General features: G+C 54.0%; 67 protein-coding genes and 1 pseudogene (2 of these 68 cut by a window edge). 26 read left to right on the forward strand and 42 right to left on the reverse strand.

What is annotated here, in order from left to right; translation table 11 throughout:
- The 4 genes from ppx to mgtE all read left to right on the forward strand — a co-directional run.
- Window positions 1-751, forward strand: the 3' portion of a protein-coding gene (gene ppx, locus ACN1CO_RS10110; protein ID WP_419138818.1) for an exopolyphosphatase. It extends 776 nt beyond the left edge of the window; only the last 751 of its 1527 coding nucleotides appear in the window; its start codon lies off the left edge, out of view; the stop codon is at window positions 749-751.
- A 41-nt stretch (window positions 752-792) separates the two neighbouring features.
- Entirely contained in the window at window positions 793-1407 is a 615-nt protein-coding gene (gene tehB / locus ACN1CO_RS10115) for a tellurite resistance methyltransferase TehB (RefSeq protein ID WP_419138819.1), read from the forward strand.
- Between the two features lie 102 nt (window positions 1408-1509).
- Window positions 1510-1695: a YfgG family protein gene (locus ACN1CO_RS10120; RefSeq protein WP_013358709.1), complete on the forward strand. Its 186-nt coding sequence runs from the start codon at window positions 1510-1512 to the stop codon at window positions 1693-1695.
- A 121-nt stretch (window positions 1696-1816) separates the two neighbouring features.
- Window positions 1817-3250, forward strand: a complete 1434-nt coding sequence (mgtE, locus tag ACN1CO_RS10125; protein WP_419138820.1) for a magnesium transporter — start codon at window positions 1817-1819, stop codon at window positions 3248-3250.
- Window positions 3251-3253: 3 nt separating this feature from the next.
- On the opposite strand, the gene ACN1CO_RS10130 is transcribed toward mgtE, so the two are convergent.
- On the reverse strand, window positions 3254-3751 hold the full coding sequence (locus ACN1CO_RS10130; RefSeq protein WP_419138821.1) for a helix-turn-helix transcriptional regulator: 498 nt from the start codon (window positions 3749-3751) through the stop codon (window positions 3254-3256).
- Window positions 3752-3771: 20 nt separating this feature from the next.
- Window positions 3772-4017, reverse strand: a complete 246-nt coding sequence (locus ACN1CO_RS10135; protein WP_419138822.1) for a hypothetical protein — start codon at window positions 4015-4017, stop codon at window positions 3772-3774.
- A 194-nt stretch (window positions 4018-4211) separates the two neighbouring features.
- On the opposite strand from ACN1CO_RS10135, the gene ACN1CO_RS10140 reads away from it, so the two are divergent.
- Window positions 4212-4391: a hypothetical protein gene (locus ACN1CO_RS10140; protein ID WP_022624131.1), complete on the forward strand. Its 180-nt coding sequence runs from the start codon at window positions 4212-4214 to the stop codon at window positions 4389-4391.
- A 30-nt stretch (window positions 4392-4421) separates the two neighbouring features.
- On the opposite strand, the gene ACN1CO_RS10145 is transcribed toward ACN1CO_RS10140, so the two are convergent.
- Window positions 4422-5195, reverse strand: a complete 774-nt coding sequence (locus tag ACN1CO_RS10145; RefSeq protein WP_419138823.1) for a DUF3750 domain-containing protein — start codon at window positions 5193-5195, stop codon at window positions 4422-4424.
- A 412-nt stretch (window positions 5196-5607) separates the two neighbouring features.
- Between ACN1CO_RS10145 and ACN1CO_RS10150 the strand changes: the two genes are divergently transcribed.
- Complete coding sequence (locus tag ACN1CO_RS10150; protein ID WP_419138824.1) at window positions 5608-5916, forward strand: hypothetical protein; 309 nt, start codon at window positions 5608-5610, stop codon at window positions 5914-5916.
- Window positions 5917-5995: 79 nt separating this feature from the next.
- On the forward strand, window positions 5996-6151 hold the full coding sequence (locus ACN1CO_RS10155) for a hypothetical protein (protein WP_419138825.1): 156 nt from the start codon (window positions 5996-5998) through the stop codon (window positions 6149-6151).
- Between the two features lie 365 nt (window positions 6152-6516).
- On the opposite strand, the gene ACN1CO_RS10160 is transcribed toward ACN1CO_RS10155, so the two are convergent.
- Genes ACN1CO_RS10160 through ACN1CO_RS10175 form a run of 4 tightly spaced genes read right to left on the reverse strand, consistent with a single transcriptional unit; the run spans window position 6517 to window position 8263 of the window.
- Window positions 6517-7062: a DUF2514 family protein gene (locus ACN1CO_RS10160; protein WP_419138826.1), complete on the reverse strand. Its 546-nt coding sequence runs from the start codon at window positions 7060-7062 to the stop codon at window positions 6517-6519.
- Entirely contained in the window at window positions 7059-7574 is a 516-nt protein-coding gene (locus ACN1CO_RS10165) for a lysozyme (RefSeq protein WP_419138827.1), read from the reverse strand. The genes ACN1CO_RS10160 and ACN1CO_RS10165 overlap by 4 nt, the downstream gene beginning before the upstream one ends.
- Entirely contained in the window at window positions 7558-7866 is a 309-nt protein-coding gene (locus ACN1CO_RS10170) for a phage holin family protein (RefSeq protein ID WP_419138828.1), read from the reverse strand. Before ACN1CO_RS10170 ends, ACN1CO_RS10165 begins: the two co-directional genes overlap by 17 nt.
- Entirely contained in the window at window positions 7850-8263 is a 414-nt protein-coding gene (locus tag ACN1CO_RS10175) for a putative holin (RefSeq protein WP_419138829.1), read from the reverse strand. Before ACN1CO_RS10175 ends, ACN1CO_RS10170 begins: the two co-directional genes overlap by 17 nt.
- 187 nt (window positions 8264-8450) lie before the next feature.
- On the opposite strand from ACN1CO_RS10175, the gene ACN1CO_RS10180 reads away from it, so the two are divergent.
- Window positions 8451-9518 carry an acyltransferase family protein gene (locus ACN1CO_RS10180; RefSeq protein ID WP_419138830.1) on the forward strand — a complete coding sequence of 356 codons (1068 nt, stop codon included), beginning with the start codon at window positions 8451-8453 and terminating at the stop codon, window positions 9516-9518.
- A gap of 19 nt (window positions 9519-9537) precedes the next feature.
- Here the strand turns inward: ACN1CO_RS10180 and ACN1CO_RS10185 are convergent, their stop codons facing one another.
- On the reverse strand, window positions 9538-12111 hold the full coding sequence (locus ACN1CO_RS10185) for a tail fiber domain-containing protein (protein WP_419138831.1): 2574 nt from the start codon (window positions 12109-12111) through the stop codon (window positions 9538-9540).
- A 174-nt stretch (window positions 12112-12285) separates the two neighbouring features.
- On the opposite strand from ACN1CO_RS10185, the gene ACN1CO_RS10190 reads away from it, so the two are divergent.
- Window positions 12286-12546, forward strand: coding sequence for a hypothetical protein (locus ACN1CO_RS10190; RefSeq protein WP_419138832.1), 261 nt, complete (start codon window positions 12286-12288; stop codon window positions 12544-12546).
- A 256-nt stretch (window positions 12547-12802) separates the two neighbouring features.
- Here ACN1CO_RS10190 and ACN1CO_RS10195 read toward each other — a convergent pair whose 3' ends face one another.
- From ACN1CO_RS10195 to ACN1CO_RS10270, 16 genes and pseudogenes are all read right to left on the reverse strand, one after another.
- On the reverse strand, window positions 12803-15568 hold the full coding sequence (locus ACN1CO_RS10195; RefSeq protein WP_419138833.1) for a hypothetical protein: 2766 nt from the start codon (window positions 15566-15568) through the stop codon (window positions 12803-12805).
- A complete protein-coding gene (locus tag ACN1CO_RS10200) occupies window positions 15568-17454 on the reverse strand; it encodes a hypothetical protein (RefSeq protein ID WP_419138834.1) in 1887 nt (628 codons plus the stop codon). The genes ACN1CO_RS10195 and ACN1CO_RS10200 overlap by 1 nt, the downstream gene beginning before the upstream one ends.
- Window positions 17454-19964, reverse strand: a complete 2511-nt coding sequence (locus ACN1CO_RS10205) for a hypothetical protein (RefSeq protein WP_419138835.1) — start codon at window positions 19962-19964, stop codon at window positions 17454-17456. The genes ACN1CO_RS10200 and ACN1CO_RS10205 overlap by 1 nt, the downstream gene beginning before the upstream one ends.
- Window positions 19965-19976: 12 nt before the next feature.
- Entirely contained in the window at window positions 19977-20555 is a 579-nt protein-coding gene (locus ACN1CO_RS10210; protein WP_419138836.1) for a virion core protein, T7 gp14 family, read from the reverse strand.
- Window positions 20540-21019 (reverse strand): hypothetical protein, encoded by a 480-nt coding sequence (locus tag ACN1CO_RS10215; RefSeq protein WP_419139014.1) that lies wholly within the window; start codon window positions 21017-21019, stop codon window positions 20540-20542. The genes ACN1CO_RS10210 and ACN1CO_RS10215 overlap by 16 nt, the downstream gene beginning before the upstream one ends.
- A complete protein-coding gene (locus ACN1CO_RS10220; RefSeq protein ID WP_419138837.1) occupies window positions 21019-23493 on the reverse strand; it encodes a hypothetical protein in 2475 nt (824 codons plus the stop codon). The genes ACN1CO_RS10215 and ACN1CO_RS10220 overlap by 1 nt, the downstream gene beginning before the upstream one ends.
- Window positions 23493-24098: a hypothetical protein gene (locus tag ACN1CO_RS10225; protein ID WP_419138838.1), complete on the reverse strand. Its 606-nt coding sequence runs from the start codon at window positions 24096-24098 to the stop codon at window positions 23493-23495. Before ACN1CO_RS10225 ends, ACN1CO_RS10220 begins: the two co-directional genes overlap by 1 nt.
- Complete coding sequence (gene gp10 / locus ACN1CO_RS10230) at window positions 24098-24424, reverse strand: capsid staple protein (RefSeq protein ID WP_419138839.1); 327 nt, start codon at window positions 24422-24424, stop codon at window positions 24098-24100. Before gp10 ends, ACN1CO_RS10225 begins: the two co-directional genes overlap by 1 nt.
- A gap of 50 nt (window positions 24425-24474) precedes the next feature.
- A complete protein-coding gene (locus ACN1CO_RS10235) occupies window positions 24475-24873 on the reverse strand; it encodes a hypothetical protein (RefSeq protein WP_419138840.1) in 399 nt (132 codons plus the stop codon).
- An 11-nt stretch (window positions 24874-24884) separates the two neighbouring features.
- On the reverse strand, window positions 24885-25322 hold the full coding sequence (locus ACN1CO_RS10240) for a Bbp16 family capsid cement protein (RefSeq protein WP_419138841.1): 438 nt from the start codon (window positions 25320-25322) through the stop codon (window positions 24885-24887).
- Between the two features lie 53 nt (window positions 25323-25375).
- Entirely contained in the window at window positions 25376-26362 is a 987-nt protein-coding gene (locus ACN1CO_RS10245) for a major capsid protein (protein ID WP_307514663.1), read from the reverse strand.
- Window positions 26363-26373: 11 nt separating this feature from the next.
- The gene (locus ACN1CO_RS10250) at window positions 26374-27111 is read right to left on the reverse strand and encodes a peptidase (RefSeq protein ID WP_419138842.1); all 738 of its coding nucleotides are present in this window, start codon (window positions 27109-27111) and stop codon (window positions 26374-26376) included.
- Between the two features lie 8 nt (window positions 27112-27119).
- On the reverse strand, window positions 27120-27569 hold the full coding sequence (locus ACN1CO_RS10255; protein ID WP_313698173.1) for a hypothetical protein: 450 nt from the start codon (window positions 27567-27569) through the stop codon (window positions 27120-27122).
- Window positions 27569-27874, reverse strand: coding sequence for a hypothetical protein (locus ACN1CO_RS10260; RefSeq protein ID WP_419138843.1), 306 nt, complete (start codon window positions 27872-27874; stop codon window positions 27569-27571). The genes ACN1CO_RS10255 and ACN1CO_RS10260 overlap by 1 nt, the downstream gene beginning before the upstream one ends.
- A pseudogene (locus ACN1CO_RS10265) lies at window positions 27871-29532 on the reverse strand (portal protein). Before ACN1CO_RS10265 ends, ACN1CO_RS10260 begins: the two are co-directional and overlap by 4 nt.
- A gap of 17 nt (window positions 29533-29549) precedes the next feature.
- Window positions 29550-29756: a hypothetical protein gene (locus tag ACN1CO_RS10270; protein ID WP_110411124.1), complete on the reverse strand. Its 207-nt coding sequence runs from the start codon at window positions 29754-29756 to the stop codon at window positions 29550-29552.
- A 603-nt stretch (window positions 29757-30359) separates the two neighbouring features.
- On the opposite strand from ACN1CO_RS10270, the gene ACN1CO_RS10275 reads away from it, so the two are divergent.
- Entirely contained in the window at window positions 30360-31445 is a 1086-nt protein-coding gene (locus ACN1CO_RS10275; protein WP_419138844.1) for a hypothetical protein, read from the forward strand.
- A gap of 1 nt (window position 31446) precedes the next feature.
- On the opposite strand, the gene ACN1CO_RS10280 is transcribed toward ACN1CO_RS10275, so the two are convergent.
- The 14 genes from ACN1CO_RS10280 to ACN1CO_RS10345 all read right to left on the reverse strand — a co-directional run bounded on the left by ACN1CO_RS10280 (window position 31447) and on the right by ACN1CO_RS10345 (window position 39207).
- Entirely contained in the window at window positions 31447-32919 is a 1473-nt protein-coding gene (locus tag ACN1CO_RS10280) for a terminase (RefSeq protein WP_419138845.1), read from the reverse strand.
- The gene (locus ACN1CO_RS10285) at window positions 32912-33484 is read right to left on the reverse strand and encodes a terminase small subunit (RefSeq protein ID WP_419138846.1); all 573 of its coding nucleotides are present in this window, start codon (window positions 33482-33484) and stop codon (window positions 32912-32914) included. The genes ACN1CO_RS10280 and ACN1CO_RS10285 overlap by 8 nt, the downstream gene beginning before the upstream one ends.
- Window positions 33485-33553: 69 nt before the next feature.
- On the reverse strand, window positions 33554-33793 hold the full coding sequence (locus tag ACN1CO_RS10290) for a hypothetical protein (RefSeq protein ID WP_419138847.1): 240 nt from the start codon (window positions 33791-33793) through the stop codon (window positions 33554-33556).
- Between the two features lie 104 nt (window positions 33794-33897).
- The gene (locus tag ACN1CO_RS10295; protein ID WP_419138848.1) at window positions 33898-34104 is read right to left on the reverse strand and encodes a hypothetical protein; all 207 of its coding nucleotides are present in this window, start codon (window positions 34102-34104) and stop codon (window positions 33898-33900) included.
- A gap of 94 nt (window positions 34105-34198) precedes the next feature.
- Window positions 34199-34480: a hypothetical protein gene (locus tag ACN1CO_RS10300; protein WP_419138849.1), complete on the reverse strand. Its 282-nt coding sequence runs from the start codon at window positions 34478-34480 to the stop codon at window positions 34199-34201.
- 32 nt (window positions 34481-34512) lie between these two features.
- The gene (locus ACN1CO_RS10305; protein ID WP_419138850.1) at window positions 34513-34758 is read right to left on the reverse strand and encodes a DNA polymerase III subunit theta; all 246 of its coding nucleotides are present in this window, start codon (window positions 34756-34758) and stop codon (window positions 34513-34515) included.
- A 25-nt stretch (window positions 34759-34783) separates the two neighbouring features.
- The gene (locus ACN1CO_RS10310; protein ID WP_419138851.1) at window positions 34784-35062 is read right to left on the reverse strand and encodes a hypothetical protein; all 279 of its coding nucleotides are present in this window, start codon (window positions 35060-35062) and stop codon (window positions 34784-34786) included.
- Window positions 35063-35065: 3 nt separating this feature from the next.
- Window positions 35066-35401, reverse strand: a complete 336-nt coding sequence (locus tag ACN1CO_RS10315; protein WP_419138852.1) for a hypothetical protein — start codon at window positions 35399-35401, stop codon at window positions 35066-35068.
- 10 nt (window positions 35402-35411) lie between these two features.
- Window positions 35412-35834 carry a hypothetical protein gene (locus ACN1CO_RS10320; RefSeq protein WP_419138853.1) on the reverse strand — a complete coding sequence of 141 codons (423 nt, stop codon included), beginning with the start codon at window positions 35832-35834 and terminating at the stop codon, window positions 35412-35414.
- Window positions 35834-36406: a hypothetical protein gene (locus ACN1CO_RS10325; RefSeq protein WP_419138854.1), complete on the reverse strand. Its 573-nt coding sequence runs from the start codon at window positions 36404-36406 to the stop codon at window positions 35834-35836. Before ACN1CO_RS10325 ends, ACN1CO_RS10320 begins: the two co-directional genes overlap by 1 nt.
- A gap of 80 nt (window positions 36407-36486) precedes the next feature.
- Window positions 36487-36834 (reverse strand): DUF1064 domain-containing protein, encoded by a 348-nt coding sequence (locus ACN1CO_RS10330; RefSeq protein WP_245116166.1) that lies wholly within the window; start codon window positions 36832-36834, stop codon window positions 36487-36489.
- 219 nt (window positions 36835-37053) lie between these two features.
- Window positions 37054-37812: a replication protein P gene (locus tag ACN1CO_RS10335; protein WP_419138855.1), complete on the reverse strand. Its 759-nt coding sequence runs from the start codon at window positions 37810-37812 to the stop codon at window positions 37054-37056.
- Entirely contained in the window at window positions 37809-38591 is a 783-nt protein-coding gene (locus ACN1CO_RS10340) for a DnaT-like ssDNA-binding domain-containing protein (protein WP_419138856.1), read from the reverse strand. Before ACN1CO_RS10340 ends, ACN1CO_RS10335 begins: the two co-directional genes overlap by 4 nt.
- A gap of 388 nt (window positions 38592-38979) precedes the next feature.
- Entirely contained in the window at window positions 38980-39207 is a 228-nt protein-coding gene (locus ACN1CO_RS10345) for a hypothetical protein (protein ID WP_245116163.1), read from the reverse strand.
- 158 nt (window positions 39208-39365) lie between these two features.
- Between ACN1CO_RS10345 and ACN1CO_RS10350 the strand changes: the two genes are divergently transcribed.
- The 13 genes from ACN1CO_RS10350 to ACN1CO_RS10410 all read left to right on the forward strand — a co-directional run bounded on the left by ACN1CO_RS10350 (window position 39366) and on the right by ACN1CO_RS10410 (window position 46388).
- Window positions 39366-39941, forward strand: a complete 576-nt coding sequence (locus ACN1CO_RS10350) for a helix-turn-helix domain-containing protein (protein WP_419138857.1) — start codon at window positions 39366-39368, stop codon at window positions 39939-39941.
- Window positions 39942-40490: 549 nt separating this feature from the next.
- Entirely contained in the window at window positions 40491-40634 is a 144-nt protein-coding gene (locus ACN1CO_RS10355) for a hypothetical protein (RefSeq protein ID WP_419138858.1), read from the forward strand.
- A gap of 5 nt (window positions 40635-40639) precedes the next feature.
- Window positions 40640-41716 carry a hypothetical protein gene (locus tag ACN1CO_RS10360; protein WP_419138859.1) on the forward strand — a complete coding sequence of 359 codons (1077 nt, stop codon included), beginning with the start codon at window positions 40640-40642 and terminating at the stop codon, window positions 41714-41716.
- Window positions 41717-41723: 7 nt separating this feature from the next.
- Complete coding sequence (gene gamL, locus ACN1CO_RS10365) at window positions 41724-42011, forward strand: host nuclease inhibitor GamL (RefSeq protein ID WP_419138860.1); 288 nt, start codon at window positions 41724-41726, stop codon at window positions 42009-42011.
- Window positions 42008-42862, forward strand: a complete 855-nt coding sequence (locus ACN1CO_RS10370; protein WP_245116154.1) for a PD-(D/E)XK nuclease-like domain-containing protein — start codon at window positions 42008-42010, stop codon at window positions 42860-42862. The genes gamL and ACN1CO_RS10370 overlap by 4 nt, the downstream gene beginning before the upstream one ends.
- On the forward strand, window positions 42859-43872 hold the full coding sequence (locus tag ACN1CO_RS10375; protein WP_419138861.1) for a RecT family recombinase: 1014 nt from the start codon (window positions 42859-42861) through the stop codon (window positions 43870-43872). The genes ACN1CO_RS10370 and ACN1CO_RS10375 overlap by 4 nt, the downstream gene beginning before the upstream one ends.
- A gap of 60 nt (window positions 43873-43932) precedes the next feature.
- Entirely contained in the window at window positions 43933-44208 is a 276-nt protein-coding gene (locus ACN1CO_RS10380) for a helix-turn-helix transcriptional regulator (RefSeq protein WP_419138862.1), read from the forward strand.
- A 2-nt stretch (window positions 44209-44210) separates the two neighbouring features.
- Complete coding sequence (locus ACN1CO_RS10385; RefSeq protein WP_419138863.1) at window positions 44211-44570, forward strand: hypothetical protein; 360 nt, start codon at window positions 44211-44213, stop codon at window positions 44568-44570.
- Window positions 44567-45268: an MT-A70 family methyltransferase gene (locus ACN1CO_RS10390; RefSeq protein ID WP_419138864.1), complete on the forward strand. Its 702-nt coding sequence runs from the start codon at window positions 44567-44569 to the stop codon at window positions 45266-45268. The genes ACN1CO_RS10385 and ACN1CO_RS10390 overlap by 4 nt, the downstream gene beginning before the upstream one ends.
- On the forward strand, window positions 45265-45666 hold the full coding sequence (locus tag ACN1CO_RS10395) for a hypothetical protein (RefSeq protein ID WP_419138865.1): 402 nt from the start codon (window positions 45265-45267) through the stop codon (window positions 45664-45666). Before ACN1CO_RS10390 ends, ACN1CO_RS10395 begins: the two co-directional genes overlap by 4 nt.
- Window positions 45663-45887 carry a hypothetical protein gene (locus ACN1CO_RS10400; protein WP_419138866.1) on the forward strand — a complete coding sequence of 75 codons (225 nt, stop codon included), beginning with the start codon at window positions 45663-45665 and terminating at the stop codon, window positions 45885-45887. The genes ACN1CO_RS10395 and ACN1CO_RS10400 overlap by 4 nt, the downstream gene beginning before the upstream one ends.
- The gene (locus ACN1CO_RS10405; protein WP_419138867.1) at window positions 45868-46215 is read left to right on the forward strand and encodes a hypothetical protein; all 348 of its coding nucleotides are present in this window, start codon (window positions 45868-45870) and stop codon (window positions 46213-46215) included. Before ACN1CO_RS10400 ends, ACN1CO_RS10405 begins: the two co-directional genes overlap by 20 nt.
- Window positions 46215-46388, forward strand: coding sequence for an MFS transporter permease (locus ACN1CO_RS10410; protein ID WP_419138868.1), 174 nt, complete (start codon window positions 46215-46217; stop codon window positions 46386-46388). Before ACN1CO_RS10405 ends, ACN1CO_RS10410 begins: the two co-directional genes overlap by 1 nt.
- On the opposite strand, the gene ACN1CO_RS10415 is transcribed toward ACN1CO_RS10410, so the two are convergent.
- The 3 genes from ACN1CO_RS10415 to guaB all read right to left on the reverse strand — a co-directional run bounded on the left by ACN1CO_RS10415 (window position 46373) and on the right by guaB (window position 50964).
- Window positions 46373-47632 carry a tyrosine-type recombinase/integrase gene (locus ACN1CO_RS10415; RefSeq protein WP_419138869.1) on the reverse strand — a complete coding sequence of 420 codons (1260 nt, stop codon included), beginning with the start codon at window positions 47630-47632 and terminating at the stop codon, window positions 46373-46375. The genes ACN1CO_RS10410 and ACN1CO_RS10415 overlap by 16 nt on opposite strands.
- A gap of 216 nt (window positions 47633-47848) precedes the next feature.
- Window positions 47849-49429, reverse strand: coding sequence for a glutamine-hydrolyzing GMP synthase (gene guaA, locus ACN1CO_RS10420; protein ID WP_090958702.1), 1581 nt, complete (start codon window positions 49427-49429; stop codon window positions 47849-47851).
- A 68-nt stretch (window positions 49430-49497) separates the two neighbouring features.
- Window positions 49498-50964, reverse strand: coding sequence for an IMP dehydrogenase (gene guaB / locus ACN1CO_RS10425; RefSeq protein ID WP_161734332.1), 1467 nt, complete (start codon window positions 50962-50964; stop codon window positions 49498-49500).
- A 168-nt stretch (window positions 50965-51132) separates the two neighbouring features.
- On the opposite strand from guaB, the gene xseA reads away from it, so the two are divergent.
- From xseA to ACN1CO_RS10440, 3 genes are all read left to right on the forward strand, one after another.
- Window positions 51133-52506, forward strand: a complete 1374-nt coding sequence (gene xseA / locus ACN1CO_RS10430; protein ID WP_419139015.1) for an exodeoxyribonuclease VII large subunit — start codon at window positions 51133-51135, stop codon at window positions 52504-52506.
- A 117-nt stretch (window positions 52507-52623) separates the two neighbouring features.
- Window positions 52624-53637 carry a M4 family metallopeptidase gene (locus ACN1CO_RS10435; protein ID WP_419138870.1) on the forward strand — a complete coding sequence of 338 codons (1014 nt, stop codon included), beginning with the start codon at window positions 52624-52626 and terminating at the stop codon, window positions 53635-53637.
- Window positions 53634-53966 carry a protealysin inhibitor emfourin gene (locus ACN1CO_RS10440; protein ID WP_283547321.1) on the forward strand — a complete coding sequence of 111 codons (333 nt, stop codon included), beginning with the start codon at window positions 53634-53636 and terminating at the stop codon, window positions 53964-53966. The genes ACN1CO_RS10435 and ACN1CO_RS10440 overlap by 4 nt, the downstream gene beginning before the upstream one ends.
- Before the next feature lie 47 nt (window positions 53967-54013).
- Here the strand turns inward: ACN1CO_RS10440 and ACN1CO_RS10445 are convergent, their stop codons facing one another.
- A protein-coding gene (locus ACN1CO_RS10445; protein ID WP_419138871.1) for a glucose/quinate/shikimate family membrane-bound PQQ-dependent dehydrogenase crosses the window boundary here: on the reverse strand, window positions 54014-54131 show its 3' portion. 2324 nt of this gene lie beyond the right edge of the window; only the last 118 of its 2442 coding nucleotides appear in the window; its start codon lies beyond the right edge, outside the window — the gene reads right to left on this strand; its stop codon occupies window positions 54014-54016.

The raw sequence follows: 54131 nt of genomic DNA on the forward strand, positions 1-54131 counted from the left end.
GAGCCTGCCGGGCCTGTCAGAGGAGCGCAAAGGCGTGTTTGTGCCAGGACTGGCGATTCTGTGTGGCGTCTTTGATGCGCTGGCGATTCGCGAGCTGCGTCTTTCTGACGGTGCGCTGCGTGAAGGCGTGCTCTATGAGATGGAAGGCCGTTTCCGTCATCAGGATATTCGCAGCCGTACGGCACAAAGTCTGGCTAACCATTACGCCATCGACAGCGATCAGGCGCGACGCGTGCTTGAAACCACCGAGCAGCTTTATCTGCAGTGGAGCGAGCAGAACCCGAAACTGGCGAATCCGCAACTGGCTGCACTGCTGAAATGGGCGGCGATGCTGCACGAAGTCGGCCTGACCATCAATCACAGCGGTCTGCAGCGCCATTCAGCTTACATCCTGCAAAATACCAACCTGCCGGGCTTTAATCAGGATCAGCAGATGCTACTGGCGGCGCTGGTCAGATTCCATCGTAAAGCGGTGAAGCTGGATGAGCTGCCGCGCGTCACGCTGTTCAAGAAAAAGCAGTTTGTGCCGCTGATTTTCCTGCTGCGCCTGGGTACCCTGCTGAATAATCAGCGCCAGGCGACTACACGTCCGGATGCGTTAACCCTGAAATGCGATGATGGCCACTGGACGCTGATTTTTCCGGCGGGCTATTTTGCTCAGAACAACCTGGTTCAGCTCGATCTTGAACGCGAGCAGGTTTACTGGAACGACGTCACAGGATGGAAGCTGATCCTGGAAGAAGAAGTCTGACAATACGGGCGCCTGGCGCCCGTTTAACTGAAATGATGAATATGACACAACCAACCGCACCCCTTTCAGGCGAAAACTATTTTGCCGAAACCTATGGTTTAACGCCGCCCCACTCCGAAGTGGTTGCGGCTCTGCCCCAGCTTAACGTCGGCAAGGCGCTTGACCTTGGCTGTGGCGTGGGACGCAACACGCTGTTTCTGAATCAGCATGGTTTTGACGTCACGGCGTGGGATCATAATCCGCAAAGCCTGGCCCGCCTGCAGGAGATTATTGCGCAGGAAAATCTCAGCGGGATTCACACCGAGCAGCGCGACCTCAACAACACGCGCTTCAATGGCGGCTTCAACTTTGTGCTGTCGACCGTGGTGATGATGTTTCTGCAGCCGCAGACCATTCCGCAGCTGATTGCCGACATGCAGGCCTGTACGGTCAGAGATGGTTTTAACCTGATCGTGGCGGCGATGAACACGGACGATATGCCCTGCCCGGCTGATTTTTCCTTTGCTTTCAGGTCAGGTGAATTAAGCCATTACTACCGCAACTGGCACATCGTGAAGTACAACGAGCATCCTGGTCAGCTGCATCGTAAAGATGAAAATGGCAACCGCATTACCTGCCGCTTTGCTACGCTGCTGGCGCAAAAAGCGAGTTGCTGATCTTTACCTGCTGTTTTTTTCAACAGCGATTGATTTCATCAGGCGACTGTGACTAAATATTGCAGTCGCCCCCTGATGGGCTCATTACAGGAACCACCCCGCGTGAACAGCGCTATTTCTCCCCGAAGACGTCAAAAAACCGGCACCATGACCCGCATTGTGCTGCTGATTAGTTTTATCATTCTCTTTAGTCGCCTGATTTTTATCCTGCCTGCTGCCTTCGAGCATCATCAGCAACAGAAAGCTATTCCTGAACCGGTCACCGTGACTTCAGGTGATACGCGCTAACGAATACTGACTTTTCGCCTGAAACGTAAACATTCTCCAGATAACTGGACTCTTTTTTGCATCCCTTTTTCAGGCGAAACGCTACACTTCGTGCTGGTGCTTTCAGACTAAGGGATCCAATGTGTCTGCTTCTCAATCTCAACGTTTAAGTGAAATACGTCATCGTATTCTGACGCTGCTGCTCAACGAGCACGATCTGGTTGATGCTCTGCTGGAGAAATCCGGCGATCTCAATCCTGAACAGCAACGTGAAAATGCGGCCCAGCGTGATGCGCTGGAACAGGACATTCTGCAACTGCATGCCGCTGACCTCGCGGATATTCTCGAAGCCCTGCCCGAAGAAGAGCGTCAGGCGCTGTGGCGGCTGGTACCGAACGAGCGGCGCGGCCATGTGCTGGTTGAAGCCTCTGAAACGGTCTGGGCCAGCCTCACCGAAGAGATGAGCGACCGCGATATCCTGCGTGCTATTCAGCCGCTGGATATTGACGACCAGGTCTGGCTGGCGCGTTATCTGCCACGTGACCTGACCGGACGCCTGCTGGCGACCGTAGAGCCCGCCCTGCGCGCCCGCATGCTTGATATGGTGCAACTCGACCGTGACCGCGTGGGCCGGGTAATGGATTTCAATATCCTCACGGTGCGCGACGATGTCACCCTGGCGACGGTGCAGCGTTTTCTGCGCAAGCGTAAAAGCATGCCAGGCGGCACCGATAAGCTGTTTATTACCAATAAAGAGAATCAGCTGCTGGGCGAGCTGCTGCTGACGGATATCCTGCTTAACAAACCCAAAACCCTGGTGAGCGACGTTATGAACGCGCGCCCTACAACCTTCCAGCTCAACGATAAGGCCGAAGACGCCGCCAGCGCCTTTGAGCGTTATAACCTCATCTCTGCCGCCGTCACCGACGCGAAGGGCAAACTGATTGGCCGTGTGACCATTGAAGACATCATTGACCTGGTAAATGCCGAAAACGAAAGCAACATTCGTAAAATGGGCGGCATCAGTCAGGAAGAGGATGTCTTCGCACCGGTGCGTAAATCGGTACGTAAACGCTGGGCCTGGCTGGCAATCAATCTCTGCACCGCCTTTGTCGCCTCACGGGTTATCGGGCTGTTTGAGGGAACCATTTCGCAAATCGTGGCCCTCGCGACCCTGATGCCGATCGTTGCGGGTATCGGCGGCAACACCGGTAATCAGACCATCACCATGATTGTGCGGGCGCTGGCCTTACATCAGGTTGAACCCGGTAACTTTTCATTTCTGATTGTCCGTGAACTTGGCGTGGCGCTGATTAATGGCATCTTCTGGGGCGGCATCATGGGCGGCATTACGTGGCTGATGTATGACAATATGGCGCTTGGCGGGGTCATGATGCTGGCCATGGCGCTGAACCTGCTGCTGGCCGCGCTGATGGGCGTGCTGGTCCCGCTGGTGATGACCAAAATGAAGCGCGATCCGGCCGTTGGCTCCAGCGTATTGATCACCGCCCTGACCGATACCGGCGGCTTCTTTATCTTCCTGGGACTGGCGACAATCTTCCTGCTGCCGCACTGATCTTCATGCGTGCAGGCCGTAACGTTGTAGCGACCCGTTAAGATTGCGCTGGCGCGTCACCTGTGCCAGCTCACGGGTTGCCTCGGGCAGCGTATAGTTGCCGCGCTGGCTCAGCCACTCCAGCACATCCGCTAAGTGCCAGATGGCGGTTTTACCGTCATGCACCGGCAGCGGAAACGGCGGGCGGTGGCTGAGCATCAGCTTACGCATATTCTGACGCGTCATGCCGATGATCTCCGCCACATCCGTCAATCCCACAAAATCCGGTGCCGCTTCCACCAGTGTGGCGCCCGGTATCGCGCGCAGCACATCCTGTTCCGCCTGCATCAGTACAGCCGTTGCAGAGTCAGACTCCCGGGTAAACTCCAGTGCAATGCGCCCCGGCATACCCAGACCGATCAGCGCATCATCACAGCCTGCTGCTGCCAGCGTTTCCAGCAACTCATCTACCGGCGCATGCCCTTCCGGCAGGCTAAACCGCAGTGTAAAACAATATTCCATATGCCTCTCCTTGTGCTGCATCAGGACTTCAGATAGTGACAGTTATCAACCACGCGCCGCAGGGCTCGGGCATGCTGATGTGCATTTTTGGGTGTGCTCCAGATGCAGGTCAGACAAAACTCCCCACATCGGCACATCAACAGATTTTTTGGGCAGTACATCTTGCCCCAGGCGTGATGACCTCCCGTGACAACCAGCCAGCCATGGGTTTCGGCGTAACGTAACGCCGTCTCAATCTCTTTATTGGGATGCCGCTTCCTTGCCATATGTGTCCCTATCCTGACGCCGAATTAACGAGTTGTCAACTGACAACCTGATGAATATTTCTTAATGCGGCTCAGCATGCGCAGACTTTTTCTCGCAGTAAAACGGTCAGGGTATAAACTGGAAAACGTCACGCAAAAAATAAACCGCGCCAGCGAGAATCCGGCCGGAATAACGTTCAATAACGGAGGCAGGAATGTTTAAAGCAGAAGATTTTGTTCAGTCGAAAACTGGCGGACCTAAAATGCAGGTGCTGCGCGTCGAAGGCGATACCCTGTGGTGCGCACGCGTTGATGATGCTGCGAAGAAAGAGATCGAAGTGAAGGCAGAGAGCGTCAATCTCTATCATGAAGAGGGTGACTTTGGCGTGTGCTGAAGCAAAATGGCCCCAGGCGGGGCCAGATTATCAGGGCTTATCTTTCTGAAGATTGTCATTGCCCAGGCCACCGATAAACGGCAGACGCAGCCGGAACGGCGTGAAATCGAGACCCATGTTCAGACCCAGCAGGTTCACTTCAAACCCCTCTTCAGCGCCCAGCGTCACACCGGCCACACCCAGAATCGACACCTGCACACCGCGCCCGGATGGTGGCAGCCCGACAGGACGCCACAGTGGCCGGTAATCTTTGCCCAGTGCGTTAGCGGGCAGATCCAGCTTTAAAGCCGGCACCTCGCGGCCAATGTGCGCCAGGAACGTGTTGCTGTTCGGTCCGGGCCACGCACGGTAGGTTGTCGGCCACGGGTAGGATTTGATGGCGGCCTCTATCTGCGGGATCATCGCTTCGGCTTCCGGTCCGCGATGTTCCACCAGCAGTCGCGGTCTGGCGCCATACCAGTAGCCATCAGGCAGGTTAGTGTTGCGGCGGACCTTATCGCCACTGCCCCAGCTGATCACTTCATAGCGCGTGTAGCGTGTTTCACCGGCACGCTTGAAGATGATCCATGGATGCACCGCTACTCGCCCTTTCCAGCCATAAGTCGGCGCAGCATAGACCTGCACGATAGCCAGGTTATATAAGGCGCGCGGATCGGGCGCTATGCCGGACGAATCGCGCCGGGCGGTCGCCCATCCGCCAGGCTGTGCGGTTTCGCTGTGACGCGTCGCCTGCGCGATGCTGGCCCCCAGCGATAACAGCAGTACGGCCACAAAAAACAGGCTGAACACTTTAAGTGAGAGCATGACAACATTCCTGATGACGTAAGAATCACGAAACGCCTGAGTAGCAGGCGATTTCAGTAAGCGGCGGCGTTGGGATACATCGGTGAAAGCAGGACACAGCTGAAGTGAAGTGCAGGCTTTTACTGCATGGAGAATAACGTAATTCCCGGCAATGTGAACAGAAAACCGCCAGCAGGGTCAGTGGATGTGCTTAATGGTTAAAACGATGGCTCTGCGTACGGTCAAAGCTATAAAATCCCGCCGGGCAGCGAGCTTTTGAGCATCCGGGTTAGTCGGCACGAACCGGGTTATTGCCATTCTGACGCCTCTGCCTTCCGTCACGGTTAGTGACTGAGCCGCGTGTTAGACTCTCCAGGCATTCACCCGACGACATCTCCCACTTTACCCGAACAGAATTCTGAGGAAGCAAGTCATGTTCAAAAGAAGGCTGTCGCTGAGCCTTTGTGCTGTGTTACTGGTCGGCTGCACAGGCCGGGGCTTTCAACCGCCGCCGCCGGACTTCGTCAATTGGCAAAAGAGCGGGGTCTCGGTCGAGGGTGTCAAGAGTGCCATGCTCGCATGCGGGTACCCCAATGTCGCGGGCATAGGCGACGAGTCAATCGATGCGGCATTAACGCACTTCTATTGCATGAAAGACGCAGGCTTTAAACGTAAAGACAATCTCGACCTGTGTAAGGAAGGCCGCATTGGGGAATCCCCGGTGTGCAAAGGCCGCCGGTAATCAATTACCCTGGCAGCTGGAATATTCCCGGCAGTGTGCCTGGACCTTGACCTTCGTGCCTGGGCCCGGAATGAATTACATGTTGCAGGTCACTATGTCGGCAGACTGTTCATTCCATCTGGATGAGCTTTCGACTGACGGCAGGCAATGGGTCGCTGTCAAACCGCAGCCTGATGGCCAGGTATCGATGTGTAAAACGATGGATAACTTCTGGTCCGAAATCAAAGCGTATTGAAGGCTGTGCGTGACGTTCTTTGAAACACACGCCAGCACTATAGAGGAGGCTGAAAAAAGTTATAGCTAAGATCTGAGTGACTCAGCGTTTTCGATACCATGCCGGCATTCCTTATCCGGGACATGGTATCGATGTCGCTTTCTCACCTACGACCGATCTGCACCATCAAAAACGCGACTGCTGATGTATCAGACATCATCATCTGAACTCATTTTTAAATGAGTTCAGATGATTGTGAGACAACTTATTCCCACTCAATTATGTTTTGCTGTGTATAGCCTTTGAATTTAAAGGCTATTTAAAGAGAGTGCATGCACCATACCGTCTGTCGTACCGTCATCAGATGAAGGTGACTAAATTTCAGGCTATTTACGGGCAGGTTTAAGAGATGAATTGCGGATCGCATCGTATGACCTTTCGCAGGTTAAGGCAACACGTCCGCGCCGGTCAGCCTCTGCCGCCAGCTCTCCCGCTGTTGAGTCAATTTCTCGGTACAACTGGGCGAGCAGATCGCCCGGGGTTCTCCCAGCCTTCCCGCTGCTGGTAATTCCGGTATCGCTGCCACGTCGCTGCTGTAATTGGGTGATGGCGTTCTGTATTCCCGACTGCAGCCGGTCAGCAGCACGCTCAGCAACAGCGCGCTGAGCATCAGCTTTACGATTCTCATCATCTGCTTCTCTCTGAATATTATTAATTTCCGCCTGGCGGCTAAGTTCAATCCGGCGCTGCTCCTGAGTGAATGTCAGCTTTGCAGCAGTATCAGCTTTATCACGCTGATTCCATTTCTCCTGCCATGAACGATCAGCAATCCCGTAACCAACCCGGAGAAGCATCAGCGAACCAACCGCGACCAGTAGCAGCGCAACAAGCGGCCGCCAGTAAGCTTTCAGAAAAGCAGCTGCGGCTATCATGCTGCAGCCAGACCGCGTTTAATGGCGGTGGCCACATCCATACCTGAATACAGAAAGGCTTCAGCAGCACGGCGACGGGTAAGCCCGCGCATTTTCCGGCCTGCAGCGTTATCCCAGAATTTGAACTGACCGGCAGCTGCATCGAAGTCACGGGCGTTCGTAAGACGCAGCAGGCTGGATGGGTTACCGTTTTTCAGTACCAGCAGGCCATCCTTCACCCCCTTCTTACCTGGTCCCACGTTGAAGCAGAAAGACACCAGAGCATCAAACTGGTTTTGATTTACCGTGGTTGTGAGTGCAGTACTCACCAGAAATTCGAATCGAGCCAGGTCAGTTCTCAGCACTGCTTCCGCCTGAGCCTGATTCCAGACAGTACCTGGGCGAACATCGTTGCCAGTATGGCCATAACCGATGGTCCATGGCGCACCGCCGGTGGCGGGATCAGGATAAGCTTTGGTCTCCAGCCCCTCGAATTGCTTAATCATGGCAATGCAGTTATCGGAAATTTTCACGTTTCTTTCCCCGGTGAGCGATGGTGAAGAGCTGCATGACGTTGCCGCGCGTTTTAAGCACGGCACCACACAGCAGAATTTTGATGAGGAGATCGGCGTAGTCAGTGCTGACGTGATAGCCGTAGGCAATTCGGATGGGTACGGAAGCGCATATTACGATAATGGCGTATGCCAGCCAGCCCCCGGCAGGTTTGTGCGTTGCCGATTCACGGCGGAACGTCACCAGACGCATAACGATAACGCCGCACAGAAGAGCATTCATCGCTTGAAGCAGGTCATAACTTGTCATCATCGGAGCCCCTCTTGAGAGCTGCCAGAGGATCACCCGATCGATTGTACAGACGCATCAAGAGTTTTACTGCAACGACAGACATAATCAGGGCTGCACCAGCATAGGCTGACTGAACCTCTACCGATCCGGGCGCCACGTCAGCCCACCGGGAAATGATGGCTATTAGAAGGGCTGCAGCCGGGCGGGATACGATCACTCCCGCGATAAAACTGATTAATGCCAGGATAAGGCGCCTCTTGATCGGGTACTCCTGGGCAGCAGTAACGAAAATTACTGAACCAGAAAAAGCACCAAGCACCACCTCAGGCGGAACACCATAAAAAAAAGCCAGCCAGGCTGACCCACTCAGGCCGCTGATTACAGCGGATGTTCCTGTCATTGAAAGCGGATCAGTCATGGAAACCACCTGCATAGCGCATAGCTCACCTCCATCGTAGTTAATGTCGGTACTATACACAAATATGCATATACGGGTTATTGGTAATTTTCAGGCTATTCTTAAATTTCTGCGTGTAAAGTTTCTCAGCGCAATGTTAAGATTATCTAAAGATTTGAAACATAATTTTACTTTGCAGAGTAACTGAATGAAAAAGATAGAATTTGCTGATCAGCTACGCGGTATCGCATTTATTTCTGTTTTACTTGTTCACTGGTTTGGTACTTTCAGTCTTGATCGTCAGCTTGCATCCACGACTATCAACTCCGATGTAGCAAGCTATGGCATAGAGATGTTCTATCAGAAAATTGTCCCTGACTTCATCCCCGGCTTTGGGTTTGGCCCTTTTGGGGTTGGTATTTTCTTTGTCATAAGTGGATTCGTAATTCCATTCTCTTTGTTAAATAAAACAAAGCTTCAGTTTATAAAATCGAGGATGCTTAGGATCATGCCAACATATGTGGTGTGTACCCTGCTAAGCATCACCTTGATAAGTCTGTTAGGGAATAGCGCAGAAAAAAGCTACCTTTCACCAAAAGAAATAATTTCCAACCTCACGCTATTTCAGACTATTACTCTCGACCGTTCTGTTGACATGGTTAACTGGACTCTCGCAATAGAGATAAAATTTTATCTTATCTGCTCATTAATCAAAAAGCAGATTGAACGTGGTTCTATGACTGTTCTTATACTGGTTCCGCTGGTATCACTTTTCGTAAACCTATTTTCAATTAAATTGCCCGGAATGCTTCCAACAGAATTAATCTTCATCTCCTTCATGCTTTCAGGCGTAGCCATAAACCTTCTGTACCGTAACATGATAAAAAAAGAGCACTTTGTTTTGTATGCCTTTTATCTGATGTCAGTTACTACAGTTTCGTTTTATAACAGTCAGATAGCATCACAGGCATTTGATGAATCAATGAGTTGCACATATGCATTAATTTCTTTCCTTGTGGCTTACTCATTCAGAAGCAAAATAAAACCGAGTAAAATACTCCGGTTCATTTCTAAGATAAGCTATCCGCTGTATCTGATTCATGTGACGTTTGGTTTCACAGCTTTGAATATTTTGCTGGATAATGGCTTTAGCAAAGTTGCATCTTATTTGTTGGCAATAGCAATAGTCACTGTTTGCTCCTACCTCATACACATAACTATTGAAGCACGCACGATGAGCGTTTCATTCAGAGCAAAAACAGAGCGCGCCGCTTAAGCGCGCCCTTAATGAGATTTTAAAGGCTGGTCATCTTTCTGCGCATTAAGGCGCATTCCAGCGCCAGCGCTTCTTCATACCTCACGCCATAGCGGCTACCTGCCGCCTTGGCGGGTTCAATCATTCTCCCCTCACCATCATAAACAGCCTTTTTTTCCTCCCACTCATCGAAGCAAAGGATGCCATATCTGAAGGGATCAACGCCTTCCTTCTCAAATGACTCCTTGATTTGCTGGGCAACATAGCCGATGTGATACCTTGCTGAATCACCCTTATCTTCAACGTCCTGTTTATTCCGATAGGTTTTGTATTCAACATTCTCCCAGGCTCTGAGCACCTTCTCTTCGATGTCGGTAATATCCGTCTTTGTCTCTTCATCCGAGGTGACGATCGGGTTAGCTGATGTATAAATCTGACCTACCCTGTGGTCAGCAGTGCCATGAGGCTGATTGCCATCCCCAGCAGGTCTGAGGGTGCCATCACTCATAATTCCCCAGGTATCCTGCCACCCTCCAGCTCGGAACGTCTGCAGGAATGTATTGGAGCTCTCAGCTCCCTGGCTCCCGCCTGTCAGTCTCGACTGAATACGGAAGAATCCGCCCAGGCCATAGTTATAAAAACCGCCCAGGGTAAACGAAGCGCCTACACCAGCAGCAACCGGCCGGCGATCGAACAGCTGTTTTTCAGTGCCGATTTCCAGCAACTCATTCGTCGAATACGGCTGATCAGCACCATACGTTGGGTTGTTAACGGAGACCTTACTGGCAGCTAATGCAGTCATCTGCCATGGTGTCTGAACACCAGTAAAGTGAGGAGATGAGAGCCGTCCGGTAACCGTTCCGTCGCTGAATGCAACGCCTACTTTACCGCCTATAAATCTATCTCCGGTAGAAAGGTAGGTGCCTGTGGTTACATAAGCCCCAAAATTAACCCCGTTAAAGTTGCAGTTAAATGAGCTTATCTCAGGCTGGCCACCGCTCGTAATGATGTTCAACCCGATATTTTCAGAGTTGGTGAAGAACTCGTTAATGTGACTGAAACGGGATGTTCCGGTGAATGTGATGGCTGCAGTTTGCGTAAGGTCCGCACCACCGCCATTTATCTGGACGTTCCAGACACTATCAAAATGGAACCCGACCTTGTAACCATAATTAAAACACCCGATGAGCTGGGCCCAGTCGGCAACATTTCCGAGGTAAAAACCGGTGCCAGGTCTTTTCAGGTTTGCTTCTGAAATATTCGTCACATGAACTGTCAGGAACGGCCAGCCATGCACGCCAATGAATCGATCAATATCAGTGGCATATTCTAAATGCGGGCCGTTGTTACAGTCATATTTGAAGTTTTTAAATAAACGTCTTCCACAATGCGGGATAACAGGCTGGCTCATAAAGGGATAATCGAAACCCAGAACCAGCAGGTTTTCAAATGTACCGCCTGGCTCAGTGGTCTGAATAGCTGTTCCCGAATATTGAGCCAGGACAGTTGCAGCTGTGGCGTTGTCTACAACCGGCAACGATAAGCCGTCTTTAATGATTAGCAGGTTAAACAACGAAGCCGCGCGATCTGTGGTTATCGTCGCGCCGTTCTTCAGCCGCAACTGCGTACCGAAGTCATAGTATGACTGAGTGGTATTGGGCTTGGTTTGTTCCGGCGAAAGCAGTTCGCCCATGATGCTGACGTTCTGAGGCACGGTGATTGATCCAATGAGGTATTTAGCCCCAGATCGTAATCTTAGGGTGCCACCTGCTACACCAAAGGAATTGAGCGCCTTCTGGAAAGCAATAGTCGATTCCACCTGTGCAGTGGGATCAACATCATCGAAATCATGTATGTTTCTGAAATCCTGATTATGGTCGTGCTGCGTTCTTGCTTTCGCACCATCCCACGGTTGTTTCACGCCAATCAGCGCATCACCTTTATCAGGCTCATAACTGGCTAAGTCGATCATCACCTGGCTGGCATCACCCGTCCCCGGCACTACCGCGATAGGATCTCCTTTTGAGTTAAAGCCCAGAATGCGGTTTGCCCTTGCCTGTGCTTCAGGCACTGGCGAAACGAAGGCTTCTGGCACTCGCAGCGTTTTGTTGAGATTCAACTGGGCAACATTATCAGCATAGTTTTTAGTGACTGCATCCTGCGGCAGAGAAGGATCAGCCAGGTTTGAGATCCGGTTCAGTAGCGCGTCGTAATAATTCGCTATCCATGACGGTTTACGCAGCGCCAGGCCGAACAAAGACATGGTTCTCTGAATCAGCATTGTCAGATAGTCGAAAGCGTCTTCGTGTGTTTCAGCGAAAAACCGGCCCTGATTTCTTAAATCGGTTTCCTGGACAGCTGGAAGGTCACGGTCCAGTGAAATCAGCCATCCTTCTGCGAGCGGACTCTTTAATTCAACATTCCCTCCCGCGACAAAGCCAACCCCAGTGATAGTGTAATCAGTACCCAGTGTCAGAGTTTTTAGAACGCCCTCTGTATCAGACACAGTGACGACCATATGGCTACTTTTTAGAATGCGAAACCGAAAAGGGAAAACGGTAGTAGTGCCGTTACCCTCGTATTGTTCGTGGTTTACGACTGTTGATACGGTCATTGTGCTGGCTCCGGGTGTTTAAATTACCCTCAAGTTTACAGCATTCAATGCATAAATGAATAATTGGTAACTATCGTTTGCCGATTATGGGTTACAATTTTTTGTTACGTTTGAGGTCAAAAACTTGCGCAATTTACTGGATATATATACAGTCTAATCAGGAGGGCGAACGCGATGAAAAATGGCACTGAATATCATTACCCAAGCAGTGATGCATACACGGAAAATTTGTACAGTGATGAAGGTATTACGAAGCTTTCACAGGACTCTAAAATCATACGTTTACTGGAAGAACTGGAAAGAAAAGGGAACTGCGTAGGCGGAGCCCGAGATGAAGTGAACGCGCTTTTTAACTATGTCACAGCTACAAAGAAAGTTAAGTCAGACATGATTACTCACCTCGAATACATGAAGGCGTGCATCGAAAAAACGTGATAAGTATTACCTGCCCATCTGTTCGCCCGGACTAATTACTTTTCAGGTAATAACAAGCCCGCAATGCGGGCTCAGTTGTATCTTGAACAAAAAAGGATTGCCAGGAACACCACGATAAAGCAAATCGCGGCGGCTCCCTTATCGTTGATTATTTTCCTGTTTAGCAGCCATATGATCGCAGACCAGCAGCAAATCGCGGCCACAACGACAGCTGCAAACCAGCCGATAATCACGGCCAGCTTCATAATTATTTCCACTATTCCCCCACTGCTTTTGCCAAATCCGGAGCGCGTCGCGGCTCAGTATCTCCAGGGTTCCACCAGCTGCTAACATCAAACTGATTTTGTGCCCTGTCCCGTACCCTGTCGTTGTAGCCTGGGTTTGCCATCTCCTGAAGCTGTTGCAGGATGAGGTGATTCGTCACGGCTTTGGTATACCACAGGTTAGCGAATGGGGTAATCATCCTGGCGGTTTTGATGGCATCGGCACCGAATGACGTTTCTTCGCCCTGCATGGCTTTCTGTGGGTTGGTGATCAGCAGCTTCATCAGGGATTCAGCCAGGCCTAAGCTCGGGCCGCCCAGCGTCGCTGCAATACTGGAGCCATACTGAGTGTGATCCTGAAACAGGAAATCACCATAGATGCCGAAACCACCGCCTTTCAGCGTAGCACCCACCCATGCGCCGGGCTTCGTCATGTCGATCGGATCATTCCCTGACAACAGCGCATTAAGCTGGTTGGCGAACATGCCGGTAAGTGTTGTACCGCCGATATAAGCTGCGAGGAATTTAAGAGCCGGCACGCGGTCGAGATTTTGCGCACGGGTAACCATCTGCCGGAAGCCAGCGAACGGTGTGGTTTTGAAAAGCATGAAGCTCTTATACAGCTCGCCACCCTGATCCCGGGCGTAAGTATCAATGCCGGTGGCTGTAGTGATTGCCTGGGTCATTTCACCGTGGGTTACGCCCAGAAGCTTCTGCGCTGCCTCAGCGCGCGCATTGCGCACCATCCGGCTAACTGTCTGCTCAACTTCAGCATCGTAAGCCTGACGGAGGTTAGCGGCGCGGCTATCTGTCATCGCCCCAAGATTAGCCAGCGCCTCGTCAGCACCTGCGCGCACGCGCTCAATCTGTCCTGCCAGTATCTCCCTGACTTTCTCATCGGGTACCGCGTAGATAGCGTCCGGCGTCATACCCATGTGGCCGCTGGCGGTGAGCGGCTTTAGTTCGGCGGCGTTCATGATTGCCCAGTCTTCAGCACTCCAGCCCTTGGAGGACAGCAGCGCTTTATCAGAACCTTTCAGGGCGTCCAGGGTAGAATAGCGGCGGGTCAGTTCACCGATATTTTTATACATCAGCAGGCCGAATGCCGCTTTATTCGCCCGGTCCATCGCAATCAGCCCGGACCACTTCAGCGTTTTCTCAGCAAACCAGCCCGTGATCCCCCGGGTAAGGTCGAAGCCGCCCATCTTGGCGATCACTGCTGAGTGCGCATCAACCAGTAAACCCAGCTCGGCATTAGCACGCTTTGCATCGCCACTGAACAGGTTGCGTATTGTGGTGGCAGAGAGCCGCATACCGTTGCGATCAAAGCCAAGCGCCTGTGCTGCTGCGCGCATGACTGCCTGATCCGATGTCGCTGTGATGACACTGGACCCGAGCATTGCGGATGTCATGAGGTTACGCAGGCCGCCAACCGCCGATGAGAATACGCTGGTGCTGTTCACACCGTTCAGCCCGGCCATAGAGTCAAACATACGCTGGACCAGCTCGCGCTCTTTATTCATCTCAGCAATCGGGTGGCCTGCACCGTCAATTTTCACAGCGTTCTGGTAGACGCGATCGGCTATCAGCTTAAAGTTAGTGGCCGCGTCCGGGCCAAATGCTTTAACAACCCCCAGATCACGCGATGCCGACTGCAGATGGCCCATCATCACGCCGACTACTGGCTGCTGCGTGTACTTTTCCATATAGCCGAAGTGGCTTTCTGCATCCTTAAACGCCAGCACCCTGCTCTGCGTGCCACGGTTTTTCAGGCCACCGCTACCAGCGAAAGCACCGGGGTCGAGTTTCTGAGCGCCGTCCGTCGCCTTGGTTTCAAAAATGTACTCGAGCGCTTCCCGGTACTGCACATCATTCATCGGCGTGCCGTCCGGATTAACAAATTGCGACCGGTCCTGAGTATTGTAGATGTCATCCACCCATGCGCGTCGCGCCCAGTCGCCCGGTGGCATGCGCCCCGCCAGCCTTGCCTGTGTGCGTTCCGCCAGCGGCAGTGTGGCCAGCCATTCCTCACGCCCAGCAGCACGCACCAGATCAGCGTCATCAACATAAGGAAGATGCCAGTCATCGCGCAGGCCGATATCAAAGCCGCTGTCGTTCATTTCTTGCCGTGCACGCGAAGTTACATCTGACCAGATACTGGCGATCTTCTTCGCTGCCGGGTTGCCGGTGTCTTCACCGTAGATTTCCTTCAGCAGCTGTAACTGTGACGATTTCCCCACACGCTGATCAAACATATTGCGAAAGCGCTGCTCGCCCAGCGCCTGAGCCTGTTCGAAAAACTTCTGAACATCGGTGCCCGCCGCCGTCATTTCAGCACTGAGTTGGCGTGACCAGTCCTGAAAAGCCCCTGTCGCAAGTTCTTCCGCTGAGACCACATCGATCTCTTTGCCATCGGCCACGCGGCGCCCGGAGAAAATAAACTGCGTCAGATTTTTAGGTGTCTGCTCCGCCGCCGGAACGTTGCGGTTCAGCGTTTCAGTAACGTTATTAATGGCGATAGCATTCTGTGCCAGGCGCTGGCGCTTCTTAAACACGTCATGCACAACCCGGCGTGCCGCCAGATCAGCCGCCTGTTTATACGTGTCTGCGTCCGGAAACCCGCTCTTACCCCCTTTTGCATTCATGCGTGATACCTGACGCACCGAGTCACGGATCAGGTCTTCAATATTTTTCAGTTCAGACGCCAACGGCTGGCGGCCCAGCGTCTGGGTGATGGCATCAACACAGGCTTGTTTCATTATGGATTCCTCAGGAAGCAGGTTGCGGCCACGCTATAAACTTTCGATTCTTTCTGCACGGTGGCAATTTGATTATCAAGATCCGACAGCGCCTGCGCCAGGCTTACAGGTTCACCTGTATCGGGGTGTGCAATCATGATGTCTGCATTAGCCTGTGACATGTCACGCGCAACCATCAGGTCATAGCTGTTTGAGGATATCGACTCGCCCGTTACCGGGTCGGTGCTGATTTGTTCAGGCGCGGACGTTTCCGCTGAACGGCCACCAGCAAAGGCACTACCCTCCCGGACCGGAGGTATCAATGGTTCCGCTGGCTGTGGTGCGGTTTCGGCTATACCGTTTTCGCGGTACGCTTCGCTGATTGTTGCGCGCTGCGCCTCCCCGGTAGCTATTGCATCGGGCCGCGCAATCCCGTCCAGCCCCCGGATCTGAGTAGATACGTTCACCGGCTCGCCTGACATCAACTGGCGCGATGCCTGGTCCATCGCAGCAACATGGCTGTTGAGACTTTCATTGCCGGAGTGAACAACAGGAGACGATTCCAGATCGTAATAAAGCCCCTCGTTCATGACATGTGCCGCATCCACATCACTCGGCTTAATCTGTGCTTCTGGTACCAGGCCGCGCATGCTATCTGGGATCAACCCCTGATCAATACGGGAAAGGTCAGACCGTGCTTCATAGAACCGGCCGCCGGGACTGCTGTCCGCCAGCGTGGCGCCGCGCTGATCAATCTGCTCTTTCAGCAGGCCGATTCGTAAATCCAGTTCGTTCACCTGGGCGGTACGCTGCGCCCGCGCCTGTGACAGCGCTTTACCGCTGCCGCTCAATGGCGTGTTTTTTAATTCCTGAAGCTGATTGGTGGCCTGGTCGTGTTGGTACTGCAGGTCATGCACCTCCTGCGCGATCGCTTTTCGGTCACCCCGGCTGACAATCTGACCGGCTAATTCCTGCAGCTCTGCCACACGTGACTCATAGGTGACAGGTGCTGGTTCACCCGGTGCCGACGCATCGGTCTGATCAGTTGCATCCGCGGTTACGGATGGTTCCGCACTGATCGGCGAATCAACTTCAGCCGTCGGGCTGGCAGCTGGATCCGACGCAACGGGTGCAGGGTCTGCCAGCGGTGTATCAGCACGCTGCGCGGTCAGATGATGCACGCCGCCGAACGCGGCACCGAGCACGCCATCCACCAGCAGCGCCTGCTTATCCCAGACGCGATACTGCTTCGCCAGCTCGTCATAGCCATTTTCTTCCAGGGTCTCACCCAGGGCAAAGCGGTTAGCCGCGCCAAAACCGGTGTTGATCCCTATCCCCGACAGCAGACGGGTAGCCAGTCTGCCGCCGACGCCTGCAGGCAATGCCATACCCAGGGCATTCGCGCCTGCCTGCTCCAGCGCCAGGGTACCGGCAGTATATTCGTTGACACCTTTTCCCAGAAAGTCCTGACGTGTTGACTCGTAACTACTGCCAAATGCTACGGCACCACCTGCTACCGGGCCTGCTAATGCTGAGGCGGCAATAGCCGGGGCAAACGTCCCGAGGCCTTCCAGAATCTCTGCCGCCATACCTTGGCTGTTTGGTGCAGGCTTTACTGCATTGCGTGCATCATTCAGGGATTTCTGAACCGTCGAAAAGTTCTGGTCAACAATCTCATCCAGCTCAGGCAGATCACCGCGCAATGCGCTGTATGTTGGCGACAGTTTTGCCGTCTCCACCAGCGTCTGCCCCAGACCAATACTGCCTTCAGCAGCACCACGGAAAAATGCGGACCCGCTGCCAGCGTACCAGCGCGGATCGTAATCATCAGGCTGTGCCTGCTTGTTTGCAGCCTGATCGTCTGCCCAGGCCTGACCTTCTGGGGCCAGTGAAAATAAGTCAGACATTACTGAACCCTCACTGTGATTGGCGCGCCGCTTTTAGGATCGGTCGCCCAGCGGCCACTACCCGTAACAAGGCGGTACTGGCTGTCACCCACGTTGACCGGAACAAAGTTAGACTGGCTGGCCGGATTAAGCCCGGCGGATTTAAGTGCATCACCGGCGGCGGCGGTGTAGCGATCTTTGAACGTGCTTTTGTCCATGCCAAATGGCATCACAACGTCACCACCGTTGAACCCTTTGATCACACCACCTGTTGCCATCTGGATCGCTTTCTCTGCGATATCGCTGTCAACGGATTTGGTGTTTACGCCATCGCTATCACCACTGGTGTACGCCAGCCCGGCATAGGCAGATTTATAAATTGACCATGCCATCTGCCGCGCCTGCGGGTTATGAGAAAAGGCACTGCCGATTTCATCATCAAAGGTCTGCTTGAGCTTGTCATCTGCTGGCAGTTTGACCGCGCTGATCCCCGCATCCTTTTGCGCTTTGGTCGGGTTGATAAGCTGATCACCCTGAAGGATGGTCTTAGCGACTTCATATTTATTCATCGTCGGCTTATAGGCCACGAACTGGCTGTAAGGGATTGAAGGCGAGCGGTTGTTGTACTGGTTGTCATCCGTACCGAGAATGAGCGCAGAATAAGCCGTTGCGGCGCTGTCCGGCGCGATTGACGCTGCTACGCTGCGCAATGCCTGTGGCTGCAGGCCACGGCCAAACGACTGCAACAGACTGATTGACTGGTTAACATCGGTAGTGCCGCGCACGCGCTCGCTGATTGATGCCGCTTCCTCTTTCGACAGAATAGGCGCGTTGATGCCCAGCGATTTAAGCTGATCTGTAGCCGCGGTGCGGTTCTTAATTTCACTGGTGATATCAGCAGGATTGGTGCTGGCAATCGGCTTATATACGCCCATGTCCATTGCCGCCTGGTATGGGTTCGACTCCCTGAGACTAATCACCTGTTTAGCTGCAGCCTCGACATGATCAAAGGCATCCGCTCGACCGGCGAACCCTTCACCGGTACCCATCTGCGTTTTCAGGTCAGCGACGTAGGTGTTAATGCTGCTGCTGGGCATATTGCGGAAAGACCCAATGTACTGACCGGCGACACGCTGGTTTTCCAGATCGGCAAAGCGCTGGTTTCCTTCGCGGTAGCCATAAGCTGAAATCAGTTGTGCCTGACTCGGCGGATTCGGGTACTCGACGCCCTTCAGGTATGACGCTTTGGCATCGCTGATCACATCTGTCAGCTGCGCTTTAAGCTGAGTGCGTGCCTCACCCTGGAGTGATTTAGCCTGGCGCAGGTATGACGCCTGAGCCTGTGTGCTCGCTGCGTCAAATGCCACATTCCCGGTATAGCGCTTAGGGCTTTCCAGTGATGTTAGTCCCAACGCAGCGCGAAGGCCGGTATCCAGCTGACCATCGCTATAAGGAATGCTGCCGTTCTCATGCTTCACAATCCCGGCACTGAGCTTTTTCAGCACATTCAGGTCACTGAGGTTGAGCTGATCATCGGGTTTAACGCTGAGCTGTTCACACAGTGCCTTCACATAGGCCGTGGTGTTGTTGCCATCAGAAGCTGGTGCCCAGCGGTTGACTATCTCATTAACCGTATCGAAGCCTTTATCACCATACGCCAGCAGGTTTTTACCCAGCGCGCGGATACCGTGTTCAGGCGTGACGAATTTGGCAAACCGGCCATCACTGCCCGACTGACCCTCCCAGTTATTCTGTCCCGCTTCAATGTTGCCAGGGTTGTTGTTGCGCAGCCCGCGCGCGTCGCCGGTGCTGCCACTCACCCGCACCGCGCCGTCATAATCGCCCGGCTCGCCATTCGCGGCGATGAAGTCCATATAGTTCTGATTGGCAGCCGCCGACAGAGCACCATCAGCAGAACGCTCTTTCAGCTGGTTTTTGGCGTTGGCACGCTCCTCATCGCTCCAGCCATGTGCCTCAGCAAACTGGTCAATCGCGGTAAAGCCCTGCTTAACGGTTGAGGTAAACGCCTGCGGATCGTTGTACTGACCCTGAGCGGCTGTGACAGTCGATTCCTGCAGCGCTTTAAACTGGCCTTCCTCGTACTGCCGCACCTGTCCGATTTCATAGGTGCTGGCCTGCCGCTTGTACTGCTGACCGGCCTGGTTGATCTGCTGCATGAAATCACGGCGCATGCTTTCGGGTACCTGCTGCGCCAGTTCATCAGCCTTACCACGAATACTGTTCAGCACTGCCTCTGACTGCCCGACAGCGTTTTTACCCTGCTTCGTATACAGGCCAGAATCAGTGTTGTTGAACTGATCATCAGCAAATGACTGGAACTGAAGCACCGCATCCTGCGTCTGCGCAACGTTGGCTTTATGCTGCTCCTGAGCGAATATGCCAGCAATACGATTGCCTACCTCACCCAGCCCGGCACCGAACGTATCGGGGTTGGTCTGAACGCTGACCTGTGGCGCTGGCAGTCCCTGGTCAACTGTCTGGCGAGAATTGTACGTTGGTACCGTTGGCATGGTGATCAGTCCTTAAAATGTGAAGCTGTTGCTGCCGTATGACGAATTTTTCAGAGAACCAAACATGCTCCCTGAGTTGCCTGCCCCGCCTGCACTGCTGGCGCTGGATGCGGTAAGTGACGACCCGGCCAGCGAGTTGTAAGCACCATAGGCACCCAACGCGCCATTAAGCAGAGTCAATCCAGCCTGCTGGTTACCGAATGCTGTAGTTGCCTGCGCCTGAGAACGATTACCCGCCGACTGTGCCTGAAGCCCATATGCCTGGCGCTGTGCATTGTTCACTGTAGTCAGCGCATCGAGTTCGCCCATCTGCGCTGTATCACCGAAGATATCAACCGCCGTGCCGCCGCCGAGGTCAACGCCACTGGCAGCCAATGTCGCCGCCTGAGTTCCGGCCATTTGTTTTGCTCGCTGACGTTGCTGTGCAGCCTGTGCGTTACCGGCGTTAACCGCTGCATCAGCTGACTTCTCCTGAACATCGGCGTTGTAGTTCGCCAGCTTTGACTGATATTTTGAGTTTTGTCGCTGGCTGTAAGCTGACGCAGCAGCTGCCACGACCATCGCCACCCCTACTGCTACTGGTCCGCACATGATTTTTTCTCCATAGTGAAACGATGAAACAGCACGCCGTTCGGCCCGGCCGGGACGGGGTCGTAAAGGCGGAAACCCATCCAGTGAAGCCACTGCTTTGCGGCAACGTTTCTGGCATCTACATAATTCTCGAGACGCGGGAAGGTCTCAAGGATTCCAGCGAGTAATGGCCTGCTGTGCCGGATAAAAGCGCGGGAATATTTATTGAGCCTGTCAGAAGCAATCAGCCAGGGCGTACCCGATCCGGTCAGAATGCTGGCAGGTGTCACGCCGAAGATTGTCACCACTTCACCATTTGCCAGCCCTGCCCAGCAAAACGCGGAATGCTCTAAGCCGTAACTCAGAACCTGATCAGGGGTCATTGACCAGCCCGATTCGAACTCATCAATGTCAGCCTGGCGAACATGCGGCAGCAGTTCCTGTGCATGCTCAAGCGTGGCCGGGATAACCTGAACTACTGGCATCATCGTCCCCCTACGGAAATTGATGGGATAACAGCAAGAATGGAGAGCGGAAGCGGATCGCTCTGCCTGACGTAGATACGCCCCCCCTTACCCCAGTTGGCATCAATGGTGATATCAATGGTGCCGGTAGCGTCTTCAACCGGGCGGTCGTAAAATTCGTATTCACGCTGGGGGTATTCATACATGTTTTTGCCATCAGTGCCTGCCAGCACTCCACGGCTGGAGTTAACCAGCAGGCTTACCTGTGGAATGATGATTTTCTTATCCAGCAGGGTTTCCTGATTGGCAATATTGATGTCCAGCGTTTCAAATTCAGCAGTGATTGGCAGTCCCACATGAACAACTGCGCCGGGTGAGTCCAGCGTGATTGATCCGCCTGTGACGACTTTCTGCGTCTCAACATTGGCATCAGCCAGGATGCTGACTGTTTTCCCTTCTAGGTGATTCAGTCCGGAGAAAGCTTTACGCGCAAAGCGCCAGTCAGAAGTTGCTGATGACTGCAGGATGCCCGGAATATTCCGGCTTGCCTGAGCCACTATCTGATTCGCGCTACTGACTTCAAGAATGGTCATCCTGATAGATTTATCGATAACCTCACCGTCTTCCGTTTCGGCGTAAGGGAAATGGATTTCATCCCCAACGTTCGATGCGGAAAAATAAGCACCGCCTGAGACAGATACAGTGAAGGGGCCAGACCACACCCATGATCCGCTGGGGCTGGATATTGTCATCTGACGCGCGGAATCAGCGTTCCGTCCGTCATAGCTGAGTCCGCTGTCAACAAAAAACGCGTCGATGTCACTATTAAACTGGCGGGATGAAAGCCGCTCGATGTACCGCTTTACCTGCCCACCAACGGTCCGCTGCACGCTGAAATAAACAGCGTCTTCAGTGCCTTCACTGATGCTGCACGTTGATTCGAATTTCCCATCAGTAGGCTGAGGTGACCACGCAAAAACCTGCTGATCGCGCAGATAGGTTAGCGTCAGCAACATGCCATCGTTACGGATCACCCATGCAGCCGAATAAGGGACAACCGTGAATGACCAGTCCAGCAGCTGATAGCCCTGGAAAAGATGGTTAGCCAGAACGGTCAAATCGCTACCCTGGTATCCGTCTACATCAAATGAGTAGGCCAGATCGCGCACGATGCTGCCCTTTTCCTGAATGAACAGGGCGATGTTACTCACCGTAATAGGCGGCGTTGAGCTGGCACCATCAGAGCCCTGGGAGCTGAATGAGAATGAGCTGGGCGTAAGGACGTTGTTCTGGTCACCCTTGATCTGGAACTGGCCACCGGAGGTCAGCGCTACCAGCGAACCGACATCAATAAGGTGGCGGATTTCGTTCACCTGGCGCCCGGCGTAGGTGTAAGTGATGCGGTCATCGTCAGCAATAGGTGAGCTTTTGCCAAAGTCCTTGTAGTCACCTGAGCGGCTGGCCCAGATGGTTTGCGGATAGTTTGTCGAAGCTGCAAAGAACAGGCGCTGCTGATAATAAACAACGGTCCCCGGATAGCCATTAACGCTGTTCCAGGCAAAACGCGCCCATTTATATGAAGGCTTCCCACTGCCCACAACATTGGAAGGAATGCGGGATATTACTGAGGCTGTAGCAGTCAACCCATTGGCTGCAACTGTGGTGATCCGGCACAATCCATTTCCTGAATGCAAATACTCCCACTGCACCCCTGTGTCATCGGTGCCTGATCCGCCCCAGCCATCCCATGCCATCCCTTCAGTATGAGAAGGTCTTAACGTGCCGGTTTTTCCAGCGGTATTCGCTCGATAGTAATTGCTGTCCGCTCGACGGATGAGGCCCACAGTCACTGATTTGCTGGTTTCCCAGACGGAGACTGAATCTGTTGATGGCTGTTCAAGGTAGAATAGTTTCCCTGCCTGCTCCGCTGTGAATATAGGCGCACTCGCTGTTAGCGTGATGGTGCCCGTTTCGCCGCTGGCATAAACGGTTTTGCTTTCATCTACATTAATATCTTCAAAGGGACCATTTTTAGTCGAAACCTCCACCAGCGCCCAATTGTTGTGTGCATAGCGCTGCAACTCGCGTGGCGCATAGCTTTTATGGCAGATGGTCATCACATCAGCTGACTGGGTGAACTTCAGATCAAACAGATCGGCTTCGGTATAAGGCGTGGCAATTTCATAAACGGTATTGCTGCCGGTCAGCACCTGCCCGCCATCTTTGAAAACGCGCATGTAGAGATGCCCGAACTCCAGCGCGTAGGTTTGGACCGTAGAAAACTGAAACGGGATCAGGCGGCATTTGCGATCAGGGTATTTAGCTTCAGCAATAAAGCGGGTGCCGGGCCGGTTCTCGATGCCGCCATACTGACGAACGATGAAGTTACGGCAGCGACGCAGCGCCACGGCATACTTTGCCAGATCAACACGGCCATAAACGTTTGGTGAAATCTCACCGCCGGCGAACGACGGCTGAATCAGACTGTTAGGCATCAGCTCAACCTCGCGCTGGTAAATTCACTCAATGGCTCAACTGGCTCCTGGCTCTCATTCATGGACCGAGAACCGGCGCTTCGGATGATTTGTGAGTACATGGTCAGGCAGTTCTGAACGAGGTTAGGTGCAGATGCCAGCGGCATGCCTATTTCACTGGCCAGCTTCCATGAAAGAGCGCTGCGGAATATCGGGTCAAACATATTGGGGTCAGTAATATCGCTGACATAGCGAAGCCAGGCGTCGTCCTGATCGGTGTAGATCAGTCGTCCAGTTCCATCGCTGTCTGAACCAACCTGATACTCAATACGACAGCGCTCTGGTGGGTTACGCATGCCGGGCACCAGGATGTCTACAATACGCTGGCAATCCGTGGGGTATCGGTATGCATACTGCCAGTCATTTGGCGCGCTGCCGGTATCAGCCAGCGCGACACGCTTGATGGCAAAGTTCCAGTCGAAGTCTGCAAGCACCTCAAGGCGGGCAGACTCATAATGCAGGTCACATAACCCGGCCTCTTTGCTCTTTTCACTGAGGCTGTTGATCGTCCGGCTATTGCCGAGGCGGCTCAGCGCGATGTTGCAGATTTCGATAACGGAAGCCATCAGTCATCCTCCGATCCGTAAAGGGTGGCCGCGGCTGTTTTTGGCGGAGAAGCATCGGATGCTTCCATGCCAAAATCAGTGATCTGCAGATCGATATGGCTGTGAGATTCACCGCCTTCTGATTCCCGAGTGCTGACGCCGACGATTTTTGCCAGGCCACCAATAGCCATCATGTCGCCGACTTTTGGCAGTTCGGCACCCAGCTTTTTCAGCGCATCGCCATTCAGCGAGATGCGCAACCCCCATGGGTATTCGTCGCGGGTTTCTGTCTGACCGTTCTCACCTTCAACAGACTCGGTACCGGTTTTCATATTGACGACTTTCATTGGACACTCCTGAAAAGAAAGGGGCCATCCGGCCCCTTATTCATCGCCGGTCAGAGACCGAGTTCGCTGCGCTTCTCTGCAATCTTCTCGCGGAGAGTGTCAGCCTTCATCGCCGGGTGGGCTTTTTTCTGGAAGAGCTGTTCGTACTGCTCCTGAAGCTCTGCCAGATTTTCATTACCTTCACCGTTTCCGCCATTGCCGCCTTCAGGGCCGGGCTGATTGCTGTTTCCGCCAGCGGCTGGTGGGTTACCGGTGCCGTTAGGAATGGTGGTTGTAGCAGCTTCACCTTTGCGCTCTGCCTTCGCTTTCGCTGCTTTCGCTGCGTCATTGATTGGCTCCAGAGCGCTGCCAGGCTTGCCGTCATACTCGACTTCTGAACCTTCTGGCCACAGCTGGTTATGGATGTGGGAGAGGCGCAGAACGCGGTACTTTGCTTTTTCATCTGACATTTACGCGCCCCTTAACCAGTGATGCGTGAGCGGATCGGATACGGTGAGTTGTTATCCACATCCAGATTGATGCCAGCAGTAAACGCGCCAGCGGTGAGCGGGCCGGTGCCAACAACGTAGTTAACGCGCAGATAGCGCTGTACGCCCTGCGGTACCTTCTGTGACCAGACGCGCTTGCCAGATGTCAGGGCGCTAAGAGCCAGATCGCTGGTTGATGCCAGCGTGGTCCATGCGCTGTTGTCGGGGCTGGTCTGCAACTGGATGTTTACCGTTGCAGCGCCAGCGGCGGCTGCTGTGGTATTCACGTTCACGAACAGTTCCAGCGGATAGCCCACGCCGATATCACGGCGGTTGCCGTCGATTGGCCCGAGGTCAATCACATCAGTTGAAGCAGCAGACGCAGTAACCGCCTGTGCTTCGGAGAACATCAACAGTTTGTCGAGGATCATAATTCTCTCTCCATTTAGCGGGGCGTCATTGCCCCGCTGAGTTGGTCAGGGGGTTAAACGACGCGCGCTTCTGTTTCGAGAATCGCATCAACTTCACGGATCGGAATGCCGCGGAATGAAGTCCACCAGTCGCCTTCAGTTTCTTTTACAGTCAGAGCCAGAGAAGCCTTATCCAGAGACTGCAGATCAAGCGCTTGGCCAAGGGTCCGATTCATGTAGAACACCGGCTTACCCATGCCGCGGTTAGGGACGCGGTGCAGCGCTTTGATCATCAGGGTGACGATGTTGGCGGCAGAGCCAGGCACCGACAGATCGCTGACATCGATATTCGCGATGCGAACCACATAGCGCCAGTCACGCAGGGTCAGGCCGTTATCCCACTTATAGTGAGAGCGATAGCCCTGGTATTTGCCGCCGTTGGCGTCCTGGAGCGTTTGCTCGCCAAGATCCTGATGCTGCAGACCAGCTTTCTGGCCTTTGGGGAAGATGCCGTGAACGGTATTTTCACCCCAGACCACCAGCCAGATAGAGGTGTTGTCAGTACCGGTACCGCCAGCATCGATGATGTTCTGGCCGTTGCCAGCGGTTTTGCTGGAATAGCGAGAAGACAGGCCCATGAACTGCTGAGGGTTAACGCTGGTGTCGCCGTAAAACAGCGTCTGCGCCATCTGCTGATTCATCGCTTCAATAAACGCGCGGTCTTCAGAAAGGCGAAATTCAGACGTGTTACCGTTCAGGTCAGCCAGAGATTTATCGACTTCTGCATAAGCTTCCAGCATGCCGGCAGAGTCGGTGATCTGCACGGTGGTGGATTTGCTCGGCTGCACACCGTAGTTGAGCAAACGCCAGGTCGCCGTAGGTAAACCTGAGCGCACGGTAGTGCGGTGTCCGGTTGGAAGGTTGCCTTCAACAAACGGCATGTCTTCCAGAATCGGGTTAGTCTGGCCGAGAAGCTCAATGATTTTGTCGATCTTCCCGTTTGGATCCACGCGCTTACCCCAGTCAGCCAGCGTCAGCGCAGTTAAGCCTTTAACAGCCATAATTTATTTCCTCAGTTTTTGCCATACAGAACATCGGCCGCCGAACGCTGGCCTTTCTCATTTGACGTGACCAGACTGTCTTCCGACATGGCCGCGCCCACCTTTACAAACACGCGAATCAACTCGGGATGGTTGCCCATGCCGGTTGTTTCCAGGAACTCACGCAGCTGTGGCGTGGCGAATTTATCCATCGCCTGCTTTGCCCGCGTCAGGTTTCCATCAAACTTATCGCCGCCGATCTCGGCGTCGTCTTTTGCCGCTGTGCCCCAGTCGGCAATCTGCTTCTGCCAGGTATCAGCCTGCTGCTTCATCAGTTGTGGCATCACCTTGCTGCCGTAAAGGTCCACCAGCTTCTGCGCCTGCTCCTGCGACAGATTCAGTTCACGGGCAATGGGCTCAAACTGGGAGACTGCCTCCTTATCCAGTTCGCCACCTTCAGGCGCTTTGAATTCGTAGGCTTCCGGCGCGCCTTCAGGCTTCTTATCGCCATCTTTCTCACCGTCTTTGTTGTCGCCAGTTTTCTCAGCGTCCGGTTTTTCACCTTCTGCATTAGGCTTCTGGCCTGCGCCTTCTGGCTTTTCTTCACCAGGCTGCTGCTCCGTCTGAGTGCCTTCCTGACCCGCTGGCGCTGACTCATTGCCGGTGGTAGAAGCTGGTGCGCCAGCGTCGCCGCCAGTGGCTGGTGCTTCAGCTGCTGATGCCTCTGACTGATAGCGCGTGTGAAAAAGCATTTTGAATAAGGAGTTCATAGAGCCTCTTATGCGATCGTTAAGTTGGTCACTGCACCAGCAGAAACCGTGCTGGTAACCTTGCGATTGGTGGTGCCGATAGACAGCAGCGCGTTATTAGTTACCGGCACGCTGTTCTGAACCTGGCCGTTGATCAGCGGCGCGACTGTGGCATCAAGCTTCAGCACCAGCGCACCGTTGATAATCGAAATCCTGTGCGTGCCAGCCACTGCGACACCGGCGCTGTTCTGCACCGTGATAGCGTCACCATCGGTCAGCAGTTTCTGATTGGCCGCCAGCACCGAGCTGTCACCGATAACCATCGCCTGAAAGAAGTCGTAACCGCCCTGCGAGTTAGCAGAGTTACGGATCTGTACTGCGCCAAGCGGCTGGTAACCCTGTTTCAGCAGCGGCGGAAGCATCGTTTCCAGTTCGGCGATGGATGACGTGCGCACGAATTTGATATCGGTATACGGCATCAGGCTTTTTCCTCGTATTCTCTGGCTTCATTTGCCATGGTCAGATAGAGATCCGGGCAGTGCGTCATCACCTCGTTAAACAGGCGGAGTCCTTCACTGCGGCGTCCCTCATTGAAATTGGTGGCCGCGTTATCGCCAGTGAATGACAGCGCAAACACACCGGCATTACTGAGCAGCAGCCAGATCAGGCGGCGGCCCTGCACTGATGACATGACGTGCTTCAGGTCGTCGCGCTGGCGTTCTGCAGCCAGCTTCTGATTTTGCTCGGTGTCTTTCAGGCGCTGCTCATCATCGAAATCAGTCATTGCTGCATGCCTCCCGCAATGGCGCTGAGCGCGTTTGGCCCTTCCAGATTTGCCTGGCTGAGGTCTTTAGCACCGGCTACTGCTGCCTGTGCCATTTGCATTTGTTGCTGCTGCTGGATCTGCTCGGCACGCGCCTGGCGGATTTTCTGAACCTCCTCATCAGGCACGATGACAGACGGTGAAACGCCGATAGAGTCGCCGTAGCTGTCTATGATTTTGTCGATGTCCAGTTTGTCGAGCGCTTCAGGTTTGGCTTGCGCCATGCCGCCCACGAAGCCCACGAAGCGCTCCATGCTGTTGACGCCAATCGACTTCTGCGCCTGAGCCATGACGGAGATATATTCGATGCGCAGCGCGGTACCCTGGAGAACTTCGGGCGCCGGCGGGAGCATGCCTTTGCGCTGCATGATGGCGAACGCACGGTCAATCAGCGGATCAAGGAACTCATCGTTCAGGCGCTCAAGCACCGGCCCGAGCATCAGCAGTTTCTCTTCTCGCAGTTCGTTAACTGCTTCCACCGGCATGCTGCGGGTGTTGATGTTCTGGAGCATCAGGAACAGGTCAACGAAGTAGGAACTGCGGATAATGTCGCGGGTGTCCTGGATGTCGTTCAGCAGATCAGCCGTGTTCGGGTTGACCATGTAGAGCGGCTTCAGTCCGTCCTGACCGGTCAGCTGATCAACGTAGGTGACAGCGCCAGGCAGCTGTGAAACGCGCTGGCTCTTCAATGAAGAAGGCCCGACCATAGGCGGGTTAGTGGCTTTGTCGATCAACTGGCTTTTGCGCTTCTGCTCGAGCTGCAGCGCTTTGACCTGGCCCAGCGCCGTCATGCCTGGACAGTTGCTGCCATAGGCGTCTTCGCCGTTCACTTCCCAGCGTGGCGCCAGGATCGGAAACTCATCGAAGCCGGATTCACGCAGGATCTTGTCATCACCAGCTTTCTCAAAATAAACCGATTTGTAGCGCTTATTTTTGGCGTCCATCTTGCCGGTCTGGCGGTTCACGTTCGGGTAAACAGCATGGATAACGTCATGCCAGGCTTCCGTGGTCTGGGTAGCCCACTACCCTTTAACCGTTTCGCTCACGTTGTCCAGGCCGAACTGCTCCACCAGCTGGCGGGTAGTCATGCGGAATTCACGGAAAACCGTGTCAACACTCAGACGCGCGCTGTTCGACACGTAATAGCTGCCGATCGGGAATGGATAGGTGCGGATAATGTCTTCGTCATCTTCCAGTATCGCCATGGCGGCGGTGCCGTAGGTGCCGAGCTGTGCGTAGACAATGGGCAGCGATTGATAGAGGTTGGACTTATTGAACACCTCATTCATGCGGCGCTGCACATCTTCCAGCCATAACTTCACCGGGCCATAATCTTTCATTGCCGGATCTGAAACGGACAGCGTGAACCACGGGCGGGCTGGGCTGGTGATGCCCGACATCATGCCGCTGGACAGCGTGCGCTCTGCCAGGGTGCAGGTCGGATCAACAATGCTGGTATTGCGGCGGTTATCCCGGTTGGCATCAGAAACGAGAAAGCGACTGGAACGCGGGCTGATGTAATCAGACAGCTCGCGCCAGTGTGAATTAAATGTGGTCCGCTCATCGGTGAGCATTCCCAACTGTTTGTTTAATCGCTGCTTCAGCGTTTCTTCGGCCATGATTGCCCCGGTTCCTGTTACTGACCCAGCAGCGTTTTATTGCTGGTATTGGCCTTTGAAGTGTCACCCTGTGAACCAGTCAGCAGAGTGGAAGCACGTCCTGCAGCTGCGCGGCGGCGGCGCTCTTCATCGTCGCGGGCACTGACAACGGCGTCATCCTGCGCCTGTGGCGCGGCCTGAACTTCTGGGGCTGACGGTACGGAAGGTTTTGAACCCATGCACATGGCTGTAACTCCCTTGGATAATTACCAAAATTAAACCATATACGCATTATTTTGACCACTAATAAGCAAAAGCATTTGACAATAGTTACCATAATGGTAATAGTTAGGCCGTGGAGAGAGCTGACATCGACTCACAGTCCGGAGTACCGCAGCAGCATATTGGACTTAAAAGTAAAGGCGGTGGATAAGCCGGGCATCATCCCGGCACCAGATTGAAAGATGCTTATGGAGCCGCGACAAAGTGTGGCGCACTAAGGTGCTAAGTGTCTTTCCATGTGGTGAATGCGGCCAGCGCACGCGGAAGACTGACAAAGATTGCACACAGTCTAAGAGTTTCCGCTCTGGTTTCTGTCAGTCTGACCAGAGCACCGGGAGGCACCCGGCACCACACATATCAGGCGAGAACATTTGGCGGGCGTTCAGGAGCGCCACAGAGGCGCTAAGTGTTCTCACCTGATGTGCCGTAGGACCGTGTCGTTGCTGTGTTTCTTAGCCCGCCCCGTGCGGGCATTTTTTTGTCTCAAACTCGAGCCACTAAGACTATTCCTAATCGATTTTTGAAGGTATGATTCATCAAAATTCGTTACCTATCTGGTTACTGTCATGAGCGACGCGATCAAAGAAATTGCTGGGGTTTTAAAGGACGCACTTGTAACTCCGGTGCAGGAGGCTTTTGTATATCGGGCACGAAATCCATTTTTCGGAACCATGGTTATTGCTTGGCTTTTTTATAATTGGAATAAAGTTGCTTTTTTCTTTCTCTCAGACTTCAAAATCATCGAAAGGATTGAATATATTAGGCATAAGATACCCGATAATTCGGTTATTTTTGGCGTGAACATTTCCCACACCCATTCATTTTGGTTCCCCTTTCTGTGGGCATGCTTTATATCTCTAACATTTCCTTTCTTTACGTACGCTTCTATTTGGGTTCATAAAAAGATAACAACACATATCGAAACAATTAACTCACAAAAAGAAATAAAAAGAATCCAGCTTCAAAAAGATTTGATGGTTGAGATGGCAAAAAATGAATCAGCAAAAACTAAACAACTTGCTGAAGAAGAATCACTTATAGAAGATTTTCGTCAGCAGTCCGCAACTAGTAGAGCAAACATACAGTCTTTAAAGAAACAAAGATCAGATTTAGATTCTGAGATTGAGTCTCTTGATGCAGTCCGGAGCACCACGCAAAACGCTCTCAATGAGATGAGTGAAAATTTAAACAAGAAGAAAGATGAGTATAATGACTTACTGACTAAATATGATTTCATAGCAGAGAAGCACGAATCCATTGATAAGCTTCAAATAGAAAACAACAATCTAAAGACACAAATCTCACTATTTGATACAACAAGGAATGAATTCCTTCAAGAAATCGAAGTTGCCAATAATAAAACAGATACAATAAAAAGAGAGCTTGAGGAAAAATCACAAGCTTTTGTAATAAACGCTAGGAAATTATCAAACAAGCAGTCAGAAAATAATGACTTGCGAGCCAAACTAGACTCTTTCATTGATGGACATAAAAAATTTGGCGATACTTACTCCAATATATTCCTTGCGGATATGTCTTCGGGACAGATATTTGTTCATGAGCCATACTATCAAGCTCTTAACTATCTAAATAGGAATGGCCCAAAAGGTTTTTATTCTGTTAGCTCAGCATCAAAACCTGACCAAACTTAAGCTATTTATATGGATCATATTCTGTCTCGCTCTGTCCCATTTGGTGACTACCGACATAATGCAGCTTCTTGACTACCGGGAAGGCGAACGTCAGCGCCAGCGCGTCGGCATCGTTGGGTGATTTACCCAGGCGCTCTTTGATGCTCGTCTTATCCTCCAGCACAATGCGGCTGTCCTTCAGCCGCACTTTGTACTCTGCTGCTGATAACTCTTCCGCCACCTGCTGACTGTCCAGTTGCCCGCCATCCTTCAGCCAGGTCTTAACGGCGTTGTACATTTCGCCGCGCTTGTTCGCCATTTGCGGATCGGTTGAGCCACCGCCGAACTGTATCAGCTGCCAGTTGCGCCCCCAGTTATCGCCAACAGACTTCAGCCCGGTTCCATAGCCGTAGTCGATGAACACGGCATCAGCGCGGTACTCGTCTTCAAACTGCGCGATGGTTTTGGCAAACAGCACGTCATCAGTGGTGCGCTGGTACTCGCCCAGCTTTTTGGTGTGCAGCCCCTGCCGCAGGTAGATAACTGCAGGGTCACCGCCCTGGTGCGCCGGGTCAACGCCGATAACAGTGGCAGCGTGAGCTACCTGCCCAGGGGTGATCACCCTGCCAACTGCTGCGTCTGTCAGCCCGGTTGGGATGAACTGCGCTTCTGATGCTGACGGGAACAGGCCACGCACACGGACCTTCACAAAGTCGCTGTCTTCGCCATAGTCGTCCACCCATTTCTGAATCTGCTCTTTGTTCGTGCCCTCCACCGAGCGGCTGTCGATCTGCTTAGTCTTCCAGCGGTGCCGGAACTTACGGAAGCACTCCCGGAAACGGCCGGTGTTACGCGTCGGGTTACCGAACGCAATCCAGATAATCTCCGTGTTCTCGTCCGTCAGCGCGCCCTCTGCTACTTCCCATACCAGATCGGCGATGTTTGAAGCTTCGTCGAATATCAGGATGATGCGCTTGCGCTCGTTGTGCAGGCCTGCGAATGCCTCGGTGTTGTTCTCAGACCACGGTACGGCGTCAGCGCGCCAGGCTTCGGCGTGCGATGGGTCGTTGCTGTAGATGGCGGTTTTGGTGCTGGTGAACCAGTCCTGTGTGATGCTCAGGCGCTGCCACTTTGCGATTTCCGGCCAGGTCTTGGTGCGCAGCTGGTTCTCTGTGTTGGCGGTCACCACCACCTTGCAATCCTCGCAGGTGTCCATGCCCCACTTAGTAATCATTGAGATGAAGGCTGATTTTCCAATCCCGTGGCCTGAGGCGCGGGCAATCATCAGCGGCTGGTGCCGTGTCGCTGGATTCTGCAGGTGATCACCTATCTCCTGGAATGTTTCGGCCTGCCACTGGCGCGGGCCTTTGGAGTGTGCCAGATCCGTTCCCTCTTCGCCCCAGGGGAAAGCATACAGCGCGTAACCATAGGGGTCATGCGTGAACGCGCCGATATCCTCTATCAGCTGCATCTCGAGATCGGCGGCGCTACTCATCTTTGCCACCAGCTGCGGCGCGCTTACGGGCTGCAGCAAGCTTATCAGCCAGGCTGACGTTGATATTAAGCTCCTGCACCTCTTTGAAGGCGCTCACACCGACGTGCTTACCGATCAGCTCGAGGTTCTTCACCTTATCTGGCCACTTCACTTTCTGCATGGTCGATTCGATATCCTCTTCACCGTCACCACCGGCCATGCGGATCCGGTTGATGTCCATGGCGCTGAGCGATGTGCGCCAGACTTTCGGCCACTGGCTCACGGGCTTCAGTCCGCCTTCATCGGTCAGGATGTCGAGCACGTCCATCTGGTCTATCTCCACCAGCCGCTTCAGCACGTAATCGGCATCAATCTTTGTCCGGCGGCTGCGCGCCTGGCGTAGATGTGCGATGCGTTCCTTGACGCGAGGATCCGCCATCAGGCGACTGGCGGCATTAACGGCTGTCGCTGCTGAGTACCCGGCGTAAATAGCGCAGGCGGTCTGGTCGTCGGGGTTCTTCACGTACTCCTCGCAGTAGCGCACCATCTGCTCAGTTAGTGGTTTGGTTGACTGCGGCTTAGGCATGGTAACACCTCAAAATTAATTACCGTTTTGGTAATAGTACCATGCAAATAACAGCAGCCAAATGGTGGGTTAACTTCGCTTGACGTGATGCTCGTGGGCGCACAGGAATGCTTCGTTTTCGGTGTCGAACTGGTGACCGGCTATCTCTTCCCAGTCGCCGGAGAATTTCCAGCGCACGTCCCATTTGCCATTGCTGCGCGGCCAGATGATGTAACCGCTGGTGAAGTCCCGCGATGCGTGGATGTCGGGCAGCTTTTCGCCCTTCTCCATGAAGTAAAATCTGGTGCCGCCTGAGTTGAAAGTGCGCATAAAAAAGCCCCAAAACACTGTTCATAAAACCAGTAATTTAGCGATGAATTTTGATTGAGGCAATAAAAAACCCCGCCGGGGCGAGGTTCTTTAGAGGGAGAGGGTTAGTTATTGCGTAAAATCTCGCGTATAGCTTCCTCGTCTTTTTCCCCGGTTCCATTGGCGTAATAGCGAATATCCCCATCTACCTCTATTTCATGAATAGGCAGAACGAGCACGCCCGGTATTAACACTTCGATGCCGGTTGCATTATCATCAGCGTGATGAATTTGAATTCCATTGGGCTTCATAACAACAACTTTCTTAGTCACTTTTCCTCCCTTTGATGAACCGGGTCCGATCCCCGTGAAAACTTCATCGACTCTTCGCGGTAGAACTTTAGTCGTGTGGCCTTAAAAAACCGCCTCAATGGCCGGCTTCTGCGGATTTAATAGTTTCGTAATTTCTTCGTTTTTCAATCATCCTGATATAGAAGTCATAAAGCTCTTTGCGCATGCGCTGCTTCATTTCATCAGTCAATGGTTCCTGCAATTTCTTCCACTCATCCAGCTCAGGCTTGCAAGTAACATAAGCCTCATCAACGATTTTTTGTGGCTGAATGTCGGATTTAATGAAGGGGATAGTGTGGTCATTCAGGCATTTAACCTCTGGCGTTTCAAATGCCCTGTCATCCGCTATTGCTGTCATGGAAATCAACATTCCAGATAAAAAAATCCACCTCACAGCTTCTCTTCCTTCTGATAAACCGGGTCAGTGCCGCGCGGGTACTGCAGCGAAATATTCCTGTAATGCTGCAGGCGCTCTTTGAAGTAATCCCTCATCGCTGCTGGCTGCTGCATCTCCACTTCATGTGGGATAACTGGCTGATTCATACGCTCCTTGTATACGACTCCTGACGCGGCTAAATCCACGTTAATCCTGTCGCGGTCTTCACGGCTGAGTGATGCGAGATTATGTGATGGCATTTTTTGCGCCCTGTGACATGTCACATCAATTATCTGGATGACTGAAGAAATGATAGTAGTCTTCTTCTAATCCAACGTAATGCAGATCAAATCTTGTGCCTTTTTTCTTCTGTACGAAAGTCACAGCATTGCCACGACTTAACATTGAACAGAATGCGGCTACGTGTGCCTCTGGCGCCAGGGAAAGCTTTACCCCCTGCACTGTCGCGCCATCATGCTCCACCAGCTCTGATGTGATAATGGCGTCCAGTGGGACGCCCGGGTACTCAAGAATTGTGACGATGGTTTTATTATTGCGCGCCATGCTTTACCCGGTTAATTTGAGGTTGTGCCAACCCGTAGTTACCCAGCATGCCATCTCACCACTGCATGGGCAATCCTGTACCGGCAGCTGCTCTTTGCATTTCCCGCACTGCTGGTGGGCCAGCGCCTCAAGTTGCTGAGCCAGTTCAGCGGAGTCTTTCCGGATTAACAGCGCGATATACTCGTTCAGCTCATACGGATCACGACCGGGGCGGCGTGCGGCGCAGTTCTGCGCCAGCATCTTCAGTTCCTGACTATCCAGCGCCAGCTCCAGCTTTTTACCACCGGCAGCGGCCTGTCTTGCACGCTGCGCTGCTTTGCGTTCGGCGGGGGATTGCATCTGTTCCTCCTCAGCGCATGCAATCCAATGTCACGCTCGCCTTAACCAGGCGGCGACAGTGGCCAATGATTGCAGCGCGTCCCGCGCCACGCCACGGGGAGTAAAACGGCGTATAGTCAACCTCTATACCCCAATCCCAGCCCACCAACTCATCTGCCGCGTTCATGCCTTCGAAGTCGGTAGTATTATCAATGAGCCAAGAGTAGAGAAGCCAGAAGCAATCATCGCTGTCACTTTCACCCCAGTAATCGACTGGCCACGAGTGATGCCACTCCTGATGCCATACCGTGCCGCGATACCCTTCGTAATAGCCTTCTTCCAGATAGAAATCTTTCTCGCTGAAAGTTTTAGGGTAAAGGGCAAGCAGCAGCGATTTAGCAGTAGATGACAACTTCTTTTCAAGCCGAGCTGAGGTGTTGCGGTGCTTAGCCATCACTCACCATCCTTACCGGCGCGGAGTTGGGCTGCAATTTGAGCGCCTTCATAAACTGCCCCAGCGGCCACGCCGATTTCTTTGGCGTCAAAAACACCTTCATCAATCAGCTGCTGCAGCTTTCCTGTCAGAATCTCCACACCCTCAGCCCGCACAGCGTTGAGGTAGGCGTCGGTGGCTGGGGTTTCGATATCAGAGGCGCACGGGATAACTTCGCTATACATCCTTTCAAGGGCTTCATCCCAGCCGTACCGAGCAGCTTCATACCGATCAATTATCCCACGGTCCTCGATACCACAGCCCATGCCGTCATATTGATAATCAGGCTGATTGTCCGTGTCGCAGACATAGCTGATAGCAGACTTCAGCGCCACATTCTCTGCCGCCAGCGCGTCACGCTCCTTCTGCAACTCATCACCACGCACCAGTGCACAGTCCAGACGGGTCGCCAGCACTGATACCATCTTCGCAATCTCGATCAGCGGCGTATCCATGCCGATCGCTTTGGCAAACGCATGCCCTGCAGCGACTAACTCTTTTCCCTTAACATCACTTAACTGTTGATTTTCCATAAATATTTTTCACCTCAGACCGTTATCTAAAATCACAATTTTTGGGGTTAACACGCTTTTTGCTGCGCTGGTTAACCTGTTCAGAACTCTTCAACGTCCCATCCCGCGGCTTTTGGCTTTGGGTAAACCGCTTTGAAGGCGAAGGGGTACGAGTCCGCCGCGACCTTCATTTTCACCCTGGCGTCATCGCTGAAGATCCGCTTTGAGCCTTTGACGTCGTGCATTTCGAGCTGGCCACTGGCATACATCACGGCGAAATCGACGGTGATAAAGCAGCTGTCAGCGAGGCGCAGTTTGATACCTTCAAACCGGTACCAGAGGATGATCCCGGCGCGCTTCTGCAGCTCGAGGTGAGCGGCGTAGGCGGTTTCGGATTTGTTCATCTGGCCGGTTTTTAGTCTGCCCAGTGCGTAAAGACGCTTCTGCATGCTGTTACCTCATTGGTTACTATTACCATTTTGGTAATACTCGGCAAGTAAAAAAATGCGCTCATTTGCGCTTTATCTCTATGCCCTTAAAACGCTCTGTATCGCGTTCTGCGAGGACTTACCGCGTTGCCTGCTCCTTGCCTGCCCTGATACCAGATAATTAAATCTGATGCGGCTGGTGCAGGATTATTACTATTTTGGTAATTATTCAGCGCGCAGCTATTTAGTCAGACCTAATTCTTTGCGTCTCTGGTATTCAGCCTGAAGCCATTGTGCTGGTGTCACGCTTCCCATGTGCGCCGCGTTCGGCATGTAACGGTATTCGTAGTCGTTGGCCGATGGCTGGTACGCTGCTGGCCTGGACTTAGATTCGAGCATCTGAACCGGGTCGGGGATCTGCTCACCTGCAGCGACCTTCTTCGCCCACTCGCTCAGCTTACGGGTGATGAAAGACTCAACCTCAGATTCACTCAGGCAGCGCTGCAGCATCGCCTGGCGCGCATCAGTCACAACCCAGTACAGAACCGGCTTACTCCAGTTGAACTTCTCAGGCGAGGTAGCCAGCCCGCGATCCCGGTTATATCGGTGAAACTCTGCCATGGCTTCCTCGATACTCACCCCCAGAATGGTTGAGCTGTCTTTGCACCAGGAAACGAAAAGCCCCGGTGAAGGCCAGAATGGCGATGTGCTGGCGCGGGCCTGACGCATCCCTGCGGTCAGCTGGTCCAGAGATCGGATCCCACCCTCTGCGAAAGCGGCGATCCACTGGCGCTTCGCTGCGGTTTCATGCGCGTCACTTTTGAGCGCCGTCTGTCCGGCTGCCGGGAATACCAGCTTCAGCTGGTTGAACAGCTTATCAACCAGTCGGGCTGCTTCCTGGTCGATCACATTCTCAGTGGTGTTCCGTGCGTGCCCGGCCATGGTGGCCAGCGCAGCGCCATCGCGATTCTGAACAGCGTTAAACAGATCATGGTTCATATGAAATCCTTCCAGCCTTCAGGGCTGTTCCAGTGTGGTACTGCTTCAGGTTCATTCGGCATTCTGGCTCTGATGTTTGCCAGATTGCGTGAGAGTTTTTGTTCCCATTGCGCATGGTGGAAGGCTTTGCCTTCGGCCTGCCAGTAGGAAACGAAGCTGGCTATTTCTTCCGGCGTCGGTGGTTTATCCAGGGTGACACCCCAAATCGCTGACAACCGAATGAAGTCAGGTGATGGCTGCCAGCCTTCGAACATCGGAAACTTTCCATCGGTCATAACGCCAGCTGACGGAGGCACCCGGTTTTCGATAATGGCGTTCGCTGCGTTTGGCGAGGGGACCGAAAATTTCTCGTGCGCGTTATGTGGGGTTTTATCTTTTATATCTTCTCTTCTCTTCTCTTCTCTGGTCCGCAATTTGTCCGCTTCAGGTGCGGACTTTTTTCGGACGTCTCTCTTCCTCGCAGCATCCTGTGCACGGCGCTTGGCTGACTGACCGTTATGCTCTGAGAAGCGCGGCATCACTAGGTTCTCTCCGTCCAATTCCAGCCAGCCAACTGACATCATCGCCCTGGCAAATCCGGGGAAGCCGTTCATGTCGTCCAGGGTTTCAGGACTGTAGCCATCGAGAAAACCATCAACTGAATGGACATCGAAAAGACACCATGCGGAATGTAGTCCGCCAACTATCCGCAATCTGTCCGCTTTCAATGCGGACGCCATGCGGACAACTTTCGGGTGCGTATGCAGGTCAGCACGCATTTTTATCCAGTCGCCAGCCATCAGCTCACCTCCGGTGACGTTCCCATGCTCAGCTGCGCAGCTTTCATGGTTGTCGCTATCTCTTCACGCTTGCGGTTTACGCGCTCAACATTGCATTGAACACAGGCACCATTAAGGGTCCATCGCTCGCTTTTATGTCCGCGTTTGCACGGTCGGCCCGTGTAATATTTGTTGAGTCCGCGTCGAGCGGCCTCCATCTGGGTAATGATTTTCACGAAACCTCCATAAAATCCTGCTCTTGTTCTTGGCTATTTTCGCCTAACCAGAAAACAAATCAAGGCACATTTGCATATTTGGTAACGATTGGTTGTTTTATAAGGCTTTTTAGTAATGAGAGTGTAATAAAAAGCCGCCATGTAGGCGGCCTTCGGTGCAGGGTATGTGGTGGTTATGCGGCAGAGTAGAAGAAGGAAAGCAGCTGCTCTTTACTGATATTTGGGTTAATTCCGATGACAGCTTTATGCAATTCCGTCATATAGTTACGACTCGGAACGCGGCGGGCGTACACCAGGTGAGTACGGATATAATTCACTGTCGTGCCAGCCTCTTTAGCCAGCTGCTTCTTTTCTTCCAGCGACAGTCCCTGCCAGAACTCTTTGAAGTCAAACGGCTCCATTGGGGCCTCCAGATAACGATTTCATCCACTGAATTGTTACCTAACTGGTGGCAGTTATCAACCTGTATTACCAATCTGGTGCATTTACCAGAAAGGTAACATCGGCTTTAATTGCACCCAGCAGCCTGATAAACCCAAATCATGTATGAAGGAAACAAATGAAGCCGATTTCCGGGATCCGCAGAGCAAACCTGATTTACCTGCTTGAGACCCGTTTCGAAGGTAACCAGACTCAGATGGCAAAAGCCCTGGGTTCATTACCGAACCTGATCAGTCGATGGACGCGTGATAAGCCTATGGGCAGCGCAGCGGCGCGCAACATTGAGCGGGTACTGAAGCTGGAAGATTACTGGCTGGATAACGACCGGGACAATGTGCCGCCAGTCGCTCAGGATGTGGAGATCAGCGACGTGGTTTCCCACAACCTGCGCCTGTGGATGGACAAATCCGAAGACCTGAAAACACAGGGTAAAGTTCACCGCGCCAGCGGCGTGAACCAGTCAACCGTGGGCCGCGTTCTGAATAAAGAGATCGACCCGACCATCAGCACTGTTAACTCTATCGCTAAAGCGTTCGGCCGCAATGGCTATGAGCTGCTGATCCCGAGTACTGACGCCCGTCAGATCCAGTATGACCGTGACCTTTATGAAAAGCTGGACCCAGCAGACAAAGAGAAAATCGCCAGCTTTATTGAGTTCGTAATCAGCCAGGCACAGAAAGAGTCAGATCAGTAAATACCGCGGCTCTGTGACGGTATGAATCAGCCATATACCGTCAAAGCCCGGACTCCTGCCACCTAATCCAGCCCACTCAACACCTACCCGATGCCATAAAACCCGCCCTTACAGTTACCATTATGGTAATTTTTTCTTGTGATAACGATTGACACACCCTGAAAAACGCTTATTATTAGCCTCAAGTATTACCAATTTGGTAATAGAAAATCGCTCTTTAACAATCCGAAACGGGCAATCACAACCCACAATCTGGCCGCCCACCAGATGGCACGGCTAACCCGTAGAACCGGAACGCCTGCCCGGAAAGTGAACATCCTTATCCCTTTTTCGGAGACAGATCATGACCTTTAATGATGTGACCGGAGAGCCTTTTGTAATAGTCCGCATAGCCTGTGGCTACCTCTGGAGAATGACAAACGTCCAGACGCGCTTCAGTCAGACAGTTAACCGTGACCAGTTCCGGAAAATCGCCTTAGCCGCATATGGGCTTAAAGGCTCTTTGTCATGCAACCAACTATTACCAAAACGGTAATTCTGGATTCAGAAATGAAATATCGTTACCAGAACGGCAAGTACACCTTTACCGCCTGCGTGCTGGGCATTGAGCGTCAGTTCTCTGACTTCAGCGCCGGCCTTGAGTGGGTATTCACACAGAAAATGGCCGCCAGCTGCGCGGCAGACATGGAGTAACGGTTATGTCCAACAGCACAGAGCTTGAAGTTATCAGCATCACCGAAGATCAGGCGCCAACGCTTTACGTTGAAAACGGTCTCGATCAGTACCTCGAAAAAATTCGCCAGGCAGTTAATGAAACGCCTGACCTGACAACCAAAAAAGGCCGTGACCGTATCGCATCGCTGGCGGCAAAGGTGTCACGCAGTAAAACGGCGATTGAAAAGCCAGGCCGCGACTATCTGAAGCGCCTGAAAGAACAGCCAAAGGTTATCGAAGCTGAGTTGCGCCGCTTCACGACTGAATGTGACCGGATCCGCGACGAAACGCGCCAGCCATTGACCGAGTGGGAGAACGCGGAAAAGGCCCGCGAAGACGCATTAAAGCAGCGAATTGCTGAACTTCGTGCCCTGTCTGATGTAGTCGATGCGATGGGTAATTACCTGCCATCCGAAGACATCAATGCCCGTCTGACCACCGCGAAATCTGTGGCGCTGGATGACTCCTGGCAGGAGATGTCCACCGAGGCCGGTGTAGCGAAAGACGCCACCGTGCAAAAGCTGGAGCTGTCGCTGGCAGAATCCAAAAAGCGTGAAGATGCAGCTGCAGAACTGGAGCGCCTGCGGAAAGAGCAGGAAGCAGAAGCACAGCGCAGACGGGATGAGCAGCTGAAGCGCGAAGCGGCAGAGGAAGCAACCCGTCAGGCTGAGCTGAAAGCGCAGCAGGAACGTGAGGCTGCGGCTAAGCGTGAAGCAGATTTAAAAGCTGAAGCTGCTCGCATTGAACAGCAGCGTATCGATGCAGAACGCCGGGCTGAGCAGGAGAAGGCTGATGCAATAGCTAAAGCAGAGCGCGAAAAGCAGGAAGCTATTGATGCTGAGCGCCGACGCGCCGCAGAGGCTGAAGCATCACGTCTGGCGGAAGAGAAACGTATCGCCGATGAAGCGGCACGTCGCTCAGCGGACAGAGAGCATCGCCGGCTGATCAATCAGCAGGCTATCACTGACCTCGTGGCAGCAGGTCTCACCGATGAGCAGGCTAAAGCCTGCATCACAGCAATCGTGATGGGCAAAGTTCAGGCCGTCACCATCAACTACTGAGGTGCTTATGGGTGCATATGCACAGCATGAAATCGCCGAAGAGCAGCGCTGGCAACAGCACGACGCTCAGGTCGGCAAAGATGAATGGATCCGCGACCGTGCGGAGACACTAAAAGAGCAATGGCCGGAAGATGTTGAGCGAATCCGCCACCCATTTATTTCACATCCCATGACTGGAATTGGTCTTGAAGCTGCGCAGGATGCGTATGCGGAAATGGTGGATAAAATCTGCCTGGCACAGGCCGAACTCGACTGGAAGGACATGAGCTGGCTCGGTGAGGACTGGACCTCATGACCGCTATGCCTGAAATCAAGCTGGCCCCGAGCGATCCGGGGCTTTACTTCAACATACCCAACGAGGCCTATCACGCTGGCCCCGGCGTCAGTAAATCGCAGCTGGACGACATCGCCATTAACCCGGCGGTGTTCCAGTGGCGCAAAACAGCGCCAGAGGATGAAGAGAAGAAAACGGCGCTCGATATGGGTACCGCCCTTCACTGCATCCTGCTGGAGCCTGAAGAGTTCGGCGCGCGCTTCATCGAGGCGCCGCCATTCAATCGCCGCACGAATGCCGGGAAGGAGGCTGAAGCCGAATTCCTGAAAGATTGCCTCTATACCGGCAAAACAGTGCTGGAGCATGAGGATCACCGCAAGCTGAAGCTGATGCGCGCCAGCGCATTCGCCCATCCGGCAGCGCGTTTCTTCCTGGAAGCCGATGGCCACTGCGAAGCGTCGATTTACTGGGACGATGAGCAGACCGGCGAACTTTGCCGGATCCGCCCGGACCGGTTTCTGAAAAATCAGCCGGTAATCGTGGACGTGAAGAAAGTGGCGGACATGGAGCGCTTTGCCCGTCACGTCGATGAGTTCCGCTACCACGTACAGGACGCCATGTACCGCGACGGCTTCTATCAGCACTTCAACGAATACCCGCAGTTCGTTTTCATCGCTGTCAGCGAGAGCATCGATTGCGGCCGCTACCCGGTGCGCGTCTTTCAACTCGACGCGGAAGACGTCGCCGTGGGTCACGATCTTTACCGGCGTGATCTGAACACCTATCACCAGTGCCGCCTGACCAATACCTGGGGCGGCGTTGAATCACTTTCCCGCCCGGCATGGGCGCGCAAAAAGGACAATCAGGCATGAGCACTAACTTAGTCACCAACGAAACCACCAGCACCGCCGCCACCATCTTCAACCCGCAAAGCCTGATGCAGTTGCAGCAGTTCGCGCAGGTGATGTCTGAGGGCGTTGTTGCCATCCCGCAGCATTTGCGCGGTAAGCCCGCTGACTGCCTGGCAGTGACCATGCAGGCGGCGCAATGGGGCATGAACCCCTACGCAGTGGCACAGAAAACGCACATCGTGAATGGCGCGCTGGGCTATGAGGCGCAGCTGGTAAACGCGGTCGTGTCGTCTTCCAACCTTCTCTCCAGCCGGATCAATTACAGCTGGAGCGGCGACTGGTCCAAGTGTACCGGCAAGAACGATAAATCGGACTTCCTGACCGTCACTGTATCGGCGGTGATCAAAGGTGAGTCTGAGCCGCGTGAGCTGACCATCAGCATGGCGCAGGCTGGTGTGCGTAACTCGCCGCTGTGGGAGCAGGATCCGAAGCAACAGCTGGCATACCTCTGCACGAAGCGCTGGGCGCGCCTGCATGCTCCTGACGTGCTGCTGGGTGTGTATACGCCGGATGAGCTGGACGAAACGCCACGCGGCGAACGTGACATCACACCGCGCACCACCGCTGACCTGAACAGCATGATCGGCAGCAGCGTCGAAGCACCATCGGCTGATGTTCGTGATTATCGCGATGACGCCGTGCTGGTTGCCGGTCTGCAGGAAGAGATTGAGCAGGCTGACACGCTGGAGAAAGCCAGCGCTGTCGGTGAGAAGATCGGCCAGCACAAGGACGACTTAACCGAATCCACCTTCCGATCACTGCGCGCTAAAGCCGTGAAAGTCTATAAGCACCACGACGCCCGCCGCCAGATTGAAGCAGCGATCAACAGCCTGGACGCCAGCGCGCCGGACGCGAAAGAGACCTTTATGAAGGTTGAAGCAGACCTGCAGCGCCTGAAAGGTGCGCTGGGGGATGAGCTGCACGAAGGTTTCAGCATCACGCTTGGCGACATGCGCGCCGAATACGTTTAACCAACACCAGTGAAAACTCAGGGGCCCATCGCGGCCCCTTTTCTTTGGAGAGAAAAAATTATGAAAGGTGCAATCCGTAAAGATCAGCTGCTCGAGCGCGTGCCGCTGTCTGAGTACACCATCAATCAGATGGAAAAGAATGGCGAGTTCCCGAAACGCTTCCCGCTCACCAACCGCACTGTAGCCTGGAACGTTGACGAGGTTGAAGCCTGGCTCGATGAGCGCCAGCGCAATGCCAGTGCTGCACAGCGTGACCCGTCACTGGCTGCGAAGTTCGAAGCCAATCCCAACCACCGTAAAGCCGCTGAGCGTTCAGCGTTGAGAATGGCGGGCTGATCATGACATCGAAAGAATTAATCCTCACTTATCTGCAGGAGCATGGCGGATCCCGGTCCGTCGATATTCACGCCCACCTGGCGGAGCACGGTCTGAAGCGTGAAAGCTCAATGTCAGCGCTGAGCAAACTGGTGCGCGCCGGTGAAGTTATGCGCGGCCGGTTCCGCCAGGACTACATTTGCTGGCTGAAAAACACCAACGTGGTGATCAGCCCGAGTGAAATGCGCAACCGGCTGAGCAATGCAAACCGCCGCCTGAATGCGATGAACAGCATCAACGTGGTGTTTGATGAGTGCCGGGCCAACAGCCAGGTATACCGGATGGATCAGCTGCTGCGTTCGGCGCGTGAGGTGCGGGCATGAACTATCAACTGATTTATGCCGACCCTCCCTGGTCATATGGCAACACCATCAGCAACGGTGCCGCGGATAACCACTACGGCACCATGTCGATGGCTGACCTCAAGCGCCTGCCGGTGTGGTCGCTGGCTGCGCCAGATGCCGTGCTGGCGATGTGGTACACCGGCACACACGCTGAAGAAGCTATCGCGCTGGCTGAGGCATGGGGCTTCGATGTGCGCACGATGAAGGGTTTCACCTGGGTGAAGCTGAACCATCTGGCGGAGCAGCACATCAATAAAGCGCTGCGAGATGGCGAGATCGAAGATTTCTATGACCTGCTGGCGCTGCTGAACACCCAGACGCGCATGAACGGCGGCAACTACACCCGCGCCAACACAGAAGACTGCCTGATCGCAGTGCGCGGTGCGGGACTGGAGCGCCTGAACGCATCAATCAAACAGGTGATTTACAGCCCTCTGGGTGAGCACAGCGCGAAACCATGGGACGCCCGACACCGCCTGGAACTTCTCTATGGTGATGTGTCACGCATCGAGTTGTTCAGCCGTGGCGATGCTGAAGGCTGGCATCACTGGGGTAATCAGAATCCTCACAACGACATTGAGTTGGTGCCTGGCGGATTTGAGGTAAACGACAAACAGCCGCGCCGGATAGAGGTTACGCGCGGCATGGTGCAGGTGACGAGAGGTAATGCAGCATGACAGACTTCAACTCAATAACGCACGTTGTTGCCCGCAAACAGCACCAGTGCTGTGAGTGCAGGGGAATCATCGCGCCGCTGGATGTTTACGAGCGGGTGGCGGGAGCCTGGGATGGTAGCTTCAGCACCTTCAAAACCTGCCAGCACTGCGAAACAGCCCGTGACTGGCTGCTGAATGAAACCGACTGGCCTGGCGACGTTGACGGCGAAGGTCACTCCTATTTCATGGAGCAGCTTCGCGATCATCTGATGGAACAGGCACGCGAGGGTGATCGCAAGTACGCTTTCCGCGCCTATCGCTTCGTCGCGCTGATGAAGCGCCGCCGCAAGGCATGGGCTGAAGCGTACAACGCGGAAACGGTCAGGATTCGCGACCGGGTTGTAGGGGGTGCAGCATGACACAGGTAACTCAACTGGTAATCACACCACCACTGATGCGTCAGGCCCGCAACATGACGCTGGCAATCATCGACCTGGCTAAGAAGCGCGACCTGACGCCGGAGCAGTTCCGGGACCGCCTGCACGCTATCGATATGCTGGCACGTGAAGCACACGACACGATTGTTGAAGCTGAGTTTGAGCAGGAAGACAGGAGCACCAATGAAAAAGCTAACAGCTGAAGTCGCACGTCGGGATATATCCCACCTCAAAGCATTTCAAAAGCAGCCAAATATTGGGCTGAGCCTGCGTGAAGAAACCTACCTGCAAGCCCTTGAGATTGCACTCCCCATACTGGAGCAGCAGGAGCGGGGGGATGGGTGGATTGAGTGGAGTGGTGGCGATTGCCCGGTAGAACGAATGGCGATTGTTGAGGTTAAGTTCACTCAGACACCTCAAGGCGAAGGTATTGCGCACTGGTGGGACTGGCATCACGAGGAAGGTGAGAACAACATCATCGCCTACCGAATCATCCCGGAGCAGCCCACCAATCAGAGCGGAGAGCAGTGATGATTGCCCTATCGATTTACCTCATGATCGCCGCTTACCTGCTGGGTAAACTGGAAGACGGGCCGCACTCACCGCAGTCTGTCTTTATCTGCCTGGCATGGTTCCCGGCAGCACTGATCTACCTGTCAGCGCTGCTGGCGGACAAAACACTCGGCGATCATCCTGAACGTTGAGCCATCCATTGTTCGAACCGCAATGGTGAGAACGGCACCAAATCTGAAAGGCTCCCATCTATCCACCCATCCACCATGTCGGCCCACTGCTGCAGCATAAACGTGCGTTGCGGAAGGTATTCCGCTTTGTTGTATACCGCGCGCACGCCTTTCTGCTCATGGGCCAGACACTTCTCTATCCAGTCAGACGGATAACCCGCTTCGTGCAGCAGCGTGCTCGCCGTGCGCCGCAGGTCATGCACTGAAAAATCCCCCAGCCCTTGCCTACCCTCTTTTCTCGTTTCCTCAATCGTAATGTTAATCACCCGGTTAAGCGCCGCGTTCGACAGCGGCTTAGTGAGGTCATACCGTCCGGCGAGAAGATACTTACTTCCGCCGGCACACATCTGCAGGCCCACCAGCAGATCATTAGCCTGGCTCGACAGCGGGATGATGTGCGCCCTGCTCGCCTTCATGCGTCCGGCGGGGATCTGCCAGAGCTGGCGACCGAAATCTATCTCATCCCACACAGCGTTTGTGAACTCACTTTTCCTGACCAATGTCAGCATGACGAACTTCAGCGCCAGCTTAAGCGTCGGCATCGTGGCCACGTTGTCCAGGGTGCGAAAGAACAGACCGATCTCTGCCGGATTCAGCGCCGTGGTGCGTGGCTCAAACGTAGCGATCGATGATGCTTTGATGCGCTCAGCAGGGTTAACGTAATCGTGTCCCCTGTCAGCTGCATACCGGAAGACGCTGGCGACAATCTCCCGCGCCTGGACGGCAGTAGCCCGGCCGCCGCGCGCGACAATGCGGTCACACAGATCCCGGACCATGGCCGTAGTGATTTCAGTCATCAGCTTATTACCCAGCGCCGGGAGTATGTCGCGATCAATAACGGCCTGCTTCATGGCGCGTGTACTGTCCGCCAGGCGAACGTGCGCCATATAGCTGACGGTAAAATGATTGAAGCGGTCAGCGCCGGTGATGTGTTTTTTACCGTCACGCTTCGCCGCAGCCGGTGATATGCCTGAGTCGATCAGCTTTTTGGCGGTATTTAATTTTTCGCGTGCTTCCGCCAGGCTGATACCGTCAGGGCCATACTTACCGATCGTCAGCGTCTCGCGGCGACCGTTGAAACGGTAGTCATACCGGAAAGACACGGTGCCGCCGGGCTGGACCGATACATACAGCCCCTCCCGATCTGTGACTTTGTAGGCTTTCTCGCGGGGCTTCAGGTTCTTCAGCTTTGTGTCGGTGAGCATGATGATGTGACTCCGTATACCGTCACCGCTACCAATCTGGTAACGGTAAAAAGGATCAGGAGCGTACAACGGAAAGGGTTTACCGTCAAAAATACCGACGGTAAATTGAGGCTTTCAGCAATCGTTATCAATCGTCAAAAAGAAAAGGCCACCTGCAAACGCTGGTGGCCTCTGGCTTCACTCAATCACGGTCAATCGTTATCAAGTGGCCGTACATCATTCCCACTCAATCGTCGCTGGTGGCTTACCGCTGATGTCATACACCACGCGGGAGATGCCGTCGACTTCATTGATAATGCGGTTAGAGACGCGGCCCAGGAAATCATATGGCAGGTGCGCCCAGTGGGCGGTCATAAAGTCGATGGTTTCCACCGCACGCAGCGAGACAACCCAGTCATATTTACGGCCATCACCCATCACACCGACCGAACGAACCGGCAGGAAGACGGTGAACGCCTGGCTGACTTTGTTGTAGAGATCCGCTTTGTGCAGCTCTTCGATGAAGATGGCATCGGCACGACGCAGCAGATCGCAATACTCTTTCTTCACTTCACCCAGCACGCGAACGCCCAGACCCGGACCCGGGAATGGATGGCGGAACAGCATGTCGTACGGCAGGCCCAGCTCCAGACCAATCTTACGCACTTCGTCTTTGAACAGCTCTTTCAGCGGCTCAACCAGGCCCATCTTCATCTCTTTCGGCAGGCCACCGACGTTGTGGTGCGATTTGATAACATGCGCTTTACCGGTGGCAGACGCCGCCGACTCAATCACGTCGGGATAGATGGTGCCCTGCGCCAGCCACTTCACGTCCTGCAGCTTCAGCGCTTCTTCGTCGAACACTTCCACAAAGACGCGGCCGATGGTTTTACGTTTGGCTTCAGGTTCATCAATACCCGCCAGCGCATCCAGGAAGCGCATCTCAGCTGGTACATGGATGATGTTGAGACCGAAGTGGTCACCAAACATATCCATCACCTGCTCTGCTTCATTCAGACGCAGCAGGCCGTTGTCCACGAACACGCAGGTCAGACGGTCGCCGATGGCGCGATGCAGCAGCATCGCCGTCACGGAAGAGTCCACGCCGCCAGACAGGCCAAGGATCACTTTGTCATTGCCCACCTGCTCACGCAGACGCTCAACGGCATCTTCAATGATTTTGGCTGGCGTCCACAGGGCTTCACATTCACAGATGTCGATGATGAAGCGCTCAAGCATCCGCAGACCCTGACGGGTATGGGTCACTTCCGGGTGGAACTGCACGCCGTAGAAACGCTTCTCTTCGTTAGCCATGATGGCGAACGGACAGGTTTCTGTGCTGGCAACGGTCACGAAGTCAGCCGGGATCGCCGTGACTTTGTCACCGTGGCTCATCCAGACATCCAGCAGTGGTTTACCGGCGGCGCTGATCGCATCTTCGATATCGCGAACCAGCGCGCTTGGCGTGGTCACTTCGACCTGCGCATAACCGAACTCACGCTCGTTTGAGCCAGCAACGGTGCCGCCCAGCTGCATCGCCATGGTCTGCATACCGTAGCAGACGCCCAACACCGGCACGCCAGCGTTGAAGACATATTCAGGTGCACGCGGGCTGTTCAGTTCGGTGGTGCTTTCCGGACCACCGGAAAGGATGATACCGCTTGGATTGAACTGGCGAATCTGCTCTTCGGTGACATCCCATGCCCAGAGTTCACAGTAAACGCCGAGTTCACGCACGCGGCGGGCAACCAGCTGAGTATATTGAGAGCCGAAATCGAGAATCAGAATGCGATGCTTATGGATATTTTCCGTCGTCATTGAGGGGTTTCCAGAACGGTGACTTGATCAATAAAAGCGCCCGGCTTGAGCCGGGCGGGAAATCGGGATTATGAACCCATGCGGTAGTTCGGTGACTCTTTGGTGATGGTCACGTCATGCACGTGGCTCTCATTGATGCCCGCGCCGCTGATGCGGACAAATTCCGCTTTGGTGCGCAGGTCGTCAATGGTCGGGCAACCGGTCAGGCCCATGCACGAACGCAGTCCGCCCATCTGCTGATGCACGATCTCTTTCAGACGGCCTTTATAGGCCACGCGGCCTTCGATGCCTTCCGGCACCAGTTTGTCGGCGGCGTTATCAGTCTGGAAGTAACGGTCAGAAGAGCCTTTGGACATCGCGCCCAGTGAACCCATGCCGCGATAGGATTTGAATGAACGGCCCTGATAGAGTTCGATTTCGCCCGGTGACTCTTCGGTCCCCGCCAGCATCGAACCGACCATCACACAGGACGCACCGGCGGCGATCGCTTTCGCGATATCACCAGAGAAGCGGATGCCGCCATCGGCGATAACAGGAATACCGGTGCCTTCCAGCGCGGTCACGGCATCAGAGACGGCAGTGATCTGCGGAACACCTACGCCGGTGACGATACGGGTCGTACAGATAGAGCCAGGACCGATACCCACTTTAACGGCGCTGACGCCTGCCGCAACCAGCGCCAGAGCACCAGCGCCAGTGGCGACGTTGCCGCCGACGATTTCCAGGTCAGGATATTTAGCGCGGGTTTCACGGATACGTGACAGCACGCCTTCAGAGTGGCCGTGTGAGGAGTCAATCAGCAGCACGTCAACGCCTGCTGCGACCAGCGCATCGATACGCTCTTCGTTACCGGCACCGGCGCCAACTGCCGCACCGACACGCAGACGACCCTGCGCATCTTTACAGGCGTTAGGTTTACGTTCGGCTTTCTGGAAGTCTTTAACCGTGATCATGCCCAGCAGATGGAAGCTGTCATCCACCACCAGCGCTTTCTCGACACGTTTTTCGTGCATTTTATGCAGCACCACATCACGCGCTTCGCCCTCTTTCACCGTCACCAGACGATCTTTCGGGGTCATGACCGCAGAGACAGGCTGAGAGAGGTCGGTGACAAAGCGGACGTCACGGCCGGTGATGATACCCACCAGTTCGTTGTCGCGGTTGACGACCGGGTAGCCCGCAAAGCCGTTGCGCTCGGTCAGTACTTTAACGTCAGCCAGTGGCGTGGTTGGCAGCACGGTCTGCGGTTCAGTGACTACACCGCTTTCATGTTTCTTCACCTTGCGCACTTCGTCCGCCTGGCGTTCGATCGACATATTTTTATGGATGAAGCCAAGACCGCCTTCCTGTGCCAGCGCAATCGCCAGACCCGCTTCAGTCACGGTGTCCATTGCAGCAGAGAGCATAGGAATGTTTAAACGGATATTTTTGGTCAGCTGAGTGCTGAGATCGGCCGTATTAGGCAGGACGGTGGAGTGTGCAGGGACGAGCAGAACGTCGTCAAAAGTGAGTGCTTCTTTAGCGATTCTTAACATGGCAATACTCCACCTCGGGTGATTGAGAATAGATAAAATATTGCCGCGGCATTATACAGGCCGTAATCGATTGCCTCCAGCATTATTTACGAAAAACTCTTGATCCACACCGGCAGCAATGTAGTATCGATGAATTAACCTGCTGATTTGGAATTTGATCTTCGTCACATGTCGCTGCCACCCATCGCCAATATTTTTACCGTCAGCCGTCTCAATACGACAGTGCGTCAGCTGCTGGAGAAAGAGATGGGCCTGGTCTGGATCAGCGCCGAGATTTCCAACTTCACCCAACCGGCTTCCGGTCACTGGTACTTCACGCTGAAAGATGATGGCGCTCAGGTTCGCTGCGCCATGTTCCGCAACAGCAATCGTCGCGTCACCTTCCGTCCACAGCATGGTCAGCAGGTGCTGGTTCGCGCCAACATCACGCTCTATGAACCGCGCGGTGACTATCAGCTGATTGCCGAAAGTATGCATCCGGCGGGTGAAGGTTTGCTGCAGCAGCAATTTGAACTGCTGAAAGCAAAGCTGGCGACCGAAGGACTGTTTGATCCGCAGCATAAGCAACCGCTGCCGGAACCGGCGCGTCAGGTTGGGGTTATCACCTCTTCCACCGGTGCGGCACTGCACGATGTGTTACGCGTACTCCATCGCCGTGATCCCTCCCTGCCCGTCGTGATCTACCCGACCGTTGTTCAGGGCGTCGATGCACCAGCGGCTATCGTCCGCGCAATTGAAATGGCCAACCTGCGCAACGAGTGCGACGTATTAATCGTCGGGCGCGGCGGTGGTTCGCTGGAAGATTTATGGAGCTTTAACGACGAACGCGTGGCGCGCGCCATTTTTGCCAGTCGCATTCCAATCGTCAGCGCGGTCGGGCATGAAACCGACGTCACCATTGCTGACTTCGTCGCCGATTTACGCGCACCCACCCCTTCCGCCGCAGCTGAAATTGTCAGCCGTAACCAGCTGGAACTGCTGCGTCAGTTGCAGTCGCAGCAACAGCGGCTGGAGATGGCGATGGATTACTACCTGGCGCGCCAGCAGCGGCTTTACACCCGTCTTGAGCATCGCCTGCAGCAACAGCATCCGCAACTGCGTCTGGCCCGTCAGCAGACCGCCCTGTTCCGTCTGCAGCAGCGTCTGGGTGAAGCGATGGAAACCCGGCTGCGTCAGGCTACACGTCAGCAGGATCGCCTGGCGCATCGACTCAACACTCAGCAGCCGCAGCAGCGGCTGTTCGAGGCGCAAAAGCAGCTGCAAAGCTGGCACTATCGCCTGCAGCAGAGCATGACGAAACAGCTCAGCAGCAGTAAACAGACGTTTGGTCAGCTGGTGGCGCAGTTGGAAGGCGTCAGCCCGCTGGCGACGCTGGCGCGTGGTTTTAGCGTGACCACTGACACCGCCGGACAGGTGGTGAAGAAAACTGCGCAGCTCCAGAGCGGCGATCTGCTGCGCACCCGTCTTGATGATGGCTGGGTTGAAAGCCAGGTGACACAGTTGTTGCCTGAGAAAAAGCGCCGCCGCAAGAGCGCTTCCTGACGCTAACTCTTTCTGTCAGATCAGACTTTTCTACTCACCGCTGGCCTCACTAATGAGGTCTAACCAGCGTGGCGGGTCTATACTTTTTGGCACATTCATAGTGCCAAGGAGTTCCAGATGGCTTACTGCGTTATTCCTCCCTACATCCTTCGCAAAATCATCGCGCACGGTTCCGGCCACCAGCAGGAGCAGGCGCGTCGCACCCTGACACACGTTCAGCACCTGATGGCGGAGCACTGGCAAAAGCCAACCGGCGTTAAGACGGCGGTGGGTGGTCATGTGGATCGTGAAATTTATGATGCGCAAAGTCAGGAAACTCTGCCGGGTAAATTGATTCGCAAGGAGGGTCAGCCCGGCAATGACGATGTGGCAGCTGAGGAAGCCTGGGACTACCTTGGCGTGACCTATGACTTTTTCTGGCAGGCTTACCAGCGTAACTCGCTGGATAATCAGGGGCTGAAATTACTGGGTACCGTCCACTACGGTGAGAAATACCAGAATGCCTTCTGGAACGGTCAGCAGATGGTATTTGGTGACGGTGACGGCGAAATCTTTAATCGCTTCACCATTGCGATTGACGTTGTGGCGCATGAACTGGCGCATGGCGTTACGGAAAACGAAGCCGGGCTGATCTACTTCGAGCAGGCTGGCGCGCTGAATGAGTCGCTGTCGGACGTTTTTGGCTCGCTGGTTAAACAGTTCAGCAAAAAACAGCGCGCCGATGAGGCGGACTGGCTCATCGGTGAAGGCCTGCTGGCGAAGGGTATTAACGGGCGTGGACTGCGATCGATGTCTGAACCCGGCACCGCCTACGATGATCCGATGCTGGGCAAAGATCCGCAGCCGGCACACATGGATCACTACGTGAAGACCCGGGAAGATAACGGCGGGGTTCATATTAACTCCGGCATTCCTAACAGAGCCTTTTATCTGGCGGCCACCGCGCTGGGCGGACATGCGTGGGAACAGGCGGGATATGCCTGGTACGATACCGTGTGTGACGACGAACTGCCGCAGGATGCTGACTTTAAGACCTTTGCCAGCTTCACCATCAGGCATGGTAAAAAGCGGTTCAACGACTCGGTCAGCAGTGCAATTGAACAGGCGTGGAAGGAGGTTGGCGTGCTATGAGTGAACTGCCCGAACTCACCGATGATGCCACCATCATCGTCGCGCGTGAAGGCGGCATGGCCTTTATTCCGGGGCTTCGCGCCGAACGTCGCTTTATGCTGGGCGAGTTGCCGCCTCCTGAAAAGCAGCGCGTCTGTCATGCGCTGGAGCAGGCGATGCCGCTGGGCGAACCCGAGGAGAAGGCCGCGCAGGTGGGCAGTGGCGACCAGCGCTATTTCCGCATCCAGATTCAGTATGCCACCCGCCGCGAGGTGGGCACCATTGTGCTGCTGATTCCGGAACAGGTGGCGCCGCCAGAGTTGCAGGCGCTGTGGCGCGACGGTAAATAAGCAAAAAAAAAGGGCCGACAAATGTCGGCCCTTTTCCTTGTGCGTTGTTACTTGCTGTCTGGCAGCGCGTAAGCAATCACGTAGTCACCACGGTCCGGTGACTGACGTGCGCCACCTGCCGAGATCAGGATGTACTGCTTGCCATCCTTCGGTGAGACGTAGCTC

Origin of the sequence: Pantoea sp. R13S299, assembly GCF_048515925.1 — a bacterium.
GTDB lineage: Bacteria > Pseudomonadota > Gammaproteobacteria > Enterobacterales > Enterobacteriaceae > Pantoea.

Excerpts from the sequence above, each read along its gene's own strand:
- tehB (WP_419138819.1), top strand. The coding sequence starts at position 793 with ATGACACAACCAACCGCACCCCTTTCAGGCGAAAACTATTTTGCCGAA.
- ACN1CO_RS10130 (WP_419138821.1), bottom strand. The coding sequence starts at position 3,751 with ATGGAATATTGTTTTACACTGCGGTTTAGCCTGCCGGAAGGGCATGCG.
- ACN1CO_RS10135 (WP_419138822.1), bottom strand. The coding sequence starts at position 4,017 with ATGGCAAGGAAGCGGCATCCCAATAAAGAGATTGAGACGGCGTTACGT.
- ACN1CO_RS10140 (WP_022624131.1), top strand. The coding sequence starts at position 4,212 with ATGTTTAAAGCAGAAGATTTTGTTCAGTCGAAAACTGGCGGACCTAAA.
- ACN1CO_RS10145 (WP_419138823.1), bottom strand. The coding sequence starts at position 5,195 with ATGCTCTCACTTAAAGTGTTCAGCCTGTTTTTTGTGGCCGTACTGCTG.
- ACN1CO_RS10150 (WP_419138824.1), top strand. The coding sequence starts at position 5,608 with ATGTTCAAAAGAAGGCTGTCGCTGAGCCTTTGTGCTGTGTTACTGGTC.
- ACN1CO_RS10155 (WP_419138825.1), top strand. The coding sequence starts at position 5,996 with ATGTTGCAGGTCACTATGTCGGCAGACTGTTCATTCCATCTGGATGAG.
- ACN1CO_RS10160 (WP_419138826.1), bottom strand. The coding sequence starts at position 7,062 with ATGATAGCCGCAGCTGCTTTTCTGAAAGCTTACTGGCGGCCGCTTGTT.
- ACN1CO_RS10170 (WP_419138828.1), bottom strand. The coding sequence starts at position 7,866 with ATGATGACAAGTTATGACCTGCTTCAAGCGATGAATGCTCTTCTGTGC.
- ACN1CO_RS10175 (WP_419138829.1), bottom strand. The coding sequence starts at position 8,263 with ATGACTGATCCGCTTTCAATGACAGGAACATCCGCTGTAATCAGCGGC.
- ACN1CO_RS10180 (WP_419138830.1), top strand. The coding sequence starts at position 8,451 with ATGAAAAAGATAGAATTTGCTGATCAGCTACGCGGTATCGCATTTATT.
- ACN1CO_RS10185 (WP_419138831.1), bottom strand. The coding sequence starts at position 12,111 with ATGACCGTATCAACAGTCGTAAACCACGAACAATACGAGGGTAACGGC.
- ACN1CO_RS10190 (WP_419138832.1), top strand. The coding sequence starts at position 12,286 with ATGAAAAATGGCACTGAATATCATTACCCAAGCAGTGATGCATACACG.
- ACN1CO_RS10195 (WP_419138833.1), bottom strand. The coding sequence starts at position 15,568 with ATGAAACAAGCCTGTGTTGATGCCATCACCCAGACGCTGGGCCGCCAG.
- ACN1CO_RS10200 (WP_419138834.1), bottom strand. The coding sequence starts at position 17,454 with ATGTCTGACTTATTTTCACTGGCCCCAGAAGGTCAGGCCTGGGCAGAC.
- ACN1CO_RS10205 (WP_419138835.1), bottom strand. The coding sequence starts at position 19,964 with ATGCCAACGGTACCAACGTACAATTCTCGCCAGACAGTTGACCAGGGA.
- ACN1CO_RS10210 (WP_419138836.1), bottom strand. The coding sequence starts at position 20,555 with ATGTGCGGACCAGTAGCAGTAGGGGTGGCGATGGTCGTGGCAGCTGCT.
- ACN1CO_RS10215 (WP_419139014.1), bottom strand. The coding sequence starts at position 21,019 with ATGCCAGTAGTTCAGGTTATCCCGGCCACGCTTGAGCATGCACAGGAA.
- ACN1CO_RS10220 (WP_419138837.1), bottom strand. The coding sequence starts at position 23,493 with ATGCCTAACAGTCTGATTCAGCCGTCGTTCGCCGGCGGTGAGATTTCA.
- ACN1CO_RS10225 (WP_419138838.1), bottom strand. The coding sequence starts at position 24,098 with ATGGCTTCCGTTATCGAAATCTGCAACATCGCGCTGAGCCGCCTCGGC.
- gp10 (WP_419138839.1), bottom strand. The coding sequence starts at position 24,424 with ATGAAAGTCGTCAATATGAAAACCGGTACCGAGTCTGTTGAAGGTGAG.
- ACN1CO_RS10235 (WP_419138840.1), bottom strand. The coding sequence starts at position 24,873 with ATGTCAGATGAAAAAGCAAAGTACCGCGTTCTGCGCCTCTCCCACATC.
- ACN1CO_RS10240 (WP_419138841.1), bottom strand. The coding sequence starts at position 25,322 with ATGATCCTCGACAAACTGTTGATGTTCTCCGAAGCACAGGCGGTTACT.
- ACN1CO_RS10245 (WP_307514663.1), bottom strand. The coding sequence starts at position 26,362 with ATGGCTGTTAAAGGCTTAACTGCGCTGACGCTGGCTGACTGGGGTAAG.
- ACN1CO_RS10250 (WP_419138842.1), bottom strand. The coding sequence starts at position 27,111 with ATGAACTCCTTATTCAAAATGCTTTTTCACACGCGCTATCAGTCAGAG.
- ACN1CO_RS10255 (WP_313698173.1), bottom strand. The coding sequence starts at position 27,569 with ATGCCGTATACCGATATCAAATTCGTGCGCACGTCATCCATCGCCGAA.
- ACN1CO_RS10260 (WP_419138843.1), bottom strand. The coding sequence starts at position 27,874 with ATGACTGATTTCGATGATGAGCAGCGCCTGAAAGACACCGAGCAAAAT.
- ACN1CO_RS10270 (WP_110411124.1), bottom strand. The coding sequence starts at position 29,756 with ATGTGCATGGGTTCAAAACCTTCCGTACCGTCAGCCCCAGAAGTTCAG.
- ACN1CO_RS10275 (WP_419138844.1), top strand. The coding sequence starts at position 30,360 with ATGAGCGACGCGATCAAAGAAATTGCTGGGGTTTTAAAGGACGCACTT.
- ACN1CO_RS10280 (WP_419138845.1), bottom strand. The coding sequence starts at position 32,919 with ATGAGTAGCGCCGCCGATCTCGAGATGCAGCTGATAGAGGATATCGGC.
- ACN1CO_RS10285 (WP_419138846.1), bottom strand. The coding sequence starts at position 33,484 with ATGCCTAAGCCGCAGTCAACCAAACCACTAACTGAGCAGATGGTGCGC.
- ACN1CO_RS10290 (WP_419138847.1), bottom strand. The coding sequence starts at position 33,793 with ATGCGCACTTTCAACTCAGGCGGCACCAGATTTTACTTCATGGAGAAG.
- ACN1CO_RS10300 (WP_419138849.1), bottom strand. The coding sequence starts at position 34,480 with ATGACAGCAATAGCGGATGACAGGGCATTTGAAACGCCAGAGGTTAAA.
- ACN1CO_RS10305 (WP_419138850.1), bottom strand. The coding sequence starts at position 34,758 with ATGCCATCACATAATCTCGCATCACTCAGCCGTGAAGACCGCGACAGG.
- ACN1CO_RS10310 (WP_419138851.1), bottom strand. The coding sequence starts at position 35,062 with ATGGCGCGCAATAATAAAACCATCGTCACAATTCTTGAGTACCCGGGC.
- ACN1CO_RS10315 (WP_419138852.1), bottom strand. The coding sequence starts at position 35,401 with ATGCAATCCCCCGCCGAACGCAAAGCAGCGCAGCGTGCAAGACAGGCC.
- ACN1CO_RS10320 (WP_419138853.1), bottom strand. The coding sequence starts at position 35,834 with ATGGCTAAGCACCGCAACACCTCAGCTCGGCTTGAAAAGAAGTTGTCA.
- ACN1CO_RS10325 (WP_419138854.1), bottom strand. The coding sequence starts at position 36,406 with ATGGAAAATCAACAGTTAAGTGATGTTAAGGGAAAAGAGTTAGTCGCT.
- ACN1CO_RS10330 (WP_245116166.1), bottom strand. The coding sequence starts at position 36,834 with ATGCAGAAGCGTCTTTACGCACTGGGCAGACTAAAAACCGGCCAGATG.
- ACN1CO_RS10335 (WP_419138855.1), bottom strand. The coding sequence starts at position 37,812 with ATGAACCATGATCTGTTTAACGCTGTTCAGAATCGCGATGGCGCTGCG.
- ACN1CO_RS10340 (WP_419138856.1), bottom strand. The coding sequence starts at position 38,591 with ATGGCTGGCGACTGGATAAAAATGCGTGCTGACCTGCATACGCACCCG.
- ACN1CO_RS10345 (WP_245116163.1), bottom strand. The coding sequence starts at position 39,207 with ATGGAGCCGTTTGACTTCAAAGAGTTCTGGCAGGGACTGTCGCTGGAA.
- ACN1CO_RS10350 (WP_419138857.1), top strand. The coding sequence starts at position 39,366 with ATGAAGCCGATTTCCGGGATCCGCAGAGCAAACCTGATTTACCTGCTT.
- ACN1CO_RS10355 (WP_419138858.1), top strand. The coding sequence starts at position 40,491 with ATGAAATATCGTTACCAGAACGGCAAGTACACCTTTACCGCCTGCGTG.
- ACN1CO_RS10360 (WP_419138859.1), top strand. The coding sequence starts at position 40,640 with ATGTCCAACAGCACAGAGCTTGAAGTTATCAGCATCACCGAAGATCAG.
- gamL (WP_419138860.1), top strand. The coding sequence starts at position 41,724 with ATGGGTGCATATGCACAGCATGAAATCGCCGAAGAGCAGCGCTGGCAA.
- ACN1CO_RS10370 (WP_245116154.1), top strand. The coding sequence starts at position 42,008 with ATGACCGCTATGCCTGAAATCAAGCTGGCCCCGAGCGATCCGGGGCTT.
- ACN1CO_RS10375 (WP_419138861.1), top strand. The coding sequence starts at position 42,859 with ATGAGCACTAACTTAGTCACCAACGAAACCACCAGCACCGCCGCCACC.
- ACN1CO_RS10380 (WP_419138862.1), top strand. The coding sequence starts at position 43,933 with ATGAAAGGTGCAATCCGTAAAGATCAGCTGCTCGAGCGCGTGCCGCTG.
- ACN1CO_RS10385 (WP_419138863.1), top strand. The coding sequence starts at position 44,211 with ATGACATCGAAAGAATTAATCCTCACTTATCTGCAGGAGCATGGCGGA.
- ACN1CO_RS10390 (WP_419138864.1), top strand. The coding sequence starts at position 44,567 with ATGAACTATCAACTGATTTATGCCGACCCTCCCTGGTCATATGGCAAC.
- ACN1CO_RS10395 (WP_419138865.1), top strand. The coding sequence starts at position 45,265 with ATGACAGACTTCAACTCAATAACGCACGTTGTTGCCCGCAAACAGCAC.
- ACN1CO_RS10400 (WP_419138866.1), top strand. The coding sequence starts at position 45,663 with ATGACACAGGTAACTCAACTGGTAATCACACCACCACTGATGCGTCAG.
- ACN1CO_RS10405 (WP_419138867.1), top strand. The coding sequence starts at position 45,868 with ATGAAAAAGCTAACAGCTGAAGTCGCACGTCGGGATATATCCCACCTC.
- ACN1CO_RS10410 (WP_419138868.1), top strand. The coding sequence starts at position 46,215 with ATGATTGCCCTATCGATTTACCTCATGATCGCCGCTTACCTGCTGGGT.
- ACN1CO_RS10415 (WP_419138869.1), bottom strand. The coding sequence starts at position 47,632 with ATGCTCACCGACACAAAGCTGAAGAACCTGAAGCCCCGCGAGAAAGCC.
- guaA (WP_090958702.1), bottom strand. The coding sequence starts at position 49,429 with ATGACGACGGAAAATATCCATAAGCATCGCATTCTGATTCTCGATTTC.
- guaB (WP_161734332.1), bottom strand. The coding sequence starts at position 50,964 with ATGTTAAGAATCGCTAAAGAAGCACTCACTTTTGACGACGTTCTGCTC.
- xseA (WP_419139015.1), top strand. The coding sequence starts at position 51,133 with ATGTCGCTGCCACCCATCGCCAATATTTTTACCGTCAGCCGTCTCAAT.
- ACN1CO_RS10435 (WP_419138870.1), top strand. The coding sequence starts at position 52,624 with ATGGCTTACTGCGTTATTCCTCCCTACATCCTTCGCAAAATCATCGCG.
- ACN1CO_RS10440 (WP_283547321.1), top strand. The coding sequence starts at position 53,634 with ATGAGTGAACTGCCCGAACTCACCGATGATGCCACCATCATCGTCGCG.